Genomic DNA, 56,163 nt, shown 5'->3' with positions numbered 1-56,163 from the left:
GGCCCTAGCGATGAATGCCAGGCTTGGTGCCCTTGGCAACACGCTGCAATTGATCGAGCCGCCTGATGCCATGCCGGTGGATGGCGATCTTGCAACGCTCTGCGGGGCCATCACGGATGGTTCGATCGACAAGACCGTCGTGCTCGGCGCCAATCCCTTGCACACGGCGCCATCGGACATCGATGCACGGAAGGCTTTTTCGAGCCTGAAGCTTCTTGTCCACTGGGGACTCTACCGCGATGAGACGGCGTTTCTGGCTCGCTGGCATATCCCAGCCGCGCACGAGTTGGAGAGCTGGAGCGATATCCGGGCCTATGACGGTACGGTTTCGATCGTGCAGCCGCTCATAGAGCCTCTGTTCGGTGGCAAGAGCCTGCATCAGTTGCTTGCCGCGCTGGGCGGTGAATTCGGCGCCAATGCGCAGGCACCGGTGCGCCGGACGTGGGCCGCCATGGACGAGGTGGCCTGGCGCAAGGCGCTGCGCGACGGCATCGTGCCGAACACTGCTGCTGGTCCCGCTGCCGTTTCGGCACCGCCGGATAGCGATGGCTCGGCACCCAATGCCGCCACCAAAGGGTTGGAGGTTCGCTTCGTCGCCGATCCCTGGCTTCGCGACGGCCGCCACGCCAATTCATCCTGGCTTCAGGAATTGCCCCGGCCGTTAAGCAAGCTCGTCTGGGGCAATGCGGCGCTGGTCTCGCCAGCCACCGCGCAGCGCCTGAGGCTCGAAAACGGGCAGGTGGTCAACCTGGCGCGGGACGGCAGGACGCTGGACGCACCCGTCTGGATCACGCCGGGACAGCCTGACGACACAGTGACGCTGTCGCTCGGTTTTGGACGCAAGGCCGGCTCGGTGGCGGCACTCGCAGGCGGCTACGACGCCTTCGCGATCCGGACCAGCGATGCGCCATGGTTTGCCGACGATGTCGTCCTGAGCCCGCGCGGCGGTTCGGCGCGTGTAGTCACGACCCAGCATCATCAAGCGATGGAGGGCAGGGCGATCATCCGCCATGCTTCGCTCGATGCGTTCAGGGCAAATCCCCATTTCGTGCGCGCCCACGCGCCCCCAGCGCCCGTGGAATCGCTCTACCCCGACTGGAGCTATGACCAGGAAGCCTGGGGCATGTCGATAGACCTGTCGGCCTGCATCGGCTGCATGGCCTGCGTGTCGGCCTGTCAGGCCGAGAACAACATCGCAACGGTGGGGCCGGACGAGGCGGCACTCGGCCACGAAATGCACTGGCTGCGCGTCGACCGCTACTATGCGGGCGGGATCGACGATCCGGACATGTTCTTCCAGCCGGTGCCGTGCATGCATTGCGAGAAGGCCCCGTGCGAGGTCGTCTGTCCGGTCAATGCGACCATCCATACGCATGACGGTCTGAACGCGCAGGTCTACAACCGCTGCATCGGCACGCGCTACTGTTCGCAGAACTGTCCCTATAAGGTGCGGCGGTTCAATTTTCTGGAGTACCAGGAGTTCGACAAGGACAGCGCGGGACCGGAGCAGGCTGTCCACAATCCCGATGTCACAGTGCGTTCGCGCGGCGTCATGGAAAAATGCAGCTACTGCGTACAGCGCATTTCGCAAAAACGGATCCGCGCCCAGATCGAGAACCGGGAGATCGAGGACGGTGAAATCGTCACCGCCTGCCAGCAGGCGTGCCCGACAAAAGCCATCACCTTCGGCGATCTCAACAGGAAGGATTCGCAGGTCGTCCAGGAAAAGGCCTCGCCACACAATTACGCGCTGCTCGAAGAACTGAACACAAGGCCGCGCACCACCTATCTGGGCAAGGTCAGCAACCCTAACGACCGGCTCGCCGCGACATCCGGCTCGGAGGGCGGCGATGGCTGACGTGGCCGCCCGCAGGACGAGCAAAGGCGTGACACCTGTGCTGCGCGGGCGTCACGATTTTCCAGAGATCAGCGGCCGTATCAGCGCGGTGGTCCTGCAAGGGAAGTTGCCGCGGTTCTTCTGGTCGGCGTTCTTCGTCTGCTTCGCCTTCGTATTGCTGTTCCTCTATTCCATCACCTACCTGGTCTCGGTCGGCGTTGGCGCCTATGGGGTCAACATTCCCGTGGTCTGGGGCACGATGATCTCGAGTTTCGTGTGGTGGATCGGCATTGGCCATGCCGGTACGCTGATCTCGGCGGTGCTGCTGCTGCTGCGCCAGCCCTGGCGCGCCTCGATCAACCGCTTCGCCGAGGCGATGACGCTGTTTGCCGTGGCGATGGCCGGCCTCTACCCTATCCTGCATCTTGGCCGGCCGTGGTTCTTCTATTGGCTCCTGCCCCTGCCCAACACCCACATGCATTGGCCACAATGGCGCAGCCCGCTGGTCTGGGACTTCGCCGCGATTTCCACCTACGCCACCGTCTCGCTGCTGTTCTGGTACACGGGATTGCTGCCTGATCTCGGCGTGCTGCGCGACCGGGCGAAGTCGCGTGGCGGGCAACTTTTCTACGGCGTCCTCGCGCTTGGCTGGCGCGGCTCGGCCTATCATTGGGCGCGATACCGAACGGTCTATTTCCTGATGGCGGCACTCGCAACACCGCTGGTCGTTTCGGTTCATTCGATCGTCGCTCTCGATTTCACCTTCGCCATCACGCCGGGCTTCCATTCGACGATCTTTCCGCCCTATTTCGTCGCCGGCGCGCTCCTTTCCGGATTCGCCATGGTGCTGACCATAGCCATTCCCTTGCGCTGGGCATTCGCTGTGGAAGACCTGATCACGCCGCGCCACATGGACAACGCCGCCAAACTGATGATCGCGGCCGGCATGGTCGTCATTTACGGCTATGCATCGGAAGCGTTCTTCTCCTGGTATTCGGGTGAGCCTTACGAGCGCGCGATGATGGTCCAGCGCGCCGTCGGCCCTTATGCGCCGCTGTTCTGGACCATGCTCTTCTGCAATTGCGCAGTGCTGCAACTGCTTTGGTTTCGCCGTGTGCGATCCAATATGCCGCTGCTGTTTTCGATCGCTCTGGTCATCAACATCGGCATGTGGCTGGAGCGCTACATCATCGTGGTGACCGGCCCGAGCCGCGACTACCTGCCGTCGTCCTGGGGCGAGCAGTCGCTGACCTGGCTCGATTTCGGCATCCTGTTCGGATCGATCGGCACCTTCTTCGCGCTGGTCTTCCTGTTTATCCGCATCCTGCCGGCGATAACCATCTTCGAGGTCGAGGAACTGGCCGAGCAGAAAGGCGGCGCGGCATGAGCGTCCATGGCGTCATCGCGGCTTTCGCCGATCCGGATGCGCTGACCAGGGCGGCGCAAGCGATGCGCGACAAGGGGTACCGGCATATGGATGCGTTCTCGCCGTTCGAGGTGCACGGCCTGACAGACATATTGGGCATGCGAAAGACACGGCTGCCATGGGTCATGCTGGCGGGTGGCGTCGCGGGCGGCGTGCTGGTCTATGCATTGATCCTTTATTCCGTCGAGGTCGACTATCCGGTCAATGTCGGCGGCCGGCCGCTGCATTCCTGGCCGCCGTTCACGGTCATCGCCTTCGAAGCCGCGATCCTGGCCAGCGTGTTTGCCGGCTTCTTCGGCATGCTGGCCGAGAACCGGCTGCCGCAATATTATCACCCCGTCTTCAACGCCGAGAGCTTCACCTACGCGAGCGGCGGCAAGTTCTACCTGCTGATCGAGGCCACCGACCCGAAATACCGCAAGGGCGTCACCAAGGGGCAACTGACACGGCTTGGCGCCGAGACGGTCGAAGAGGTGGCGATATGAACCCGCGGCTGCTTTTGCCGGTTTGCCTGCTCCTCGGCGCCTGCAAGCAGGACATGGCCGACCAGCCTCGCTACGATCCGCTCGAAAACAGCAGAGAGTTCGCCGACGGCATGTCGGCAAGGACACCGGTCGAAGGCACGGTGACGCGTGACGCCGACCTGGCGGCGACGCCGGACAAATTCCCGTACCCGATCACCATGGCACTGCTTCAGCGTGGGCAGCAGCGCTTCGACATATTCTGCTCTCCCTGCCACGGCCGCACCGGCGACGGGCACGGGATGGTGGTCAGGCGTGGTTTCCCGCCGCCTCCGACCTACCATCAAGATGCGCTGCGCAAGGCGCCGGACCGGCATTTCTACGACGTCATCACCGACGGTTACGGTGCAATGTATCCCTATGCCGCGCGTGTCGAGCCGCGGGACCGCTGGGCGATCGTGGCCTATATCCGGGCGCTGCAATATTCGCGTCATGCTGCGGCCGGCACGCTGCCCGAATCTCTTCGCGCGAAACTCGATGCCGAGGCGGCACGATGAAGCGCGCCGCCCGGCTCGACGGCCATCTCGTCCTGCTGCTCGCAGCGGCCGCCGCGGGGCTCTGTCTGTGCGCGGCCGGGCTGCTCGTCGCCGCGCGCGCGACACTGGCCGGCTGGCTGACGATGGCGGTGTTCCTGCTCGGATTGCCGCTCGGCGCAATGACCCTGGTCATGGTGCACGGGCTGACCGGCGGGCGCTGGGGCGACGCGTTGCGGCCGCCGCTGCGCGCGGCCGTCGCGACCTTGCCTGTCGCGCTGCTGTTGATGCTGCCGGTGCTTGCGCGGCTCGATCTGGTCTTTCCCTGGGCAGGGGCCGACCCGGCGCTGACGGAAGCGGTGCGCCAGAAAATGACCTATCTCAACGTGCCATTCTTCGTCGTTCGTTTCATCGTCTATGCTGTCGTCTGGCTGGCGCTGGCCTGGCTTGTACTTGGCTGGACGGCGCCCGGTTCGGCCGCAAGCAGGACCGGCGGCGGCTACGCCATCGGGCTCGTCGCGCACGGCTTTGCCGTGACGGTGTTTGCCATCGATTGGATGATGTCGATAGAGCCGGATTTTTCCTCCACCATCTATGCGATGCTCGAAGCGGCGGCCGAGGTCGTCGGCGTGTGCGGGCTGGCGCTGGCGGTGCTCTCGGCCGGCCGTGCGATCGAGTCGGCGCCGGGTGGCGAGGAGGACGTGGCGCTCGGCGAAGACCTCGCCAACATGATGTTCGGCTTCATGCTCATCTGGGCCTATCTGGCATTCATGCAGTGGCTGGTCGTCTGGGGCGGCGACCTGCCCGACGAAATCCATTGGTATGTCATCCGTGGTCGAAATGGCTGGCAGTATCTGCTTTGGCTGCTGATCGCGCTGCAATTTGCCTTGCCCTTCGCCGGTTTCCTGAACCGCTCCGTCAAGCGCAGCCGCGTTGGCCTGATAGGGCTCGGCGCGTTCCTGCTGGCCGGACATTTCGCCGATGTCGCCTGGCGCGTCCGGCCGGCTTTGTCCGCCCTCGGTGCAGGAGTGTCGTGGCCGGACCTCGCGGCAATGGTCGGCGCGGGCGGCATCTGGTTCGGGTGCTTCGTCTATATCTGGACCAGGCCTGATCGCATCGTCGTCTGGCGCGGGAGGCTGGCCCGTGGCTAAGGTCGTGCGTCATCCCGAAACACGCGATGTCTGGCCGAGGGCGCTCGTGCTCATTGGCCTCGGCCTGCTTGTCTTCCTGGCGCTCGCCGCGCTTGGGCTGAGACTGATTTTCGATACGGCCCCGTTCTGGCCACTTGCGGGCACGCAGATGAACGGCAGCGCCGCAGGTCCCGCCTTGCAGGATTTCCCCGGGGCCGATCTTGCCGCGTTCCGTCAGCAGGAAGATCGTGAACTCGGCATGCTTGCATGGGTCGACCGCAATGGTGGCATCGCGCGCATTCCGATCGACGACGCCATGAAGCTGATCGCCGCGCAGGGACTGCCGGAGGCGGTAACGCCCGCTGCGGCCGGTGAGGACTGCGCCTTGCTCGAAGGCCAGGTTCCGCGCGCGCCGCAGGCCGGCATTTGTCGCGCCCGAGCGGACGCCGCGCAGCCAAACGCCAGGGCGCCGCAGCAGCGCCAGGCTGCACCGGCCATGGAGACGAGGCCATGAGGCGTTTGGTCCTGCCGCTCGTGCTCCTGGCTGCAATGACCGCCAGCGTGCGCGCGCGGCCGGTTTTCGAACCGCAGATCGGCGCGCAGCTCAGCCTCGACACAGTCTTCCGCGAGGCTTCGGGCGGACGGCAGACGCTTTCCGGCATTCTCGGCGGGCGGCCGGCGCTGCTCATCTTCGGTTACGACAAATGCCCCAACCTCTGCGGCGTGACCCAGCAGGCGGTTGCCTCGGATCTGAACAAGACCGGCCTCGATCCCGCGACCTACCACGCTCTCTTCGTCTCGATAGATGCTTCCGAGACCGTCGCGGATGCGGCGTCCATCCAAGCCGAAGTCGGGCGGTCCGCCGGTCAGGCAGGGTTGTCCGCGTGGCGCTTCCTGACCAGCGAGGATGGCGCTGGCGCCGCCCTTGCCGCGGAGGCCGGCATCACATTCGACCGGCGCGACCGGATCTCGCAATATGTCCACCCGATCGCGGTCATCGCGCTGACGCCGCAAGGCCGCATCGCGCAAGTGCTTCCGGCGCTGAGTTTCGAGCCGCGAGATCTCAGGCTTGCCCTGGTCGAGGCGTCGGCCGGGCGGCTTGGCTCCATCGCCGATCACGTCTTTCTGCTGTGTGCCGGCTTCGATGCATCAAAGGGCCAGTACACGCCAGCGGTCTGGGCAGTCGTGAGGGTGACTGGCATGGCGACGCTGCTTGGCCTTGGCGCCACCATCCTCGTTCTGTCGCGAAGGAGGCCGATTTGACGTTCGGCATCCCTTTTACGCCGCCGCAGGCCTCCTCGATTGCCGGCAGTGTCGACGCCCTGTTCTACGTGCTGCTTGCCTTCACCGTCGCGCTGGGCGTGTTCCTGACCAGCCTGGTCGTTTTCTACGCCATCAAATATCGCGCCGGCTCCAAGGTGGAGCGAACGGGGGAGCGTGCGCGCAGCACGCCGCTCGAGGTGACCTGGACAGTCGCCAGCCTGCTGATCGCTTTCACCATCTTCGGATGGGGAGCGGTGTTGTTCCTGCGCCGCGAACACCCGCCCCTTGACGCACTCGAGATCGCCGGCCTTGGCAAGCAATGGATGTGGGAGTTCCGTCATCCTGGCGGCCAGCGTGAAATCAACGAACTGCATGTGCCGGTCGGCAAGGCGGTGATCGTGTCGCTGGCATCGCAGGACGTGATCCACTCATTCTTCGTACCTGCCTTCCGAGTCAAGCAGGATGCGGTGCCGGGGCGCACCACGCATGTCTGGTTCATCGCCAGCGAGCCCGGGCGGTATCATTTGTTCTGCGCGCAATATTGCGGCACCCAGCATTCGGAGATGGGCGGCTGGGTGACCGTGATGCCGCCGCAAGAATATGCGGCGTGGCTGGGCAACCAGGGCCAGGGTGAAACGCTTGCGGCCGACGGCGAAAAACTCTTCCGCGCGCTCGGCTGCTCCGGCTGCCATGGCAATTCCAGCAAGGTGAGGGCGCCGGATCTGGCTGGGGTCTTCGGACGGCCGGTGGCCTTGGACAATCAACAGACCGTCATTGCCGACGACCGCTATTTGCGCGATTCCATCCTCAATCCGAAGAAGGAGATCGCCGCCGGGTATGAACCCGTGATGCCGAGCTTTGACGGCCTTGTCGACGAGCAGGAGCTACAGATGCTGCTGGCGTATCTCAAATCCCTGTCGCCGCGAGCAACCAGGGAAAGCGGGGCGACCCAATGAGCAGGCAAGCCTTGGCGCCTTCGAGCTATCTGCATGGGGAGGCCGGACCTGCCGCCTGGCTCTTGACCACCGACCACAAGCGCGTCGCCTGGCTCTACCTGATGTCGCTGACGGCGTTCTTTTTTCTTGGCGGTGCCTTTGCCGTGATGATCCGGATCGAACTCGCGTCGCCTGCGGGCGATCTGGTGTCGGACGATGTCTATAACAGGCTGTTTTCCCTGCATGGCATCATCATGGTGTGGTTCTTCCTGGTGCCGTCGATCCCCGCGACGCTCGGCAATTTCCTGCTGCCGCTGATGATCGGCGCGCGCGATCTCGCTTTTCCGCGGCTCAATCTCGCCAGCTGGTACGTGTTCATCTTCGGCAGCGCCTTTGCCCTGGCCGCGGTGCTCGCCGGCGGTGTCGACACGGGTTGGACCTTCTACACGCCGCTCTCGACGCTCTATGCCAACGGCTTCGTTTCGATGGCCGCGCTGGGTGTCTTCATCGTCGGCTTCTCGACGATCATGACCGGCATCAACTTCATCGTCACCGTCCACACGTTACGCGCGCCGGGGCTGACCTGGTTCAGACTGCCGATCTTCGTCTGGACGATGTATGCGACCGCGCTGGTCATGGTGCTGGCGACACCGGTGCTGGCCGCCTCGCTGATCCTGATCGTGCTGGAGCGTGCCTTCGGTATCGGCATCTTCAATCCCGCTCTGGGCGGCGACCCGCTGCTGTTCCAGCATCTGTTCTGGTTCTACTCACATCCCGCGGTCTACATCATGATCCTGCCCGGCATGGGCGTGGTTTCCGAAGTGCTGCCCTGCTTCAGCAAGCGCCCGCTGTTCGGCTACAAGGCGGTGGCGATGTCTTCGATGGCGATTGCCGTGTTCGGCTTCCTGGTCTGGGGTCACCATATGTTCGTATCAGGCCAGTCGGCCTATGCCGGCATCGTGTTCTCGTTCCTGTCGTTCTGCGTCGCGATCCCCTCGGCGATAAAGGTGTTCAACTGGACGCTGACGCTGCGCAAGGGCGAAATCACTTTCGAGACGCCCATGCTTTATGCCCTGTTTTTCCTGGCGCTGTTCACTTTCGGGGGGCTGGCCGGCCTGTTCCTGGCCGCTCTCGCCGTCGACGTCCACGTTCATGACACCTATTTCGTCGTGGCGCATTTCCATTACATCATGGTCGGCGGCATGGTGACGGCCTACATGGCGGGGTTGCATTTCTGGTGGCCGAAGATCACCGGCCGCGTCTATTCCGAAACCTGGGGCCGTATCGCCGCGACCGTGACCTTCCTCGGCTTCAACCTGACTTTCTTCCCGCAATTCGTGCTCGGTTTTCTCGGCATGCCGCGGCGCTATCACACCTATCCGCCGGAGTTTCAGTTCTGGCACGTATTGTCCTCGGCCGGCGCGGTCGTTCTGGCCGTCGGCTATCTTATGCCGCTGCTCTATCTCGGCTGGTCGCTGTTTCGCGGGACGCGGGCGCCGGCCAACCCGTGGGGCGCGACCGGCCTTGAATGGCAGACGGCTTCGCCGCCGCCCCCGCATAATTTCGACACCATGCCCGTGGTCAGGCGGCCGGCCTATGATTATGCCATGAAAGGCCTGAGGCACGAGACGTTCAGCCCGCACAGGGACGAAGCCTCATGAGCGGGCCGACCGAAAGCATTGCCTTCGATACACGGGCCCGCGAGAAGGCGGCCGATGCGTTCGGCATGTGGATTTTCATCGGCTCCGAGGCGATGCTGTTCGGCGCGATCGTGCTGGTGTTCCTCTACGCCCGATTGAGCTATGGCGCGGCATTCGCCGCGGCGTCGCAACATCTGTCATTGCCGCTCGGCACGCTGAATACGGCGGTTCTGATCACCAGCAGCTTCGCGATGGCGCTTGCCCATATGTTCACGGCTGCCCGGCGTTGGCGGCCCGCCTTCTGGGCCTTGATGTCCACGAGCCTGCTTGGCTGCATCTTTCTGGTGATCAAGGCCGTCGAATACAGCAAGGAATTCAGCGAGGGCCTGGCGCCGGTGCTCGGCGCGTCGTTCCGCTTCGCAGGCCCAGATCCGGCCCATGCCGAATTCTTCTTCGCGCTCTATTTCGCCATGACATCGCTGCACGCGCTGCATCTGATAGGCGGCATCGCGGTGATTGCCGGCATGCTGTTGCTCTGGCCGAGGACCGCGCAGGCGAGCCGGGCGCGCCGCGTGCAGGCGATCGGACTCTACTGGCATTTCGTCGACATCGTCTGGGTGTTCCTGTTCCCGGTCCTCTATCTGATCAACCGGGCCTGATGACGATGAGCGACCTCGCCAAGCTCACATTCGCCTATCTCGCGCTGCTCGCCTTGCTGGCGCTTACCGTCGGCTCTTCGTTTGTCGACCTCGGTGGGTTCAATTCCGCGATCAACCTTGCCGCGGCGGCTGCCAAGACAGTGGTGATCGCGCTGCTGTTCATGCATCTGGCGGGCGAGGGCATCCTCCCCAGGCTCGCGGTCGCGGCGGTGGGCCTGTGGCTGGCCATTCTCTTTGGCCTGACCCTGATCGGGCAATAGCCTGCGGGGCCTAGTGTGGCGCGCGTCATCAACGGTCACGCGGATTGCCCAAGGCTGGATCGCGGCGCCTCGTGTAGCCGTCGACGCGCGGCAAGCCGTCGGCCATTTCGATGAATGGCAGGCGCATATCCCAATAGGCCTGTGCCTGTGGCGGAAACCGCTCCGGAGCGTCCATGAAGCCGATCGAGACATAGAGTTCGTCACGCAGGCCTTCGTCGGCGTAGAAGATCGAGGTACCGCAATCGGCGCAGAAGGAGCGGACGACCCCCTTCGTCTTCGAAAAGGTCTTCGGCTTCCCGGCGGTCAGCTCGACCTGGTGCGGACGATAGCCGATCCAGATGGTCATAGGTCCGCCGATCGCCCGCCGGCAATCGTCGTCATGGTCGAAGCAGGTCCAGAAGGGCTCTCCTTCCATCACCGCCGTGACGGCACCGCAGAAACAATGTCCGCGCTCGATGCGAGCCATGTTGCTGCCCGTTGTCAGAGACTGTCGGTCGTCAGGACGGCGCTTCCGCTGCGGTCGAGCATGAATTTTCTCCGAAGCTGTTGGGGGATCTGATCCTGCGGGGTCAACGCAGCGCCGCCAAATTGGTTTCCGGCCATAGGAGCGGCGGCGGATTCAAATCTGCGCTTCCGGCCTAGCCGCTGGAACCTGCCGGTCGAACCCAGGTTAATGACTGTGCCAAAGGAGGACCGGCCATGACTGGAAGCGAAAATCGCCGCGAGACTGGTGCCACCAAATATCCGGCCAGGAGCGACGGCGATCCCGCCGATTCATTCTCCCAGGACGCCGCAGGCAACAAGCCGCCGGCGTCCGGGCAAGGCCTGACGCGCCCTTCAGGCGAGGTGAATGAGAAAACGCATCAGTCCGAGGGGCAGAATCCATCCCGGCGGGCGCCCCCCGACCAGCCGCCCAGAAAAGGCGCCGGCTCAGCCACTTCTGAGCACTCAAAAGACGGCCAAGTGCCGCCCGGAGGCCGGGAGCCTGGTGCGTTCGACAAGAAATGAACGATTCACAATTGACAAGCCGGCGGTGCTTGTGGATTAGTGAGAACGTTCTCAGAGAACGTTCTCACCGCTGCGGCGGACTTACCTTTTGGGAGGAGGTATGGGTACCGACGAGATCCGGCTGGCTGTTCGCATCGCGAATATTGCAAAATCCTACGGACCCACAGTCGCACTCGATTCCGTCTCCATTGATCTGCGGCCAGGGGAAGTCCATGCGCTGTTGGGCGAGAACGGCGCCGGCAAATCGACGCTCGTGAAAATCCTCAGCGGCGTCGTGACGCCTGACGGCGGATCCATGTCGATCTTCGGCAAGCCTTATGCGCCGCGTGGCACCATCGATGCGCGGGCGCAGGGCGTGGCGACGGCCTTTCAGGAACTCAGCCTGCTGCCGAATCTCGGCATCGCCGAGAATCTCGTGCTGCCGAAAATGCCGAAGGGAAAGCTAGGTCTCGTCTCGCGCCGCACCGCCACGGCATCAGCTGGCAAGGTTCTTAACGACTACGCTCTCTCCCACTTTGATCCTGACACGCCCGTCGGCGTGCTTTCGCTTTCGGATCGTCAGCGGCTTGAGATCGTGCGCGCCTTCACCCATGCCTCGAAGCTCTTGATCCTCGATGAGCCGACGGCCGCGCTGGCGGACGTCGAATGGCTGTTTGAGCTCGTGCGCCGGCAGAAGAACCTGCAGACCGCCATCCTCTACATTTCCCACCGCCTCGGCGAGGTGCGCACCCTGTGTTCGCGCGCCACCATCCTGCGCAATGGCCGCAGCATCGGCACCGTCGAGTTGTCCGGCGCTTCGGACGCGAACATTTTCGAGATGATGGTCGGCCGAAGCGCGCGTGAGACGACCGCCTCGCAGCCTTTGGTCGCCGACACCGCGCCCGTCGCGCTCAGCGTTCGGGGCCTCTCCGGCGGCATTTTGCGCGACGTGTCGTTTGATGTCAGGCGAGGTGAGATCGTCGGCATCGCCGCGCTCGAGGGGCAGGGCCAGCGCGACCTGTTCAGGACGATGATCGGCCTCTCCAAGGCGAAAAGCGGCGGCATCGAGATCGACGGCGTGCCCGCCCAGATCGCTAGCCCGGGCGCCGCGCTCCATTTCGGCAACGGCCTTGCCTACCTGCCGGAGGACCGCAAGTCGGAAGGGATTTTCGCCGGCCTCAGCACCGCCAGCAACATGGTGTTGCCTATCATTTCGCGTATCGCGCAGGGTGGCGTCGTCTGGCCGGCCAGCGAGCGTCGCATTGCGAAAAAAACCGCTGAGGCGGTCGAACTGCAGGAGCGCTATCTGCAGTTCAAGATCGATGAGCTTTCCGGTGGCAACCAGCAGAAGGCGCTTCTGGCGCGCGTCATGATGACGGGTGCGCGCACTCTACTGCTTTTCGATCCGACGCGTGGAGTCGATGTCGGAACCAAGCAGTCGATCTACGAGGCGATCCGGAAGTTCGCTGCCGATGGCGGCTCGGTGCTCTTTTACTCGTCCGAACTGCCGGAACTCGTCCATCTCGCGCATCGCTGCATGGTGCTCTATGGCGGCCGCGTCTTCGCCGAATATCAGGGCGATGCCATCGATGAGCCGACTATCGTCGGCGCGCTGATCGGCCACGCTGCGGGCGCGGTGAATGGAGTGGCCGCATGACCGCGGTCCAGGCAAATCCCGCGCCCCGCCGCTCCGCGTTATGGAGGGCTGTCATCAGCGGCACCGGCATCGTGGCGATGATCTATGTCCTGCTTTATGCGCTCTACGCGTTCTGGCAACCGGATGCGCTTTCGGTCTACACCTTCACCGATCTCGTCAACAACTCGACGCCATTGGCGCTCGCGGCAGCGGGCGAGACGCTGGTCGTCATCAGCCGCGGCTTCGACTTGTCCGTCGCAGGCGTCGTCTCGCTGACCAATGTGCTGATGGCGGTCTATCCGTTCGATGGTCCGGGCGGTGCGCTGGCCAGCCTCCTGATGTGCTGTGCGATCGGCGGTGCCGTCGGGGCAATCAACGGCATTCTCGTGGCCAGGCTTGGGCTGCAGACCATCGCGGCGACGCTCGGCACGATGATCGTCTGCCAGGGGCTTGCGCTGGTTATCCTGGACGCGCCTGGCGGTATGGTTGCCGACTTCGTCACCTACACGCTGACCGACACCCTGTTCGGTATCATCCCGATCGCCGGGCTGTTTCTGGTTGCCACCATCGCGCTTTGGCTTGCCTTCCGGCGGACCAATACCGGGATCGGCCTCTATGCGATCGGCGCCGACGAGCAGTCGGCTCGCTTCTCCGGCGTGCCCGTCGCAGGGGTACGCATCACGGCCTTTGTCGGCGCCGGCATCCTCTACGGCGTCGCCGGCTTCATGCTGAGCGCCCAGACGGCGACAGGAAATCCGACAGCCGGCACGCCATTCCTGATGCTCACCTTTGCCGCGGTGGCGCTCGGCGGCACGCCGTTGAGCGGCGGCCGAGGCAGCCTCGTTGGCTCGATCCTGGGCGCCGGTACGCTGATGCTTTTGCAGAAGGTGCTTTTCTCGGGTGGGGTCTCGTCCTTCTACACCGGCATATTCCAAGGTTTCGTGCTGGTGCTTGCGATCGTGTTCGGCAGCGCCGTGGCGCGCCTGCTCAAGAAGGAAGAGATCCGGTGAACGCGCATAAGGACGTCGCAACGCGTTTCGAGGCCAATTCCGACCGGCGCGGCAGGCAAAGGCTCGACCGGGAGGTGGTGAATACGTTTGTGGTGTTTGGGCTGAGTGTCGTGCTTGTGGTGTGCTCGCGCTTCATCAGTCCGGCGCTGGGTTCCTGGGATCAGGTGCTGACGGTTCTTATCCTCGCGTCCTTCCTGATCGTTTTGTCGTTCGGGCAAGGGCTCGTCATCCTGATCGGCGGGCTCGACCTATCGGTCCCCGCCCTCATCACGCTCGGCGGCGTGTTGACGACGACTTGGATTGGTAGCGGCAACGCCGGCATCTGGTACATGCTGCCGGCCATTCTGGTCATTTGCGCGCTGGTCGGCACGATCAGCGGACTGGGAATTGTCTGGCTGAAGGTTCCTCCCTTCATCATGACCATGGCGACCTCGATCGTCGTGGCTTCGGTGGCGCTGGGCTATACCAGCGGGACGCCGCGCGGCGGTTCCCCGTCCGTCTTGCTATGGCTGATGAAGGAATGGTTCCTCGGCGTGCCGCTGGTCATCTACTTCACCGTCGTTTTCATCCTGTTCGGCTGGTTCTTGCAGAACTTCACTGCGCTCGGCCGCCGGCTCTACGCCCTTGGCACCAACAGGAACGCCGCCCTTATCGCCGGCGTCGCTGTCAATCGGCTCGAGCTCGCCCCCTATGCGATCAGTGCCACCTGCGCAGGGTTCGTCGGCATGATGCTGGTGGGCTATTCGAACGGGGCGACGCTGAGGATGGGTGACAGCTACATGCTGCCTTCCATCGCTGCCGTCGTGGTCGGCGGCTCCTCGATCCTCGGCGGCAGCGGAACTTTCATCGGGACGGTCGGCGGCGCAATTCTTCTGACGACGCTTGGCACGGTTATCTCCGCCATCGGCCTCAACGAAGGATGGCGCACCGTCATAGAGGGCGCAATCATTGTCGCCGCCCTGCTGGTGCTGCGCGGTGAATTCCTGGCCCATCTCGGAAATCGAATGCTGACGCGGAGGAAGTGACCATGCCTGTGCGTGAAATGCGTTTGTCCAATTGTGAGAACGTTCTCACAAGCTCTGGTCCGGCACCTGCAAGGGCCAAATTCCAACGGGAGGTTGATCGAAATGAGGCTGTTAAAAAGACTGGGACTGGCCGCGTCGCTGACGCTTGCCACCGCCATGGGCGTTGGGGCGGTTGTCGACCATGCCCAAGCGCAGGACAAGAAGTTCAAGATATATCTGTCGCTGAGCTACAGCGGCAATTCGTGGCAGTCGGAGGCCGCGAACATCGTCAAGGCGTTGGCGCAGACGCCGCCCTACGACAAGACCGTGGAGCTGAAGGAAGTCATCTCGGGAACCGACCCCCAGGCTCAGATCTCGGCCTATGAAAGCATGATACAGGCTGGCGCCGACGGCATCATCAGCTTCCCGATCTCGTCGACGGCGCTGAACCGCACCGTCCATCGCGGCTGCCAGAAGGGCGTGCTCTTCTTCATGTACGACGCCACGGTGACCGAGCCTTGCGCCTACAATGTCAGCTATATCACCGCAGGCTTCGGCGAGAATACCGCCCAGGCCTTGGTCAACATCCTGGGAGGCAAGGGCAAGATCTTCCTGAGCCGTGGCGTCCCGGGCAACTCGGTGGATAAGCGCCACACCGACGGCGCGATGCACATTTTCAACCAGTATCCCGGCATCAAGGTCGTCGCGGAATACTACTCCTACTGGGATGACCGCACCACGCAGCAGGAGACAGCCAAGGCTCTCGCGGCGCATCCCGACGTCGACGGCATCTGGGCTCAGGCAGGCGAATATGGCGCCGTACAAGCGCTGCTCGACAAGGGCAACAAACTGGTTCCGATGACCGGCGAGAACTCGGACGGTTTTCGTCTCGGACTGGCAGACCCGAAGATGCAAGGCATGGGTCTCAAGGGTGTGTCCGCCGGTTCGCCGCCTGCTACGTCAGGCTATGCCTTCAAGCTGATGATGGAGATCCTGACCAAGAAGCGCGACCTGAAGCCGATGAACATCGAGTACCCGCTGCCTTGGGTGCCAGCGGATCAAGTAAAACCCTGCAAAGGCGATACCTTCGCCGACGGGTGCAATGTTTTCCCGTCCGACAAGGTCCCGAGTTCCTTCGTCACCGAGGTCTTCAATCCCGATTTGCTGCCGGAACTGTCGCTGCAGTCGGCGCTCGAGGGCAAGCCAACACCAGGAGCGACCATTCAGGCATTGCCTGCGGACGTGAAGCAGGCGCCCGATGCCCCTGGCATCAACTGCTCATCGTGCAAGGCTCCGGCCGACGAATACAAGCTCACCAAGATCGAGCCGACGGTAAAACCCTGACGATCAGCAATGCAACAGGTGGACGGCATCCTGCCGCCCACCTGACTCAACATAAGGATGAGAATATGCCGACTTTTCTGAAACGGGGCAGGGATCCCGAAGCTGTCGCCCAGAGCGATGCGGCCGTCCGGACGACCGTCGAGACGATCCTTGCCGACATAGAAAAGCGAGGCGATACCGCTGTCCGGGAGTTGTCGGAGCGTTTCGACAAATGGTCGCCGCCAAGCTTCCGGCTCAGCGACAGCGAGATCGAGCAGGCGATGTCCAAGGTGTCGGCAAGCGACATCGAGGATATTCGCTTCGCCCAGGCCCAGGTTCGCAATTTCGCCGAGAAGCAGCGCGCCTGCCTCCAGGACCTCGAAGTGGAAACGCTTCCCGGCGTTGTCCTCGGCCACAAGAACATTCCCGTGGAAACAGTCGGCTGCTACGTGCCGGGCGGGAAATACCCGATGGTCGCCTCCGCGCATATGAGCGTGGTGACGGCCAAGGTCGCCGGGGTGAAGAAGATCATCGCCTGCGCGCCGCCGTTCCAGGGCGGTCCGCATCCGGCTATCGTGGCCGCGATGCACATGGCCGGCGCGGACGAGATCTACGTTCTGGGCGGTGTGCAGGCCGTCGGCGCCATGGCGCTCGGAACCGAAACCATCGGGCGCGTCGACATGCTCGTCGGTCCTGGCAATGCCTTCGTCGCTGAAGCCAAGCGGCAATTGTACGGCCGTATCGGCATCGACCTGTTCGCCGGCCCGACCGAGACGCTGGTCATTGCCGACGACAGTGTCGACGGCGAGATCTGCGCGACCGATCTGCTCGGCCAGGCCGAGCATGGTCCGACCAGTCCCGCCGTGCTTTTGACAAATTCGGAGAGGCTCGCGCGCGACACCCTGGCCGAGATCGAGCGGCAGCTGAAGATCCTGCCGACCGCCGAGATCGCCGCCAAGGCATGGGCGGACTATGGCGAAGTGATCGTCTGCGCTTCCTACGAGGAAATGGTCGCGGAGGCCGACCGGATCGCATCCGAGCACGTCCAGGTCATGACGCGCGATCCGGACTACTTCCTCGACAACATGCGCAATTACGGCGCTCTGTTTCTGGGAGCGCGTACGAATGTTGCCTATGGCGACAAGGTCATCGGCACCAACCATACGCTGCCGACCAAGAAGGCGGCCCGTTACACAGGCGGTTTGTGGGTTGGCAAGTTCATCAAGACCTGCACCTATCAGCGCGTTCTGACCGACGAAGCGAGCGCCATGATAGGCGAGTACTGTTCGCGCCTGTGTGTCCTCGAGGGATTCTATGGGCATGCCGAGCAGGCCAACATCCGGGTCCGCCGCTATGGAGGTCGCAACCAGGCCTAAGCCAGCGCGCCAACGGAGTTTTCATGTCGATCATCGCCCGCAACAAGAACAGCAAGCCCCGCCTGACCGTGAAGGATCTGGCGCGCGATCTCGGCATGTCTGTTTCGACCGTATCCAGGGCCTTTCACGCCGATGCCGTGATCGCCAAGAATACGCGGGACCTGGTGCTGAACCGTGCGAGGGAGATCGGCTATTCGCCGAACCCTTTCGCGCGCAGCCTCATCACCAAGAAGACGCGTATCGTGGGTATTGTCGTCGCGGACATCAAGAACCCGTTCTATCCGGAAGTGCTGACGCGGCTGACCACCGCCCTTCGTGCCATCGACATGAACGTGATGCTCGTCGCCGCCGACCAGTCGGGAGACGTCGACCAGGCGCTACGCCTGCTGCTCAACTACCAGCCAGATCTTGCCATCATCCTGGCGGCCACCCTGTCTTCGGCGGCCGCGCAGGAATGCCGTAGGGCCGGCACTCCGGTGATCTTTTTCAACCGACTCTCGGCCGACGACCACGCGTTCGGCATTTCCTGCGACAATATACTCGGCGGCCGCAGCATCGCCGACTATCTCGTCGATACCGGCCACCGGCGCCTGGCCTACATCGCCGCCTTGCCCGATGCCTCCACCAATGTCGCACGCCACAGGGGCTTCAGCGAACGCGCCGTCGAGCGTGGCCTCGCCGCGCCGATAGTTATCGAGGCAGGCCAGTTCAGCTATCACGCCGGCTACGAAGCGGCGCGCAAGCTGCGTGACCTGAAAGAGGTTCCCGACGGTGTCTTCTGCGCCAACGACATTCTCGCCATTGGCTTTCTCGACGGCGTGCGGCGAGAGCTGGCGCTCGGCGTGCCGGACGACATTTCGATCGTCGGCTTCGACGATATCGAGATGGCCCACTGGCCTTCGCACGGGCTGACGACCGTCCGGCAGCCCATTGACCAGATGCTCGAGGCCACGGTCAGCCTGGCGAAGGAATTGAGCACGAATTCCGGCCGGGAGCCGATCGTTCAACTAATCCCGCCCGGCGCGGTGATCGAGCGCGCGACGACGCGAAAAAGGCACCATGGCTGATATCCCGGGAAAGCGCTTCTTCGAGCGGGCGGTAAGCGTCCACCGCTATGACTGCGAGGTCGTCGCGGCGCCCCATGTCTCCGTCACCGGAAGCGAGGAACCCGTCGCCACCGTCAACGATGCCGCGTTGGCCGACGAAGCCATCGTCCGCTACGTCGTGGCAACCCGCCCCGTCTACGAAGGCCTGCGCCGGCTGATCGGCCAACTCGCTGGCCTGCTGGTCCTGGCTCAGGCCGGCGGACGCCGCGACGTGCTCGATCTGCCTGACATTCCGGTGGCCCGCGAACGGTGGACGGAGGTGGAGCAGCGGCTGGGCGCCTTGCACGCGCCGCATGGGCTCGAAAGCCATTGCGCGCGTCTGGGGGCCGCCCATGCAATGCTGGGCGAGGTCCTGGACGATTTCGGTTCGGCCCGACTGCGGCGCGACTGGCAGCAGGAGCTCGACCGGGCCGGGGAGAGGATCAAACGCGCCTACGCCGGGCTGCAGGCGGCGTCGGAACCGCGGGCCGGTATGACGCCGGTCGATTTCAATCACGCCTGCTGCAGCTGTGCGCAGCGTTGGCGACAACAGGGAGGAAGCAATGAGCCAATATTCGATCTGGGTGCTTGAGTACAGCTACGTCAGCAACTACCACAAGAGCGGCGTGCTCTACGGCGCCCACAACCAGGGTTACGTCAAGCTTCCCTACTGCTACGCGCTGATCAAGGGCAACGGTCGCGTTGCGATGGTCGATGTCGGCTACAACAACAAGGACTACGGCAAGCATCTCGCCGACAAATTTGGCGTCGAGAACTGGCACTCGCCCGAGGCCGTTCTTGGCGAAATCGGCCTCTCGCCAAAGAGCGTCGACACGGTTTTCGTCACGCACGCGCATTTCGACCATTTCGGCAATGTCGAGGACTTCCCGAATGCGACCTTCTACATCCAGGAGAGGGAGATCGCGAAGTGGGTCTGGGCGATGTCGCTGCCGGATCGCATGCGCTGGATGAACGTAGCCGTCGACCCGGGCGACATCGTGCGCGGCGTCGACCTGGCCCGTCAGAAGCGGTTGGTGACGATCGACGGAGCGAAACAGGACGTCCTGCCCGACATCGATCTCCATGCCGCCTTTGACAGCCATACCTACGGATCGATGTGGGTCACCGTGCGCAACGGCAAGGACGACACCTGGGTGCTGGCTGGCGATCTGGTCTACGTCTTCGATAACATCGAGGGCTCGGGAGCTGCCGTCGATATCGAGACGCTCTACGTTCCGGTGGGGCTTGCGGTCGGCAGCCAGACCAATCTCGTTCTCGCCACCGAGGAGATGATGAAGCAGGTGGGCCACGAGGCACGGCGGGTCATTCCCATCCACGAAGAGCGGTTGAAGGACCGGTTCCCATCCCGCATCACTCAGGATGGCCTGCGGATCACCGAAATTTGCCTCGCGGACGGCGAGACGTCACGGGTGCAATGATGGATGCAATCCGCAAAGTCGCCATTGTCGGTGCCGGACTGGTCGGCCGTGGCTGGGCGATCGTCTTCGCCCGGGCCGGCCATGATGTGACCATCTATGACGGCAGCGCCGACATCCGCGCCGCGGTGCTCGACAAGATCCGGGCCAGCCTTGCCGATATGCAAGAGGCCGGGCTGGTAGATGCCGTCGATGCAGTCATGCGGCGGCTGAACGTTGTCGATACGCTGGAGGGTGCGGTAGCGGATGCCGACTACATCCAGGAGTCGGTGCTGGAAGTGCGCGACATCAAGGAGGCGGTCTGTCTGGAGATTGACCGGGCGATGCGGCCCGACGCGGTCGTAGGCAGCTCCAGCTCCGGCATTCCGGCCTCGGCCTTCACCGGGTCCTGTGCCAACCGCCGGCGTTTTCTCGTCGCTCATCCCGTCAATCCACCGCATTTGATCCCGTTGGTGGAACTGGTCCCGGCGCCCTGGACCGACGCGGAGGCCGTTGCGTGGCTGCGGGTGCAGATGGAGGCCGTAGGGCAGGCTGCCGTGATCGTGCGCAAGGAAGTCGAAGGGTTCGTCCTCAACCGGCTTCAGGGGGCATTGCTGAACGAAGCCTGGGCCCTGCTCGAGGAGGGCGTGGCAAGTGCCGCCGATATCGACCTTACGGTGTCGCATGGGCTCGGCTACCGGTGGTCCTTCATGGGGCCTTTCGAGACGATCGATCTGAATGCGCCCGGCGGGATCGCGGACTACGCGAGACGTCTGGGACCGCTCTACCATTCGATCGCCCTCGCCAGGCGCGATCCGGCCCCCTGGTCGGAAGGGCTGGTTGCCAAGGCCGAGGAAGCGCGCCGCGAAAAGTTGTCAGCATCCCAACTCGCCGAACGCAGCGCCTGGCGCGACCGCAATCTAATGGCGCTGGCCGCCCATAAGCGAAGCACCGGGGTTTGACACTCAGGAGACGGCCATGACAGCCACACTCACAGGCAAGGTTGCCCTGGTCACTGGAGCAACCGGCGGCATCGGCGCGCGGATCGTATCCAGGCTTGCTGCGGAAGGGGCTTCGGTTGTCATCGGCTACAACCGTTCGCGGCAGACGGCCGACGATCTGGTTTCGTCATTGGCGTACGGCGATCACTTCGTCGCCGAGGCGACCGTGACGGACAGCGATTGCCTCGCGCGCCTCGCTGGTCAGATCGAGAAAAGCTTTGGCCGGCTGGATGTCCTGGTCAATTGCGCCGGGACAACCCGCTTCGTGCCACATCCGGATCTCGACAGCCTGGACGATGAATTGATCGACCGCATCTTCAGCGTCAACGTGCGCGGTGTGATTGCTGCGACGCGGGCCATGCGGCCGCTGCTCGATCGCACCGGCAGCGGGGTTGTTGTCAACATCTCGTCGATCGCAGGGGTCACCGCCATGGGAAGCAACGTCGCCTATTGTGCGTCGAAAGCCGCTGTCGATAATCTGACCAAGTCGCTGGCGCGTGCCCTGGCCCCGAGAATCAGGGTCGTGTCGGTCTCGCCCGGCGTCGTCGACACCGACTTCATCAAGGGCCGTGACGAATCCTGGCGGGACGAACAGGCAAGCCGGACGCCGCTGGGGCGGCTGGGCACGCCCGACGATGTCGCCGAGGCGGTTTTGGCGGCTGCGACCCATCTCCGTTTCGTGACCGGCGTTATCATTCCGGTCGACGGCGGTCGGCCCCTGGCCTAGAGCCCGGGACAGGATCAGGTCGAACGGACCTCGTTTCTACGCGTGGCCGCCAATCATCGATCTGCGGTCAAGAAGTGCCCGCGCCCGCTGATCGATCTAATCCTCCAGCAGATAGCCTGTCCGGTGGGCGAGGGGCTTTTGGCCCACCACCTTGGCAATGACCTGATTGGCGGCGACAAGTTTCTTCAGCCTTCGCGTCACCACGAGCCCGTCGGTGCGCGCCCGTACCGTCACGCGCGCCTCGCGGCCCAGCGAAGAAGGCACGATGATGTCCGCGATCGGCTGTCCACAAGTGACGCGTTCACCCAGTTCGGCGCGGTAGACGATGACACCGAAAGCGGGCGTGCGAACCACATCGCACGCATCGAAGCCGGTGATCTCGCAAAGCGCGGCGGGCGGCAGGCCCGCTTGCCCCGCGACGTAGCCGCGGCGGCGAAGCACGTTGAGCAAGGCGGAAGCGTCAGCCGACGCCATCTCATCACTGATGTCGATGAAGCCGCGCAGTTCCACCGTCGCGGCGAGGCAGCCGATCGGGATCACCTTATCGGGAAGGGCAGCCGCAAGCCTGATCCAGGGCTCGACGCTTGCTTCGGCGAAGGTTGAGCCGCCCGACGAACCCTGTGAGAACACCGCCCGGCAACCGAGTTCCCGCGCAAGGTCGGACAATTCGGCCGAGATCTCGGGCCGCACGAACAGATGCATCAGCCCTTCGTCGTCGCAGTGCAGATCCAGCACAAGATCGGAATCGAAAGCCTCGCGTGCCAAGGCGGTGTAAAGGGAATCGACAGGCTGCCCTGCGCCGCGTTCGTCGAGAATTTCGCGAATCGTGCTGCGGATGAGCACCGTGTTGTCGTCGGCGCTGCTTCCGAGCCGATCGGCAAGTCGGATGGTCAATTCGCCGGCGACATCAGGCCATTTGCGGTTGAAATTCCGGCCGCTGGCCAGATCGTAACGCCCCAGATGATCGCCATTGACGAACTGCGCCAGGCCGAGCGGGTTGGCGTAGGGAACGACGACGATCTGGCCCCGGATTTCGCCGCGCGCGTCGGCGGCGTCAAGCTGCTCGACCAGATGGTGTAACACCAGCAGGCCGGGCGCTTCGTCGGCATGCAGCGCGGCATGTATGTAGGCTTTCGGGCGCGCGTCGGCGGCACCATACCGGATGATGCGCACGCTGTGTTGGCTGCCCGGCGTGCCGTTGGCAAGAGGAACATCGAGGATTTCACGAGACATTGGTGGCTCCGGCGAGCGCACGTTCCGATAGCGGGAAGTGGCAATTGAAGACATGGCGGGGATCTTCCCGGTCGGCTGCCCGGGACGGGAAGACGCTTTTGCAGATGCCCTGCGCATAGCGGCAGCGGGTGTGAAACTCGCAGCCCGCTGGGCGCGTCATCAGGCTCGGCACCTCGCCGCTGAGCTCGACCCTGTCGAGCACGGCGTCCGGGTCGGGTTCCGGATTGGCCGACAGCAACGCCTCCGTGTAGGGGTGGCGCGGCTGCGTGAATATCCGCTCAGTCGAGCCGACCTCGATGAAGCGGCCGAGATACATGATCGCCATGCGATCGGTCATGTGGCGCACGACATTGAGATTATGCGTGATGATGAGAATGGCGATGCCGAGTTCGCCCTGCAAGCGTCCAAGCAGATTGAGGACTTCACCCTGAACGGACACGTCCAGTCCCGCGGTCGGCTCGTCGGCGATGATAAGATCGGGTTGCAATGCAAGGGCCCGCGCCACGCCGACGCGGCGCGCCTGGCCTCCGGAAAGCTGGTGTGGATATCGCCGCCCGAAGTCGGCGGGCAGGCCGACCATGTTGAGCAGGCGTTCCGCTTCGGCGGCGGGGTCGCGGCCGGTAACGCCGTGAATGCGGAAAGGCTCCATCAGCAGCGAGCGTACAGTGAGGCGCGGCGACAGCGATCCGACCGGATCCTGGAACATCATCGCCATGCGCCGAAGATGCGGCTTGCGCTCCGTCGGGGCGAGGCCGTTCAGCACCTGACCATCGAAGCGTATCGTGCCGCCCGTCGGCGGCCGGAGGCCCATGATGGTGCGGGCGATGGTGGATTTTCCCGACCCGCTTTCGCCGACGAGGCCGAGCGTTTCGCCTTTGCGGATCTCGAAGGAAACGCCGCAGACGGCGTCCACGAACGGGTTCTTAACGCCGCTGGCGAGCGCCTTCAGCGCGCCCATGGTGCGGAAGCGTACGCGAAGATCCTCGACTGAAAGCAGGGGGCTCATGCCGGCGCCACCAACGTGTCGTCGAGGCGATGGCAGCGTGCGGTGTGCGTTGCGCCGATAGCGCACTGGACAGGACTGTCATCCACGCACCGGGTAAAGGCTTGCGGGCAGCGCCGACGGAAGATGCAACCCGCCTGGGTACCGAGGAGGCTCGGCACCTCGCCTGGGATCGTCGGCAACTGGCGGGTGCGTTGCCGGATGCGTCCGGGATCACATTCGAGCAGCGCGCGCGTATAGGGATGCCCCGGTCGGCGGAAGATGTCGCGCACGGTGCCGTATTCGACCACCTCGCCCGCATACATGACCGCCACCCGGTCGCAGAGCTCGGCGACAGCGCCGAGGTGGTGAGAGACGAACAGGATCGAGCAGCCGATCTCCTTTTGCAGCTCTTTCAACAGATGGATGATCTGCACCTCCAGCGTCGCGTCGAGCGCTGTGGTCGGTTCGTCCGCGATGAGCAGCGCCGGCTTCACCAGCAGCGCCATCGCGATGCAGATACGCTGGCGCATGCCGCCGGAAAACTCGTGCGGATAGCCGCCGATGCGGCTCTCCGGGTCCGGAATGCCGACCCGATGGAGCATATCCAGCGCGCGCTGGCGCTTGGTCCGGTGCGAGCCGCCCTCGTGATGCTGGACATCGATCATCTGGCTTTCGATGCTGCGCACCGGGTTCAACGCCGTCATCGGATCCTGGAAGATCATCGACATGCGGTTGCCGAGCAAGCCGCGCCGCTCCGCCGGAGGCATGCCGAGCAGGTCGCGCCCCTCGAACAGGATGGCGCCGTTCACCATCTCCGCATTTTCCGCCAGCAGCCCCATCACGGCATAGGCGAGCGTCGATTTGCCCGAACCGCTTTCGCCGACGATGCCAACCACTTCGCCCGCCGACACGTCGATATGGATATCGCGCAGTGCATGGGCGCGACCGCGCGGCGTGCCGAAATCGAGAGACAGACCGCGGATCGCCAGAAGCGGGTCGCGGTTTGGAGAATGTCTTGCCTGAGCGCCGGTGTTCATAGGTCTTTCCGAAGCTTGGGGTCGAAAATGTCGCGCAGCGCCTCGCCGAGGAAAGTGAAGCCCAGCGTGGTTATGACGATCGGGATGCCGCCGGCGATCACCAGCCACACCGTCTTGTGGATATAGCCATAGCCGTCACTGAGGATGGTTCCCCAGTCCGGCGTCGGCGGACGGACACCCATGCCTAGGAAGCTCATGCCGGCCTCCAGCGTGATGACCAGCGGAACATCCATGCTGACCAGGATCAGCAGCGGCCCGATCACATTGGGTAGCACGTGCACGGCAAGGATGCGCACGATGCCGGCGCCCATGGCGCGCTCCGCAGTGATGAACTCGCTCTCGCGCAGTGCGTGGGCCTGCGTGCGCACCACGCGCGCATAGATCGGCACGGACGTGATCGCGACGACGAAGATGACGCTGGCAAGGCTCGGCCCGAGCAGCGTCACCACTGCCAAGGCGAAGATGATGACCGGAAAGGAGCGGATCGTGTCGAAGACCAGCAGCAGCAGATTGTCCAGCCAGCGCGGACCGAAGGCGGCGATGAGGCCGAGCACAAGCCCTGCGCTGAGCGAGGCGCCCAACGAGACGAAGGCGACGAGCAGCGCGATCCTTCCGCCCATGACGACCCGCGAGAAGACATCGCGTCCCAACTGATCGGTGCCGAGAAGAAAATGCAAAGAGGGCGGCGCCAGCCGGGGCCCAACCATGATCTTGATCGGATCGTAAGGCACGATCCAGGTGGCGAAGACCGCAGTCACCACCATCAGCACGACCAGCACGGCGCCCATCATGCCGAGCGGAGACTTGCGCAATTGCCGCAGGAACATGGCGGCCGCGCCCTGCCCGCTGCGTTCATCGACCGCCTCGCGAATGAGTTGAACTTCGGACACGCTACAAATTCTCGCGGATTCTTGGATCGAGCGCCGCGTTTACGAGGTCGGCGAGCGTCGTGGAGATGACGAACAGAACGGTGGTGACGAGGACCGTGCCCATGACGATCGGATAGTTGCGCGAATCCACCGCCTTGACGATCAGAGCGCCGATGCCGGGCCGGGCGAAGACCACCTCGACGAAAACCGCCGCCGAGAGCAGGTGCGCCATGCCGACGCCGATGATCGTCACTGTCGGCAGGATCGCGAGCGGCAGCGCGTAGCGCGCCACGATGCGCCGCTCCGAAAGGCCGAAGGAGCGCGCCATGCGAATGTGGTTCTCGCCAAGAATCTCCAGCATGGAGGCGCGCACGATGCGCGAGATGTAGCCCACCCAGCCGATACCGACGACGAAGGCTGGAAGGATGAGATGGACGAACCCGTCGCGGAAGCCTGAGCCGGCGCCGATGGCCGGCAGCCAGCGCAGGCCGACCGAGAAGATCAACAGCGCATAGATCGCCATGACGAAGGACGGGATGGCGATGGTTCCGACCGCGAATACACCCACGACCTTGTCGATCACGGAGTTGCGGCGCAGCGCCGAATAGCAGCCGAGCGGCACGCCGACGATAACGGCCCAGGCGATCGAAACCAGGATGAGTTCGATCGTGTAAGGCAATTGCTCGAAAACGATGGCCGCGACAGGGCGCTGGGTAAAGACATCGGTGCCGAGATTACCGTGCAGCAGCCCCCCGAAGAATGAGACGATCTGCACGGGCAGCGGCTTGTCGAGGCCCATTTCCTCGTGCAATTGCGCCTTCAGTTCCGGCGTCGCACGCGGTCCGAGCAGGACCGCGGCGGGATCGCCGGGAACGGCCTGGATCATCAGGAACAGCAGCGTGACGGCAACGACGACAATTGCCGCCGCCAGCACGATACGCTTGCCAAGATATAACCACATGTTTTGACTCAGCCTGTCCCAGCGACCGCGTCAGAGCGGTTCAGCGTTTGATAGAATCGCCGACCCGCTCTAACCCTTTGTTTTTTCGCAATTCCGGACGGAAAACCGCTACGCACTTTTCCTAGAACGCCCTAGGCCGATTTCGGCTCAAAGCCGAGATAGAGTGGCCGCCCGTCTGGGCGCGTCTCGGCCTCGAGTTGCGTCGTTCGGTACATGATCGGCGAGCCTTCATGGGTGAGGAACCGGTAGGAGCCGGAATCTTCCATGATGTCTTGCATCTCATAATACATCTTGGCCCGTTCCTGCGGGTCTTCGACGGTTACCGCCTTGGCGTTGAGCTCGTCGAAGCGCTCGCTGCGGAAGCGCTCCCAGTTCCACACACCGACCTGGTCGCGCACGAAAAAGGTGGTGGCGTAATAGGGATCCGGCACCATCGAGAAACGCTGCACGATCAGCTGCATGTCCTTCCAACGTTCGCCTTCCGATTCCATGCCGATGGTCCAGAACGAACCGGAATCCTGAACATTGACCTCGACCGTGATGCCGATCTGCGACAGCTGCGCCTGGACCATTTCCGCGATCGTGGAGAAGGTGGTCACGTTGAGCGCGTCGATGGTGAGGCTGAGTTCGGTGATGCCGGCCTTCTCAAGATACTGCTTCGCCTTTTCGAGATCGCCCTCCGGCGGTATCAGCGCTTTTTCCCGGTGTCCCACCAAGCCTGGAGCGATAAGGCCGGTCGCGACCTGGGCCTGGCCTGAATAGGCCGCGTCCATGATCTGCGGCACATTGATGGCCCATTGAATCGCCTTGCGGACATTGACGTCCTTCAGCTTCGGATGGTCCGAGTTCATGCCGATATAGACATAGTAGAGCGAAGGCTTTTCTTCGATCTTGGTGTTTTCGGGCGGGCTGTCCTTCAACGTGGCCAGCGAATCGAGGCTGAAATCGGTGAAGTCGATGTCGCCTGCCTGATAGGCGCGCTCGGCGGTCTTGATATCGCTCATCGGCAGGATATGAATTTCGTCGAAGCCCGGCCTAGGGCCTTTCCATTCGGGATTTCGGGTCAACAGGACGAGCTGGTTCGGCTTCCAGTCCGACAACACGTAGGGACCTGAATAGCAGGGCGGCTTCATGCCGAAATCGCCGCCGTCGGCAACTGCCTTCGTCACCGCTTTTTTCGAGACGATGTGGCCGCAACCATAGGGAAGAGTGATGTTCCAGAGCGGCACGAAAGGCGTCTTGAGCACGATCACGCCAGTATGGTCGTCCTCGATCTCGATGCGGTCAAGCGGACCCCAGTCGCCCTTGACCGGAGAATTGTGCTGGATGACGCGCTCAAACGAGAACTTCACGTCCTCGGCGGTCATTTCGCCAAATCCGCCAGTGAAGTTGATGCCCTTCTTCAGGCGGAAGCGGATGTGCGTCGGATCGATCTGCTCGACGGATTCGGCGGCCTCGAGTTCCCAGCCCCACTCCGAACCCGGTTTATAGCGCGTAAGCTTGGTGTAGATGCAGTTCATGACGTCGACATTGTACGCGTTCTGGTAGAAGCCAGGATCGAGCTTGTCGATATCGGAATAGGCGCGGGCCTTGAGTACCTTGCCTTCGGCCGCCCATACGGCCTGCGACAAGGGCAGGCCGGAGGCGATGATCCCCGCGCCGAGGCCGGCGCCTGCCTGCAGGAAATGCCTGCGATTCAATTTCATTCCATTCACGGTTTCGTTCCCCTTTCAACTGAGCGGGTTTCCCGGCGATTGCCGGGATCCCTCTTTTTGGTACCGCGCCGCCTGATGGGGCCGCGAGTTCGGACGGCGCATTCTTCAATTCAGCCGGCAAGCCGGTCAATTTCGCTGCCGACGCAGATGTGAGCGAGATTAGCGTCAGTTCGCGAATGTCACAGCAGGCGACGCTCTATCGCCTCGGTCCATTTCTGTTCGTGGACAAGCTCGTCGCCTTCCCATGCCTCGAGATGCGCCTCGACGTGGAAGTGCGATGGCGTCGCGGTCATGGTCGTTTCGGTCACAGAACGCATGCGCCAATCAGCGCGCGAAAATTCGAACTCCCATTTCGCCTCGGCCCTGGCCGACCCGAAATCGTCGCCGCGGAAGGAATAGCGTTCGCGGCCGAGCGAGGTAATGGTTAGGTCGTTGTCGACGATGCGATAGGTGCCGGCGCCTTCGCCGATCTCAACGACGGTCGAAGCGACTGCCAGATTCTCCGTGATCGTCCAATCCTTTTGCGGCTTTGAGATCGTCTCCACCCGTAAGGGCGGCGCCCCTTCGGGTTCGGCAAAAGGCGCCGGTGCCGGATCTCCGGCGCCCCCGACGCGGACCGGAAGTTCAAGGCGGCAATCCGCCGGATGGACGGTGAGCGTGACCGGCTCGGGCGAAGGCCAAGCGATCGGGAAGTAATTTGTCGAGATGGCAAGGCGTATGCGATGCCCCGCGCTGAAGCGCTGTGCTACGTGCTTGAAGGGGACAGAGGTGCGGTAGCGCCTTGCCGGTTCGAGCGGTTCGGGCCTCTCATGGCTATCGCGATGCGTCAGGTTCAAAAGGCCGTAGCTGACGCGCGTCGTCGCGCCATCGGGGGCGACATCCGAAAGACGGACGGCCACCATGGCGACGGGCCTGTCGCTTTCGAAGACAAGATCGAGCATTGCATCGCCGGCGATCTCAACATCGTGCGCCAGCTCTTGCGTCTCATAGACCAGACTGCCGGCATCGTCGCCGCGCTGGTCAGCCGGCTGGTCGCCGGGCACGGCATAGGAGCACCATTTGCCGCCGCGCAGGCCAACCGACAAGGGCGAGCGGACCGTCTGCGTTCCGGCCGCATCGTCTGCCCGGCGTAGGGACAGGCGCCCATTGCCGGAAAGGAAGAAGGACTGCCGCTCGATATTCGGCGATGGCCATGCCGGCTCCGTGACCCAGCGTCCGGCGCGCGTCTCGTAGGAAGTTTGCGGCGGGGCGCTATCCTGCATGAACAGGCGCAGCATCGGCTCGTCCATGATGCCGGTGTCACGGCCCTTCAGCCATTGATCCCACCAGCGGACGCATTCCTGCAGAAAGCCGATGGCAGGACCAGGCTTGCCGATATGGGGATAAGTGTGCGCCCATGGCCCGACCAGCCCCTTGCGCGGGCCCTGCAGCTTTTCCATCAGGCGGAAGACCGAGCGGCAATAACCATCGGCCCAGCCGCTGACGGCGTAGACCGGGCAGGTGATCGCGCCGAAATCCTCGCAGACCGAACCGTGTTTCCAGAACTTGTCGCGGTGCTGGTGCTCCAGCCAGTTCTTCAGCCATAGCCCGCTTTCCTTCAATCGACTGTGCCACAAAGCGCGCCAATTGTGCGGCTTGTTGCGTGGGTCGGGCGGCAGCGTGTTGCGCCCGAACATGATCGCCGCCCAGGAGAGATTGTCGATGAGCAGCGTGCCACCCATGTGGTGGACATCGTCGGCGTAGCGGTCGTCGGTCGAGGCGCAACTGATCACCGCCTTCAGCGCAGGCGGCCGCATGGCCGCGATCTGCAATCCGTTGAAGCCGCCCCAGGAGATGCCGATCATGCCGACGTTGCCGTCGCACCAGGGCTGGGAGGCCAGCCATTCGATGACCGAGCAGCCGTCGTCCAGCTCCTGCTGAAGGTACTCGTCGAGCATCAGCCCTTCGGAATCGCCGGTTCCGCGCAGGTCGACGCGCACCACTGCGTAGCCGTGGCCGGCCACGTAGGGGTGCATGACGACATCACGCGCGGCGGTCAGATCGTTCTTGCGATAGGGGATGTATTCCAGGATAGCCGGCACCGGCTTTTGTTCGGCACCCTCGGGGAGCCACATGCGCGCCGCAAGCCGGCAACCGTCCGGCATCGGAATCTCGAAATGGTCGACCGAGCGGATCGGATGGGGGAAGTTGGACACTGTGCGCATGACGAGGCCTCTGTTGGAGAGCGCCACTTTGGGCAAATCGGCGGTGCCGCACAATTTCGCGACCCTTCGCGACTTGACACTGTTCTGGCGTCAGTATGCATTAGGTCATGCAGACCGAACCGCTTCCCCAGAACCTCGCCTTCCTGTGCAGCTATTATCCGTCTATCGCCGCCGTGTGCCGGCGCCTGCAGATCAACCGCCAGCAGTTCAACAAATATCTGAGCGGCCAGACCTGGCCGTCCCGCCGCAACATGCGCAAGATCTGCGATTTCTTCGGCGTGAGCGAAGGCGAGCTTTTGATGGACCAGCAGCGCTTTGCCGAGATCGTCGGCCTGCGCCGCCGCCCGCTCGGCGTCCACGCGCCGTCGGACATGCTGGTGCATATGGAGCAGCTCTATCAGCGTTCCGGCGATCTCGGGCGCTATGTCGGCTACTATTTCCGCTATTTCTACTCGTTCGGCTATGCCGGCAAGATCATCAAATGCCTGGTCGTGATCTATGAAAAGGAAGGCCGCTATTTCTGGAAATGCATGGAAAGGCTCGTCCATTTCGGCAAATATGGCGTGAAGACCTCGAAATATTCGGCCGCCCTGCTGCTGCTCGGCGATCGCATATTCGCGCTCGAATCCGAAACCCTGCTCAAGACCAGCATCACCCAGGTGATCCTCTATCCGAGCTACCAGACGAGCGTCGCCTATCTGGTCGGCATCCAGACGGGCATGCCCCTTTTACGAGGGCGGAGACCAGCGGCCTCGGTCGTGCTTCTGGAATATCTCGGCCGCTCCGTCGACCAGCGCAAGGCGCTGCAGGCCTGCGGCCTATTCGACGAAACTGACCCCGCCATCGATGCCGGCATCCGCGCCATGATCACCAACCGCATCCCCGCTGGGACATTCGTGCTCGAGACGGAAGAGGTGTAGACGTTCCTCCCCACGCGACCCGCATCAGCGTGGGCCTGTCCAACCCGTTCAGCGCGAGGTTGTCACCCATGTCTTAGGTACAGTCTGTTACCTATGTCTCCGGGCCGTACAGGTGAGAGGTGGTAGCGGGAGAGGGACTTGAACCCCCGACCCCAGGATTATGATTCCCGTGCTCTAACCAACTGAGCTACCCCGCCAGGGCGGCGAAAGGCCCGAAATCCGCCTTAAATCGCAAGGCATTTCGAGGCGTTCGCCAAGGTCGCGCGGATATAAGGTTGGGAGGGTGAGCCTGTCAAGCTTCGAACCGCTCGGCAGGGGCGCTTATTCTCGCTGCCGAAAAGCTTTGCCGCGCCGATGATTGGTTGCAGCCGCCGGGGTTGAGTTCGAAGAGGCACGTCGCTATGTCTCGGCCACGAGTTTTTAGAGTTTGAGAACAGATGAAGCCGCGCATTGCAGTCCTCGGTTGCGGATACTGGGGCTCCAACCACATCCGCACCCTCAAGGCGCTCGGCACGCTGCACGCGGTCTCCGACGCCAACCGTGCCCGCGCCGAAGGCTTTGCCAGCGAACAGGACTGCCTCGCGATCGAACCGGACCAGTTGTTCGTCCGCAATGACATCGACGCCATCGTCATGGCGCTGCCGCCGCAATTTCATGCCGAGATGGCGGTGCGCGCCACCGAAAGCGGCAAGGACGTGCTGGTGGAGAAGCCGATCGCGTTGACGGTTGCCGATGCCGAGCGCTCGGTGCAGGCGGCGAAGGACAAGGGCCGCGTCTTCATGGTCGGCCACGTCTTGCGCTTCCATCCCGCGTTCGAGACGCTGAAGGCGCTCATCGACAAGGGCGAGCTCGGCGAGGTCCGCTACATCCATTCGCACCGGCTCGGCCTCGGCAAATTCCACACCGAGAACGATGCGCTATGGGACCTGGCGCCGCATGACCTGTCGATGATCCTGGCCATCACCGGCACCGAACCGATCGAGGTGCGCGGCGAAGGGGCGGCGCTGCTCGACAATCTCAGCGACTTCGCGCATCTGCACATGCGCTTTCCCAACGGTTTGCGCAGCCATCTCTTCGCCTCGCGGCTGAACCCTTACCGCGAACGGCGGCTGACCGTGGTCGGCACCAAGGCGATGGCTGTCTTCGACGATGTCGAACCATGGGAGCGCAAGCTCGCCGTCTATCGCCACGCGGTCTGGCAGGACAGCGGCCAATGGGCGTTCACCACCAATGAGCCCTCCTATGTCGCGGTTGGCCAAGGCATGCCGCTGACGCGCGAACTCGAGCACTTCATCCATTGCATCGAAACGCGGGCCGAACCGCGCACCAGCGGCGAGGAGGCAATCCGGGTGCTGCGCATCCTGACCGCAGGTACGGTCACGCACACCAAATCCAATCCCTGAAGAAGATCGGGCCGCGTCGCGGCGGAGAGATCGTTGCCTACTCGGCGGGAACCTGCGCCGGTGACGCGGCAAGTCGGCTCAACATCGCCTCGGCCTCGGCGCCGCGCTCGGAGCGTTCGATGAAGCCGCCGCCGAACACGCGGGCCTCGTTGCCGTCGTCGGAATAGAGCACGCAAGCCTGTCCAGGCGCGATACCGGACTCGCCATCGGCCAATTCGACCGATGTGACGCCCGCCTCGTGACGCAGCATCGCCGGGCGTGGCGGCCTGGTCGAGCGAACCTTGGCGAACAGTTCCAGCCCGCCCGCGGGCATGTCGGCCAGCGCGCCGTCACCAAGCCAGTTCATGTTGCGCAGGTAGATCTTGTGCGTCTCCAGCGCCTCGCGCGGCCCGACCACGACACGGGCGCGCTCGGCGTCGAGATGGACGACATAGAGCGGCTCGCCGGAGGCCACGCCGATGCCGCGGCGCTGGCCGATGGTGTAGCGCAGAATGCCTTCATGGCGGCCGAGCACCCGGCCGTCGATATGGACGATGTCACCCGGATTGGCGGCCGTCGGCTTCAGCTTGGCAATGATGTCGGAATATTTGCCCTGGGGCACGAAGCAGATGTCCTGGCTGTCCTGCTTGGCGGCTACCGTCAGGCCCATCTCCTCGGCAATGGCGCGAACCTGCGGCTTCGGCAGGCCGCCGAGCGGAAAGCGCAGATAATCGATCTGCGCCTGCGTGGTGGCGAAGAGGAAATAGCTCTGGTCGCGATCGGCGTCGACCGGCCTATAGAGCGCGCGATGGGCGCCATTGGCGCCGGAGCGAATGTAGTGGCCCGTGGCCAGCGCGTCGGCGCCGAGATCCTTGGCGGTGGCCAGCAGATCAGCGAACTTCACCGTCTGGTTGCAGGAAACGCAAGGGATCGGCGTCTCGCCGGCGACATAGCTCTCAGCGAAGGGATCGATGACCGCCTTGCGGAAGCGCTCTTCGTAGTCGAGCACATAATGCGGAATGCCGAGCGTCTCGGAAACGCGGCGGGCGTCATCGATATCCTGCCCGGCACAGCAGGACCCGGCCCGGTGCGTCGCGGCGCCATGATCGTAAAGCTGCAAGGTGACGCCGACGACATCATAGCCTTCGCGCTTCAAGAGACCCGCGACAACGGACGAATCAACGCCGCCCGACATGGCGACGACGATACGGGTGTTTTCGGGACGTCCGGGGAGATCGAGGCTGTTCATGGTTCTTTCGTTCTGCGCGGCGCTTGCATGCCAATGACTCGAATATAGGTCAAGCTTGGCGGCTGCGCCAGCTTGCGGGACCGATCGGCGGGCAACTGCCGGCCCGGTGACCGCGCAGATTTTTCGAGCGAATCCGGAACTTCCCGGCAGATATTTCAAATGTTTGCGAAAAGACTAACGCGGCGTTCATGATCATTACCTAGCTGTTAGGGTCTGCTTAGGCAATTTTTAAAGCTGTGGCGGTAACGTGGTGGGGATTGGGTCTTTGAGTTTTTTGTAGAGAGTACGATGACCGATCTGGTTAGACCGCGAGTCAAATATGTTATCGGGCCTGACGGCAGCCCTCTCACAATTGCCGATCTGCCGCCGACGAATACACGTCGCTGGGTTATCCGGCGCAAGGCAGAAGTGGTTGCAGCGGTGCGCGGCGGGCTTTTGAGCCTCGAGGAGGCATGCCAGCGCTACAAGCTGACCACCGAGGAGTTCCTGTCCTGGCAGGCCTCGATCGACGAATACGGCCTGGCCGGGCTGCGCACGACGCGCATCCAGCAATACCGGCACTGACACTCAAGAATCTGCAAAGGGCGCGAAGTTCGCGCCCTTTTGGTCTCTTGACAGCATTTGCGCGTTTCAGACCGTCAGCACCACCTTGCCGACCGGCTTGCTGGCGAGGAAAGCGTGCGCGGCGCCGGCCTGTTCGAGCGAGAAGGTCTTTGCCACATGCACGGTAAGCTTTCCCGCATCGACGAGCCTGCCAAGTTCCAGCAGGCCTTCGCGGTCGGGAACAACGGACATGCGTTCGACGCGGATGCTTCGCGCCTTGGCATCCGCCCTGGTCTTGTCGCTGATGTCGAGCAGTGACACCAGCACGCCGCCGTCCCTGAGCACCTTCAACGATTGATGGGCGTGTTCGCCGCCCACCGTCTCGAGCACCAGGTCGATGTCCTTCGCCTTGTCGGTAAAATCATCCTTGGTGTAGTCGATGACCTCGTCGGCGCCGAGCTTGTGGACGAAATCCAATTTTTCCGTGCTGACGGTGGCGGCAACCCAGGCGCCGCCCGCCTTGGCGACCTGCACCGCCAGATGGCCGACGCCGCCGGCCCCGGCGTGGACCAGCACGCGCTGGCCGGCTTTCATCGCGCCATGACGCACGAGGCCTTGCCAGGCGGTGAGGCCGGCCAGCGGCAATGCGCCTGCCTGGACGTAATCGGCGTGCGCGGGCTTGCGCGCGATTTCATCGGCGGGCACCGCGGCCAGTTCGGCATAGGCTGCCGCCTGCTTTGGGAAGCGCGGCATGCCGAACACCGCGTCACCTGGTTTCAGGCCGCTGACACCAGGCCCCAGCGCCTCGACGGTTCCCGAAAGGTCCCAGCCGAGGATGAAGGGTGGTTCGCCGAGCAGCGGGTAATAGCCGGCGCGCACGGCGCCATCGACCGGATTGATGCCGGCCGCCTTGATGCGGACCAGCACTTCGCCGGCGTTGGGCGAGGGCGCCGGGCGCTCGGCGATGACAAGGACATCGGGTCCGCCGACGGAATTCTGGATAATGGCACGCATAAGATTTCTCCTGATTGACCGGTCCCACTATCATTTGGAGAGTAATGGTCTCTTGTCCAGTATGTACCTTTTTGATATATAGGCACCGTATGGATAGTGATCTCGACTCCCCCTTCGGCTATGATGCATTCCGGCGGACCTGTCCCTCACACACGGTGCTGGAGACGCTGGCCAGCAAGTGGGTTTACCTGGTTGTTTGTGCGCTGCGCCAAGGCCGGCAGCGCAATGGCGAGCTTGCCCGCAAGCTCGAAGGCGTCACGCCGAAGATGCTGACGCAGACGTTGCGCGTGCTCGAGCGCGACGGCCTGGTGCGGCGCGAGGTGTTTGCGGTCGTCCCGCCTCGGGTCGAATATGAATTGACCGAACTTGGCCAGAATCTGGCGGGATTGCTCAACCAGATCAGATCCTGGTCGGAACAACACGTTCCCGACATCAAGGAGGCCCGGGCGCGGGCTGCGGCCGTGAATGAAGGGGAGTGGGCCGTTTAGCGCTCGCCCAATGCGTTGCGCGCCCGCTTGGACGTGCTCAAAGACGCGGATATCGGGCGGTTCAGCCGATCATCGCGCTACGACCGCCAGTTTCGGCCTCGCGAATCTTGGTGTCGCGCGATTCGAGCATTTCCGCCTTGGAAAGCTCCGCTTCAGCTTCGCCGAGTAATGATTCGGCGGCGCTTCGCTGCTGGGCGAGGTCGCCTTGCGAATTTCTGAGGTTGTCGCGGCGCAAACGGGCCGCCTTGGCGAAGGTCGGATAGGCGAAATGATTGATGTCGGTGATACCGGCCTTCTTTTCCTCGGCGCTGATCTGAAGCTCCAGCTCGGCGGCCATGCGTTCGAATTCGGCGATCATCATGTCGAGCTGCAGCAGCTGCCGCCGCTTCTCATTCACCTGAAACTGTTTCAGCCGAACGAGGTTTTCACGTGACTTCATGATTCGGTACTCCCGGAAACGCACACCTGCACATATCGTCCAAACCACTTGGAAAGGCCCAAGCGCTGCCCGTGTCCACCGGCTTTCCCCGCACTATGGGAAACAAAACCCTAAAGTTTTTTGCCGACGGTAACCATTCGTTTACGGGCATTGTTAATCATACGGGTCAGGACTTAAGGCCGGGTAAAAATCCGGCTGGCGACATGGAAGCGATGTCGATGAGTCCCTGGAGTCACTTAGTCCAGGTTTTTAATGTGTTGCATTAGCGGTTTGGTCCTGTGATTCGGTATTAAATTCAAGAGGGTGTAGAAAGTGGTTAAAAAATCTGGTACCGTCATCGACGCGGAATTAGGTTTTGTTAACCATTCCATGGCAGCCTCTGCACCAGGCAATCACTGCTCCGGTCCCGGATGGGTCGCAAGATGGTCCGGCAGCAGAAAAGGGGAATGAAATGCGTGTTCTGCTGATAGAAGATGACAGTGCAACCGCACAAAGCATCGAGCTGATGCTGAAATCGGAAAGCTTTAATGTCTATACGACCGACCTCGGCGAAGAGGGTGTCGATCTGGGCAAGCTCTACGACTATGACATCATCCTTCTCGACCTCAACCTGCCCGATATGTCCGGCTATGAGGTCTTGAGAACGCTTCGTCTTTCCAAGGTGAAGACGCCGATCCTCATCCTTTCCGGCATGGCCGGCATCGAGGACAAGGTGCGCGGCCTCGGCTTCGGCGCAGACGATTACATGACCAAGCCGTTCCACAAGGACGAGCTGGTGGCGCGCATCCACGCCATCGTGCGCCGTTCGAAGGGACATGCCCAATCGGTCATCACCACCGGCGACCTGGTGGTCAATCTCGATGCCAAGACCGTCGAAGTCGGCGGCCAGCGCGTGCACCTTACCGGCAAGGAATACCAGATGCTGGAGCTGCTCTCGCTGCGCAAGGGCACCACGCTCACCAAGGAAATGTTCCTCAACCACCTCTATGGCGGCATGGACGAGCCGGAACTGAAGATCATCGACGTCTTCATCTGCAAGCTGCGCAAGAAGCTCGATGCTGCGTCCGGCGGCCAGAATTATATCGAGACGGTCTGGGGCCGCGGCTATGTGCTGCGCGAACCTGAAGACATCCGCGTCAGCGCCTGAGCGACGGCCGATCGAAATTCCAGACAAAAACCCGGCGGCAGCCGGGTTTTTGCGTCATAGACCGGTGGTAACCGCGATCCGACGGATCAGGCAGCGATCTTCAGGGTGCGAAAGCGCTCGAGTAGCTGCGGGCGGTTGAACGGCTTCAACAGATAGCCTTGGGCGCCGGCGCGTTTGGCTCGCATGATCGAGGCGATGTCCAGTTCGACCAGCGAGATCAGGATCTGCGGCTTGGTCGGGCTTTCCATGGCGCGCACGCGCCGGATCAGGTCGACCGCCTGTACATCCGGCAGTGCACCGTCGACGACGATGATATCAGGCATATCGGCGGCGCACATCTCCAGCGCGTCAAGCCCGCTGGCGGCTTCGATGACCATCATGTCGGAACCGCCCAGGATGCGCTTCGCAACTTTCCTGATGACGCTAGAATCGTCGACGAACATGCAGCGTTTCATTTCCGGGTCCTCTTTGCCTTGTGGCAATCCGGTCGCGTCGGGGTATCTGCGGCACAGCATAGGCCGATCTGGTAAAGAAGCCGAAAAGCCATTAGGTAAAATTTTTGCAAATATGCCAGTTGGCAAGCTTTTCTTTGCAGATGCTTTGGCCTGCGCTGTCAGGCGAAGTTGATCTTCCGCCGGTAGGTCCATTCAATCAATATTACAGAACTGAAATACTTTGCTGCTAGTTTGTGCGGATCTCAGGCCGCCGAAAGCACGATCTCTTCCGCGGTCGCATGGATCGATATCGTCATGTTGGCCTCCCGCGCCAGAAGCAGCGTATAGTAAGGCTGCACCGAATGCGCGTCGATCGGTTCTTCCGGCTTGTGGCCGGAATGCAGTTCGAGGAATTTCGGCGGCACCCGCAACATGGGGCCGCTCGCCGAAAGCGCGAAGCGAGGCTCGGTCTCGAGATTCTCCAGCGTCACCGAAAGCTTGCCGCCGCGTGGAATGGCGGCGTTGGCGACCAGGATCAGGTTGAGCAGCAGCTTGACCTTGTTCTTGGGCAACAGTGCACGGGTTCCATTCCAGATGAGTTCCGGCTTCTCGTTCTTGAGGAAGGCGATAGCGACGGCTTCGGCATCGCCGGTGTCGATCTGCATGCCGGCGGAACCAGCCGCGCCGAAGGCAATGCGGGCGAACTGCAGGCGCGCCGAGGCGTTGCGGGCGCTCTGGCGGATCAGCTTCATGGCGTCCTCGTCGGCGCCGCCTTCATCGAGCAGTTCAAGCCCGTTGTTGATCGCGCCAACAGGCGAGATGATGTCGTGGCAGACCCGGCTGCACAAAAGTGCCGCCAGATCGGGTGCGGAAAGGGTGAAAAGATCGGACATCGGCGAAAATCCCTGCAAAAATCCCATAAATCATGGCCGCGCGATCGATCGACGCCTGCCCACGCGAATCACGCTCTCTTCCCGAGCTTTCTGAATACACAGCGCCCGTGCGTGCAGCAACAAACCCAAAATCGCCGTTGGGGCCTATGGCGCGTTCACGCAGGCTGCTTGCCTGTATGAACGACCCCAACAGCCTTCGAACCGCCATCTTCATGTGCGAGTTTAATGGTTGAAAAAGGATTACGGCATAGTTTGCCCCTAACAGCCATCCTTAACGGCCGCCTAAAGAGCCGTACGGGTGCGAGGCGTCGGCGAAAGTGCTCCCTGACGGAGATTGGAAGCATGTTTTCCCGATTCTACGGCCGGAGTTTTCTCCGTGTCCTCTCAATGGCGATCACGCTCATGGGCGTTCTCGTCTTCTCGACATCGGCCCTGCGGGCCCAGGAGTACACCGCTCAGGAGATTGTCGATTCCGGTCACAAGTTCTTCGGCGCGACATCGGGCGGCCTTGCCACAGTCGTGGAGAAGATTTTTGCTTCCTATGGCTTGCCCAATGGCTATCTGCTTGGCGAGGAGGGATCCGGCGCGCTGATCGGCGGCCTGACCTATGGCGAAGGCACGCTCTACACCAAGAATGCCGGCGACCATAAAGTTTTCTGGCAAGGCCCGTCGCTCGGCTGGGATTTCGGCGGCGAGGGATCGCGGGTGATGATGCTCGTCTATAATCTCGATGACGTCGGCAATCTCTACAACCGTTATGGCGGCGTCGCCGGCTCGGCCTATGTGGTGGCGGGCGTCGGATTCAATGTGCTGAAGAACAACAATGTGCTGCTGGTGCCGATCCGCACCGGCGTCGGCGCCCGGCTCGGCGTCAATCTCGGCTACCTGAAGCTTACCGAACGGGCGACGTGGAATCCGTTCTGACCCGAGGTCACGACCGGAATGTGTATACGCTTCGATAAGAATCCAGATCCGATGACCCATATGCGCCGCGGCGAGCCCTTGCCGCAGCGCCTGATTTCCGTCATGCCAACAGAGTAACGGTCAAAAGTCGCGACGGCTTTTGATCCTCGTATTGTTGCATGTCGGCGCGCGATAACGGATAGTCACTTGGTTCAGTCGGTCCTGTTCTTTGCTCTCGGCTTTCTCTGCGCCGGCTTTCTGGCGCTGATGGTGGCTCCGGCCATCTGGCGGCGGGCGGTCGCTCTGACGCGCAAACGCATCGAAGCCTCGATCCCGCTGACGCAAGCCGAAATTGGGGCCGACAAGGACCGGATCCGGGCGGAGTTCGCCATGGCGACGCGCCGCCTCGAGATGAACGTCAAGGCGCTGCGCGAGAAGTCGACCGAGCAGCTCATCGAGATCAATCGCGGCCGCGAGGCCCTGAAGGGGCTGGCGATGGAGCGCATGGACAAGAACCAGGTGCTCGATGAACTGGCTGCCAAGAACGCGGCGCTGCACCAGCGCGAGGATGAACTGCACCGGTTGTCCGAGCGGCTCAAGGAGACCGAACGCAAACTGGAGAAACGCGCGCTTGAGCTTGAGAAGCTGGAACGCATGTATGACGACGCCAGCTTCTCCTCCAGCAGCCGCCAGATCGAACTTGTGGCGCGCGAATCCGAGTTGCAGAAGCTCGCCAGCGATATCGCGCTGCTGCGCGGCCAGCGCAAGGAGGCGGACAGGCGCAATCAGGAGATCGCGGCCGAAAGCAAGGCCGCGCGTGAGGCGCTGAAGGCCGAGAGGAAAAAAACCGCCGAACTGGACAAGAAAGTCGAACGGTTGCTCGCCGCGCTTGCCGACCGAGAGGAGAAGCTCGAACGCCGCGAGAAAGATCTGGCGCGGCAGCGCGAAAAAGCGAAGGCCGAGGACGGCGCGTCGGCCTTGCGGTTGATCAGCGGGCAGGTACAGGCGGACAGGCGCGACGACGTCGAAAAGGCGATCGCCAGGCTCGATGCCGACCGTGAGCGGCTGGAGGCCAGACTGACGGCACTGGTACGCGAGAACAAGCGGCTGAAGGCGGATCTGTCCGCCGCCGAGGCCGCCGGCCCACAGGGCGATACACGCCACGCAAGTTCCATGTTGCGCGAACAGATGAATGACCTGGCGGCGGAAGTCGTCAACTTGACAGCCAAGCTCGAAGGGCCGGGGTCGCCGATCGCCAAGGCGCTGGAGGCGCAGCAGGATGCGCGTCCGAACAGCGGCGGCCGCAGCCTTGCCGACCGCGTGCGGGCGTTACAGAAGGCGGTTGCGGCAGATTGAATTCAGGCACCGCCGGCGCAGAAATGATGCAGGGCGATGGCGGATGCGGCCGCGACGTTCAGGCTGTCGAAGCCTTCCGACATGTTGATCCGAACAGTATTGAGACGGGCGAGCAGGCTTTCGGGCAGGCCTTGGCCCTCAGTCCCGAGGTAGAGTGCCAGGCGTTCGGCCGGTTTTGCATCGCGTATGTCTGATGTCCCGCGCGGCGACAGCGCAAATTGGGTAAAGCCACGCCGGTCGAGCGTCGCGGCGAACCGCGCGGTGTCGCTGAACGAGGCGAACGGGACCTTCAAGGCCGCGCCGACCGAAACGCGGATCGCCTTGCGATAGAGCGGATCGCAGCAGGTCGCATCCAAAAGGATCGCGTTGGCGCCGAACGCGGCGGCGTTGCGGAAAATCGAGCCCATGTTGTCATGGTTGGCGATGCCGACGAGCACCACGATCAATGCTCGGGCAGGCAAGCCGTCCAGCAGGGCCTCGGCCAGCTGGGGCGTCTCCTTGCGACCAATGGCAAGGATGCCGCGATGCATGTGAAACCCGGCAATGGCATCCATCACAGCTCCGGCGGCGACATAGACCGGCAGGTCAGGAGACGCCTTGTGCAGGATTTCTTCGAGGCCGGCCAAGCGGTTCTCCAGAACCAGCACCGATTCGGCGCGGAAGCGCGCGGCCGACAGTAGCATGTCGAGCACGACCTTGCCCTCGGCAATGAAGCGGCCCTGTCGACCGGCGAGGTCACGCTCGCGGATGTCGAGATAGGCGGCGACGCGCGGATCCCGCGGATCGTCGATGTGGACAAGGGTCATCTGAGCCTCGGCTGACAATCGGAATCGGTTGCCAAGAACATGATGCGCGGATGCAGTGTCAAAGTGTATTTGCGCGCCCAGGATGGACGCACATTGCCGAAGGCCGCTGGTGGCGTAAACGTTTACGCGACCAGCCGTTCAAGTTCCGGCGCGGCGCAGCCTTTGTGCCATCTGGGACAGATCATCCTTGCCGCTGCCGAAAATGCCGTCGAGCGTGGCAAGCAGTTCGCGCACGGCGTCGGATTTGCAGGAATAGTAGATCATCTGGCGGTCGCGGCGGGTGTCCACAAGGTCCAGCGCCCGCAACTTTGCCAAATGCTGCGACAGGGCGGACTGGCTGAGCATCACCTTCTCGGCGATGGCTCCGACCGACATTTCACCGTCGATCAGATAACTCATGATCAAAAGCCGTTTTTCATTGCCCATCAGCATCAGAAATTCGGCCGCCGATCCGGCGTTGGCGATTAGCTTTGTCGAGATCATCGATCCCCCATGCTCTTTGCTCATCGAGGCACCATGGGGGCAATGGTGCCTGAATCCATAAACTCAGTTGTGAATGGTCGCCAACGAGTCAGCGCCACAGCCAAAGGGTAGAACATTTCATTCAAATCTCAAGCGTTGCTTTTGATCAAACGTAATTTAAGTGCGGTTATTTGGCGACGTTGCCGCCCGGCCGCTCTTGGCCATGTCGACCAAGACGTGCCTCAACTCATGCGCTGTGACCAAGGGCTGCGGAAAGAAGACCCTGCCGGCATCGTCGCCAGAGGCCAGATCCATGCCGTCGGCATCGAACCCGGCGATGACCCAGCCGTCGCCGGATGCCCGGGCAAAATGATGCGCGTAGAGGGCGACGGCGTCGAGATGGTCCGCATTCATGTGGTCGATCGCGGATTGCTCGCTGGCCGCCAGTTCCTCGACGATCGGCCCGTCGGTGATGAGATCGGTGCGGTCAAGCAGGTAGGCCTTGCCGAAGCCGCCGTTCAGGCTGGCGCGCTGCGGTTCGAGACGAAAGATCGAAAAGTCGCCGAGGCCGGCATAGAGGCTGGCCTTCGGATTGTGGTTGAGATAGCGGCGTTCGGCGCGTGCATGCGCGTCCGATCCGCGCTCGATCCGCGCTGCCCGGCAGATCAGCGTCAACCGGGGATGCGCGAGCGGGTCGCCCTTGCCCGGCTCGCCGAGCAGCAGCGAACAGCGCGGGTCCGCAAGTATGGCGGGCGTATGGGCCGAAAGCTGCGACACCAGGATCAGCGGCGTGCCGTCGATGTCGGTGGCGACGCCGACCCGACTCGCCAGCGGCGAACCCGTTTGCGGCTCCAACACCGCCAAGGCGCCGAAGCGGGCGCGGCGCATGAGTGTCTTGGCCTGCCGGATCGCCTCGGCGTCGGTCTCGCGGATCACGTCCTTCGTTCGATCGGCCAAAATGCTCGCCCTGCTAAGTTGATTTGGCTATTCCACTTATCAGACGATGGCGCCAGGCTGGCAAGTGCTACTTCGGAGCCATGCGAATGGCGCCATCGAGACGAATGGTCTCGCCGTTGAGCATCTGGTTCTCGATGATGTGCAAGGCAAGGGCCGCATATTCCGACGGCTCGCCGAGGCGCGAGGGGAAGGGCACCGCGGCGCCCAGCGAATCCTGCACCTCCTGCGGCATGCCGGCCATCATCGGCGTCCTGAATATGCCGGGTGCGATGGTGCAGACCCGGATGCCGGAACGGGCAAGATCGCGCGCCACCGGCAGCGTCATGCCGACGACCCCGCCCTTTGATGCCGAATAGGCGGCCTGGCCGATCTGGCCGTCATAGGCGGCGACGGATGCGGTGTTGACGACGACGCCGCGCTCGCCGCCCTGCAGCGGGTCGAGCTTTGCGGCGCGGTCGGCGACGAGGCGGATCATGTTGAAAGTGCCGATCAGATTGACTTCGATCACCTTGCGGTACTGATCGAGCGAATGGGGACCATCCTTGCCGATCGTCTTCACGCCGATGGCAATGCCGGCGCAATTGACCAGGATGCGCGGTTCGCCCAGCTTGGCCGCGACCTCGGCAAGCGCGGCAACACCGCTGTCGGCGCTGCCGACATCGCATTGGACGGCGATGCCGCCGATCTCGGCCGCCACCTTGGCCGCCCGATCGACGCCGATATCCAAGATGGCGACGCGGGCGCCCCTGGCGGCCAGCGCGCGCGCCGTCGCCTCGCCAAGGCCGGAGCCGCCGCCGGTAACAACCGCGACCTCGCCGTTTGGATTCATGGCGTCATCCTTTCACATGAGAGTCAGGCGTGGATCAGGCGCGCAATCGGCGCGAATGGTCAAGCCATCGCGGCAAAGTGCTCGGCGACCCTGGCCTGGTCGGCATGGCAGACCTCGCCCGTGAGCCTTGCAACCGCGCCCGGCATGATCTCGTGCGACAGCAGCCTGTCGAGATCGACGGGGCGTGGCATCGATATCTGGCCGCGCGGGATACGCTTGAAGCCGAGCGGTCCATAATAGGGCTCGTCGCCGACCAGCATGACGGCGGGCGCTCGGGCCTTGGCGGCCGCTTCCAGCGCGATCGCCACCAGCCGGCGGCCGATGCCGAGATTCTTGAAGGCCGGCCGCACCGCGAGCGGCCCGAGCATCAGCGCGCGTCCGGCGCCTGCGGCGATGCGGGTCATGCGAACTGATGCGACCACGAGATCGCCGTCCATGGCGACGAAGGACAGCGCGCGTTCATGCCCGCCGGCCTCGCGGATCTTGTAGGCGGCCAGCACAAAACGGCCGGGCCCGAAGGCTTCGTCATTGATGGCTTCGATCTGAGGGTCGTGCGCCGGAGTTTCCGGCAGGTATTCTACGTCGGCAAGGCTCATGGTCTTTGCGTTCCGGTACAGGAGGAAAGGTTTGCTGCAAACGGCAGCATTCGCCAATCAGCGCTTTATCAAGCGTGGGCGCCCTTTCGTCGTCGGTCGAACCGGATCAAAGCAAAATCGAACATGCGGAGTGTCCGCTAGCATCAATTTCCCGCCGCTGCAATCGGCGGTTTTGCAGGTAGAGAGCAACGGGCGCCGCGACGTGCTTGACGATCTGTTCAGCGCCCGGCGATTCCATGCAACGACTTGGAGCCCTACATGATGTCCTAGACAGGAAAGGACAAGCGATGGGATTGCTGGTCGAAGGCAAATGGCAGGACCGCTGGTACGACACCAAAGGCAGCGGCGGCAAATTCGTGCGGGCGCAGTCGCAATGGCGCGACTGGATCACTCGTGACGGGGCGCCTGCCGAAGCCCGCGGCCGCGGCTTCAAGGCGGAGCCCGGTCGCTATCACCTCTATGTCTCGCTTGCCTGTCCCTGGGCGCACCGAACGCTGATCTTCCGGGCGCTGAAGAAGCTTGAAGGCATCATCTCCGTGTCGGTCGTCCATCATTTCATGGGCGCCGATGGCTGGACGTTCCTGGCGCAGGACGGAGCCACAGGTGACACGCTCTATAGCCTGGACTTCCTGCACCAGATCTACACCAGGGCCGACCCTAACTATTCCGGCCGGGTCACGGTGCCGGTGCTGTGGGATAAAAGGGATGAGACCATCGTCTCCAACGAATCCTCCGAAATCATCCGGATGCTGAATTCAGTTTTCGACGCTTGGGGTGACACCGACCTCGACTTCTATCCGCAGGCGCTACGCGGCGAGATCGACGCGGTCAATGCACTGGTCTATCCTGCCATCAACAACGGCGTCTATCGCGCTGGCTTCGCCACCACGCAGGCCGCCTACGAGCAAGCGTTCGGGGAGTTGTTCGCCGCGCTCGACACGCTGGAGCATCGGCTGTCGAATCAGCGCTATCTCGTCGGCGAGCGGATCACCGAAGCCGACTGGCGGCTGTTCACCACGCTGGTGCGCTTCGACCCGGTCTATGTCGGCCATTTCAAATGCAATCGGCGCCGCATCGCCGACTATCCCAACCTGTCGAACTATCTGCGCGATCTTTACCAGGTGCCTGGCGTAGCCGGCACGGTGAACCTCAATCATATCAAGTCGCACTATTACGGCAGCCACGAAACGATCAACCCGACGCGTATAGTGCCTGTGGGGCCGGAAATTGACTACGGCGCGGGGCATGACAGGGCACGGTTCGCCAAGGCGGCTGCCTGAACTACCAATAGGGTGACGGCGGCTTCCCGCCAAAAACCTCGGCGATGCGCCGCAGCGTTGCCGGGGTCGTACCCTGGGGCAAACGGTCGAGCGGAAAGAAACCGGCCTCGGCGATCTCGCGGTCCGGCAGTTTCGGGGCCGCCTGGCTGAATTTTTCGATCAGGTACAGGCCGACATGGTCGCGGCGGCTGGCGCGGCGGTTGAAATGCATCGAGCGCAGCACCGGCGGAGCGGTCAGCGTGATATTGCCCTCTTCCGCCAGTTCGCGCGCCAGCGCTTCGGCCATCGTCTCGCCGATCTCGACCCCGCCACCGGGAAGCTGCCAGCCCGGCACATAGGTGTGGCGGATGAGGAAGAGGGAGTTGGATGCCGTTTCGTGGATGAGCCCGCGCACGCCAAGCGTCATTGGCCGCCGCAGCACAAAGTAGAGATGGAACAGCCTGGCTCGCAGCCCCGGCCAGCCGGTCTGGCGCAAAGTGCTCTCGGGATCGGTCGTCATCAGTCGCGAAACCGTGGGTGGAAAGCCGCGTGCGCGTCGCCTATGAAAGAGAAATGTTCAGGCTCGCACATATTTCCGATATCCATTTGGGGCCACTCCCTGAAGTAACCTATCGCGATCTCGCCTCCAAGCGGGTGCTGGGCTACGTCAACTGGCAGCGCAACCGCCGCCGGCACATGCACGATGCGGTGATCGACACCATCGTGGCCGATATCAAGGCCAGCGCGCCCGATCACCTCGCGGTTACCGGGGATCTCGTCAACCTGGCGCTCGATGGCGAGATCGAGATGGCCAAGCACTGGCTGGAGACGCTCGGCTCGCCGCATGACGTGTCGGTGGTGCCGGGAAATCATGACGCCTATGTGCCTGGCGCCTTCGACAAGGTGTGCCGGTCCTGGGCGGCATGGATGACGGGCGACGGCGTCAACAGTCCGGTCGATCGCAATTCGTTTCCCTATCTGCGCGTGCGCGGCAATGTCGCGTTGATCGGCATCACCACGGCGCGTGCGACGGCACCCTTCATGGCCAACGGCTTCTTCATGGAAGGCCAGGCCGAGCGGCTGCGCAAAATACTCGATGCGACGGCGAAGCAAGGATTGTTCCGTGCGATCATGATCCATCATCCGCCGGTGCGGGGCGCCGTCCCGCAGCACAAGCGGCTGTTCGGCATCGCCCGCTTCCACAAAATCATTCGCCGGCACGGTGCCGAGCTCGTCCTGCATGGCCATTCACATCTGCCGTCGCTGTTTCAGATCGGCCCGCGCGACGCCAAGGTCCCGGTGGTTGGCGTCGCCGCGGCCGGCCAGGCTCCCGGCGGCAAGCCTCCGGCGGCGCAGTACAATCTGTTCGACATAGACGGTGAAAAAGGCGATTGGCGCATCCGCCTGACGCGGCGCGGCTTGACGGGGCCGGCGATACCACCTTCGGATCTGCAGACGCTCGAGCTCGGGGCGCAACCGGCTATGGCCGCAAGCTGAGCCCCAGCGCCACGATACGGTCCCAGAACAGCACGATCGAAACCGCCAGTCCCACCAGCGCGCCTGCGGCGATCAGGCCAAGGCCGGACAGGACGGCCGACCAGCCCTTGCTGCGCGGTGGCGATCGCAAAGGCGGCTCGGCTTCCGGCACCACGTGCCGCTTCATCCCGGGAACGGCAGCCTCGACGCCACCCTCCATCATTCTCTGACGTTCGACGATCCGCTCGGCGACATAGCGCGTCACGGAATCGGCAACCGGCTTCATCTCGCTCGATTCGGCCAGCACCACACGGCCGATGCGGGTGTCCTTCAGGAAACGGTAGGTGCGGCGGTCGCGCCCCATGGCGACATGGCTGACGGCGTCGATCCACAGGCGCGGCTGCAGACCGGACGAGACGACGAAGTCGAAACTGTCCATGTCGGCGGGAACGTCGGCAAAAACGGGCGCGAGTTCGGTGGCAAGAAGGTCGAGCCGCATGCGATGCGCCTCGCGCATGTCGACGACGACGTCGTCGCGATCGGCAAAGGCATTCTTTACATCGCGAATGGCATCGGACAATTTTCTCGACGGGTCGATGATCTTTTCGCCTGCATCCTTCATGGGCGTGGCCTCGCGGGTTTGGTTAACATGGAGTTAACACAGCCGCCGGCAAAATGCACTGGCGAGATCAATGCATCAAGGGTCGCCGTTGGCGGCGCAGACGGAAGAAGTCAGCTGGCCGCGGCGGACAGTTTCACCCGTTGCGGCCCGACGCGGCGATTGCTGTTGCGGCGAATGATCTCGGCGATCAGGTCGGGCGCTTCCTCGGCCAGCATATGGCCGGCCTCCAGCACATGGTGCACATGGAAGCGCTCCGGCGGGTCATCCACTTGGGTAAAGGGTAGAACGGCGTCATCCGATCCCCACGCCACCATCACCGGCATGTTCAGCGCATCGAGCCGCTCGCGCGGGATGACGCCCTGTCGATCGCTCCTGGTCATGGCGGCCGCGATCTCGACGAGCTTTTCGGTTTGTCCGGGGCGGCCGCGCATTTCGCACAGCAATTCGGCCATGCGACGCGAGGGCGCGGCTCGAGGGCCGGACATTTCGGCGAGGCAGGCCTGGACTTCGGCCAGGTCCTGCGCGCGGGCAAAGCGGCGCAACAACGGTCCATTGATTTCGGGGCCAAAACCGCCCGGCGCCAGGAGCGTCAGCGAGGCGACTTTTGCCGGCTCCGCCAACGCCATCAGCGCTGCAACCGCGCCGCCCATCGAATGGCCGACGAGGTGGACGCGCTTGATCGCGCGTGCGGAGAGGTCGGCAAGGATGGCGTTTGCCGCGACCTTGGCCGGTCCGGCCGACGGAAAGTCGAGCGACAGGCCGTGTCCCGGCAGATCATAGGCCAATGTGCGTACGGAAGGCGGCAGCAAGGAGATCACCTCGCGCCAGACATCGTGGCTGCCGCCAAAACCATGCAGCAGGACGATGGTCTTCGAACCCACACCCCGTTCGTCGGCATAAAGTGATGAAGTCATGAAAGATTGAGGCTTTATTCGAGAAGGCGCGATGGAAATGTGGCTGAATTGCTCCTAGTCCAGAGCATTCGCCAGTAAAATTTTCGCGATTAGGCGATTGGCCGAACAGCGAGCCGGCTGCTGGTGGATGCCGCTCCCAAAAGCGACCTCGATTTGGGCGAACGACACGCACGAGCAAAAAGACCTAAGGCGTGTCGCATGAATCCGTTTCGACGCGAAACGCTTTTGGGTCTTTCATTATTCGATGGACTCGCTGTCCGCTTGAAGTCCTCATTTTCACGCAACTCCGGAAGGGAACCCGGCACTAGCTGCCCTGGAATGGCTCACATCTAGCTCGCGTTGAAGAGCCCGGCGGCACGCAAGGCGTCGACCAGCCGCTCGGTCAGATCGGCGGGATATTTTCTGTCGATGAAGGTTGCGCGCGGATTGGCGGCGAATTTCGGAAATTCGGTTATCAGCTCATCAAGCAGCCTGCGTGCCTGGTTGTCCCGACCGGCGATCTTGGCGCCGATCAGACGGGCGGCGAGATAGTGCGATTTCGCCGCAGTGGTTCTCAGAGCGCTGCTGGCTATCGCTGCCTTGCTGGTATCGCCCAGCATTAATTCTCCGGCGAAAAGCCCAAAGTCCCACCAGGTCGGGTGGCCGCTCGAGGCATCCACGGCATGCGCCAGAAGAGGTGTTCCTTCGGCGTACCGGCCGGCGAAAACCAGCCCGTAGCCATAGGCGGCGGCCATGGCGAGATCGTAGGGGTTAAGATCATGGGCCTTCCGCATCCATCGCAGGGCCTCGTCGGCATTGCCGAGGCGCGAATTGATGTAGCCGTAGGAGCGATGTGCGTACGGGCTGGTCGGCCCCATCTGCACGGCGCGATGGGCAAACGTCATCGCCTTCTCGATCGTTGCGTCCGGCGGATAGGCGTAGTGGTCGGTCACAGCCTCCAAATGCAATGAGGCGAGTTCCGAATAAACCAGTGACGATTTCGCGCCACTGTTGGCAAGGGCTTCGAGGCAACGATAGGCGGTCTCGTGAGTCCTGGCGTTCTGGTCGAGATAGTATTTGTCGTTGAGCAGCAGGCACTGCGTCAGGCCGGTCTCCGCGCCGGACTGCTCGATGTAATTGTAGATGGTGCCAGAAGCGGGAAGTGCCGCACTGAGAATGCCGGATATGCGATCCTCGACTACGGTTGGTGCGCTGTCGGCGGCGGTCAGGTTGCGCGACAACAGCACCCGTCCGGACGCCAAGCTTTGCAGTTCGATGGTAACGTCGCCCGCGTCTGGTCCAGGCAGGATATCGAAAATGAAACTCGTCGCATCGGCGACCGGATCGGCTTTGTCGGTGTTGCGACCGATGAAGTCGATCGTATCAAAGCCGCTCAGGCCGGCACGCAGCGATGCGGCGACGCGACTGGCATTGGGAGTGTTGGCCCTGAGGGCGATGTAGACGAGCGGCAGCGCTTCGACCATGGGCGACGGCGTGATGCTGCCGGTTTCGCCGGCGGTCTCGGACGTTGCCGGGATGTCGCCTCCCGCCAGCAAGGCACCGCCGCCCTGGCGCAGGATCAGAACGCCCAACATGGCGATAACCACGGCGATCGCGATCCAGAAGAACCTGAGATGGCGCGTCACCGAGAGGCCCGCCGCAGGAACCTGGCCGAGCAAGGCCGCCATGGGTGCGGCATCATCGGCGGCACCGGACTGTTCGGGCAGGCTGGCTGTCGGCTCTGCGTGACTGGCGGCTTCCGCTGCTTGCGGCAGGCGGATGGCATTGAGTTCGTAGGCCGGGACGTAACCGCCGCGCGGAATGGCTATGCGGACCGGCTCGGCAATGCCTTCATTGGCGAAATAATGTTGCAGCAGTTCGCGCAGGCGGCCCGCCTGCACCCGCACGACGGCATCGGTGGACGGATCGAAATCGCCGTCCTTGCCGAAAACATCCATGGCGATGGAAAAGCCCTTGAGCCTGTCGGCTTCCCCGGCCTGCTCGCGCTCGACGAGATAGCGAAGCAATTTGCGCGCGCGCTCGGATCTCCCGAACGTTTCGCTAGCAAGCAGTCGCTCCAGTGTCTCGCGCACTGCGGGGGCGGCAGGCGTGGCATGCTGCAAGTGTCGATCCTCTCGAAGTCGGCACAGGTTGAGGCGCGATCATATCGTTGCCGCACCACCGTACAAGCATACACGTATTATGCGATCGCGTACCACACCGGATAATTTCCCGGTGGTTAATGACACAAAAGTCGGGACCAATCGCTAAACGACGATGGTCCCGAATTCGTTCCAGGCCTGTATCAACCGGCTCTTTTGCCGATAATCCGGTTGGCGGCGGACACCACGGCCTCCAGCGAGGCAGCGACGATGTTGGTGTTGATGCCTGCGCCGAACAGCTTGCCGTCAGGATGTTCCATCTCGACATAGGAAATGGCCGAGGCGTTCGAACCGCGCTGCATCGAGTGCTCGGAATAGTCGAGCACCGACATATCGACGCCGACATGGCGCGACAGCGCATCGACGAAGCCGTCGATCGGGCCTGTGCCTGTGCCTGATATCGTCATCTCCTTGCCGTCGTCGATAATGACCGCCTCGACAACGCGCCGGCCCTTTACCTCGGTGTCCGGATAGGTGTGGTGATCGAGGAATTTCAGCCTGGCGCCCGGCTGGTCGACATAGGTATCGAGGAAGCGCTCATAGATGCGCCTGGCCGGCACTTCCTTGCCTTCGGCATCGGTGATCGCCTGGATTGCCTGGCTAAACTCGATCTGCAGGTTGCGCGGCAGGTTGAGCCCGTAATCCGCCTGCAGCACATAGGCGATGCCGCCCTTGCCGGACTGCGAGTTGATGCGGATGATGGCTTCGTAGCTGCGGCCGACGTCGGCCGGGTCAATCGGCAGATAGGGAACCTCCCACACTGGCGTGTTGGCCTTCTTCAGCGCCTTCATACCCTTGTTGATGGCATCCTGGTGCGAGCCGGAAAAGGCGGTGTAGACGAGTTCGCCCACATAGGGATGGCGCTCGGGAATCTTCAGCTGGTTCGAATATTCGTAGACATCCTTCATCCGGTTGATGTCGGAGCAGTCCAGCTTCGGATCGACGCCTTGCGTGTACATGTTGAGCGCCAACGTGACGATGTCGACATTGCCGGTGCGCTCGCCATTGCCGAACAGCGTGCCTTCGACGCGATCGGCGCCGGCCATCAGGCCGAGCTCGGTGGTGGCGACGCCGGTGCCACGGTCATTATGCGGGTGCAGCGAAATGATCAGGTTCTCGCGCCTGTCGAGATTGCGGCACATCCACTCGATGCGGTCGGCATAGATATTGGGCGTCGACATCTCGACGGTCGACGGCAGGTTGATGATGAGTTTGTTGTCAGGCGTCGGCTTCACGATCTCGGTGACCGCGTTGCAGATCTCCAGCGCCACCTCGAGCTCGGTGCCGGTGAAGCTTTCGGGCGAGTATTCGAAACGGTAGCCGCCGCCGGCACCCGCTGCCATGTCGGTGATCATCTTGGCGGCATCGGTGGCGATGCGCTTGATGCCGGCAACGTTCTTCTCGAAGACGACGCGGCGCTGCAACTCGCTGGTCGAATTGTAGAAATGCACGATCGGGTTGGTGGCGCCCCTGAGCGCTTCGAAGGTGCGGGTGATCAGTTCGGGCCGGCACTGCACCAGCACCTGCAGCGAAACGTCGGCCGGTACGCTGCCCTCTTCGATGCACCAGCGGGCGAAGTCGAAATCGGTCTGCGAGGCCGAAGGAAAACCGATCTCGATCTCCTTGAAACCCATGTCGAGCAGCAGCGCGAACATGCGCGCCTTGCGTTCGTGGCCCATCGGGTCGATCAGCGCCTGGTTGCCGTCGCGCAGGTCGACCGAGCACCAGATTGGCGTCTTGCCGATCACTTTCGAGGGCCAGGTCCGGTCGGTGAGGCCGACGATTGGGTAGGGTTGGTACTTGCGGGCGGCGTCCGGCATGCCGCCGTTCTGCTGGCCCGCCGGGGCCTCGCTTACGCGGATTTCTTCTCGTGCGTTCATCGTCGTTTCTCCCGGCGACCCTCGAATCCGCCTTCAGGCGGATGGGTGGCGAGTGGCGCCTTTACCAGTTTTTCGTTCGCTTGATGTGACTGCCAAGGAGCATGCGCTTGCGCGGCGGCTCGACCGCCGGGCGCTCCTTCAGCGAACCCGGCGATCGCCGATAAGGCCGAGAAGAAGCAGCGTCGAGGCAAGCGCGCGCACGGTCTCGCCGGCAAAGCCGGTCTGACGGGAAGCGGTGGTGGCGCGCGTGTTCATGGCGGTTTTCATACAGGAGCGGCCAGCCGGAGGCAAGCCGTACCGAAAGCCATGCCGACAGTCGGGCGCGTGCCGGGCCACGTTCCGTCTGACGTCGTCGCCGACGTGCGTGCCCTTCCAACAGGCCGAGGCCGGACCTGGCCGCCAACGGGACGTAGCGGTTCAATATATAAGATGACTTATGTATTCAAGTTTCTGTGGAAACTTCGGAACGTCGATGGCATGCCGCTGCCGGCGCGGCCCTCCTGCGGCCGATTGCTTCAAACCGTTTCGAAAGACGCGAACGATGGACCAACTGCGAGCGCAAACCCGGATCAGCGATGCGGCGATCAGGTCGGTGATGGACCGGCTGCGCACCGAGCACAGCGAATTCGAGGTCGAGACCGGTGTTGCCGATCGATGGGAACTTCGCCTGTACTACGGTTCCCTGAGCGCGGCACTCGAGCGTGACTCCATGCTGATCCGCGTCTCGGCTATAGACGAAACCTGCCTGTCCTACATGAAGATGATGGTCGCCGGCCACGTCGCGCAGCATCTCGGAACGACGAGCGGATTGCGCTGGCAAGGCGATGGCCGCGACACCGGCACCCCGATCTTCTTCCGCGAAATCACGGTGGTGTCCTCAACGCGGATTTCTCCGCACATGCAGCGCCTGCGCTTTGCAGGCGATGATCTTGGCCGGTTTACCCATGGCGGCCTGCACATCCGGCTGCTGCTGCCGCCGCGGGGCAGGCCGCCCGTTTGGCCCTCGATGGGCGCCGACGGCCTGCTTGTGTGGCCTGCCGGTGAGGATGCGCTCACCGTGCGCATCTACACGATCCGGGCGGTGGATCCGACAAGCGGTTGGCTCGATGTCGACTTCGTGCTGCACCCCGGCCATGACACGCCCGCCGCCACATTCGCGCAGAACGCGGTGGCGGGAGACGTCATCGGCATGATCGGGCCAAGCGGCGGCGAGACGCCGACGGCGCCGACCCTGCTGCTGGTCGGCGACGACACAGCGCTGCCGGCAATTGGCCGGATTCTGGGGGAACTGCGGCCGTCGACCCGCGTCGAGGCGCTCATCGAGGTCGATGGCCCGGACGACCGCATCGCGCTGGCGCAAGGCGACAACATCGAAATCACCTGGCTTTACCGGCACGACCGCGCGGCCGGCACCGCCGGCCTGCTGGCGGCCGCCCTGCGCGAGCGCAGCCACATGGCGCTTGCCGATAACCTCTACGTCTGGGCCGGATGCGAGTTCACGGACTTCCGCGAGATCCGCAAGATCGTGCGCAAGGAGTGGGGCCTGGGCCGCGACCGGCACCTGGTAACGGCCTATTGGCGTCGCGACGCGCAGGCCGAGGGCGACGACGAGGATTAGGATCGATCCATAAGTATGCCGGCAGCCGGGGCGGAGCAGCCTATTCCTTCACCGCGCGCGCTACCAGCCGCGCGATGCTCGGGCCGACAAGCAGCACGATCAGGAAACGCGCCGACTGGAGCGCCATGATGAAGGAGATGTCGACGTTCTGGGCGGCGGCGGCGATGATGGCGACGCTGTCCATGCCGCCGGGGCTGGTCGCGAGATAGGCGGTCAGCGGATCGATGCCGAGCAGATGGCTGATCATGAAGGCGAGGCCGCCGCAAAAGGCGATCAGAGCCACGATCGAAGCGACGATCTGCGGCAGGGCCCGTGTCGCATGGCGCAGGATCGGCCTGGTGAAGTTCAGCCCGATCGACCATCCGACCATGGCGTAACTGACAGCCAGCAGCCAGGGCGGCAATTGCATCGGCACGCCGAGGCCAAGGTGGATCAACGCGCCGAAGATGAAGGTGCCCAGAAAGGAGGGCGAAGGCAGCCGGCAAAGCTTTCCCGCCAGCCCGCCGACCAGCGCGATGCCAATGGTTGCTGCTAAGGCTTGAGCATCGATCGGCGGAAACCAGATAATCGGCGGGATTTCGACGCCTGACGTTTCGACCCACATCTTGGCGACAATGGCCGCCGTCATCGAGACGAAGATGACACGCAGATACTGCATGAAGGCGACGAGGCGCTGGTCGGCGCCAAAGGCGCCGGCCATCAGCACCATTGCGGTGGCCGCGCCTGGGGAGGATCCCCAGACGGCGGTCGTGCCGGGCAAGATGCGCCACCGGCTGATCAGCCAGCCGAGCAGGCTGGACGCCGCGACGGTGGCTGTCACTGCGCCGAGGAACAGCGGCCATTCGGCGTAGAAGACGCGAAAAATGTCGGCCGAGATCGAAGCGGCGATGAGGCAGCCGACGATCGCCTGGGCGGAGCCGAACAGAAGCCGCGGCACGCGCACGGTGGCGCCGTTGGTGCCGGCGACGATAGCCGCCAGCATCGGCCCGATGAGCAGCGCCGCCGGCAGCGCGGCCAGTTCGAGCGCACCGGCAAACAGCACGGAAATGACGAGGAGGGCCAGCCATTGCCAAGGCTTGCGCATGCGCGCCATGCGCTCGACGGCCGGCTGGCCAGGAGACGG

Annotated in this window: 55 protein-coding genes and 1 tRNA gene (2 of these 56 cut by a window edge); 31 read left to right on the top strand and 25 right to left on the bottom strand. The window is 63.1% G+C overall.

Annotated features, from left to right (window positions below):
- The 11 genes in view from FJ979_RS16805 to FJ979_RS16755 are tightly spaced (at most 5 nt apart) and all read left to right on the top strand, a layout consistent with a single transcriptional unit that may run on beyond the window.
- Window positions 1-1,858, top strand: partial view of a TAT-variant-translocated molybdopterin oxidoreductase gene (locus tag FJ979_RS16805; RefSeq protein WP_140582246.1) — the 3' portion only. Its footprint begins 1,118 nt before the window's first position; only the last 1,858 of its 2,976 coding nucleotides appear in the window; the start codon falls outside the window, past its left edge; it ends in the stop codon at window positions 1,856-1,858.
- Entirely contained in the window at window positions 1,851-3,224 is a 1,374-nt protein-coding gene (gene nrfD / locus FJ979_RS16800; protein ID WP_140522236.1) for an NrfD/PsrC family molybdoenzyme membrane anchor subunit, read from the top strand. Before FJ979_RS16805 ends, nrfD begins: the two co-directional genes overlap by 8 nt.
- Complete coding sequence (locus tag FJ979_RS16795; RefSeq protein WP_140582243.1) at window positions 3,221-3,748, top strand: DUF3341 domain-containing protein; 528 nt, start codon at window positions 3,221-3,223, stop codon at window positions 3,746-3,748. Before nrfD ends, FJ979_RS16795 begins: the two co-directional genes overlap by 4 nt.
- Complete coding sequence (locus FJ979_RS16790; RefSeq protein ID WP_140556188.1) at window positions 3,745-4,281, top strand: cytochrome c; 537 nt, start codon at window positions 3,745-3,747, stop codon at window positions 4,279-4,281. Before FJ979_RS16795 ends, FJ979_RS16790 begins: the two co-directional genes overlap by 4 nt.
- Window positions 4,278-5,408 (top strand): hypothetical protein, encoded by a 1,131-nt coding sequence (locus tag FJ979_RS16785; protein ID WP_140582241.1) that lies wholly within the window; start codon window positions 4,278-4,280, stop codon window positions 5,406-5,408. Before FJ979_RS16790 ends, FJ979_RS16785 begins: the two co-directional genes overlap by 4 nt.
- A complete protein-coding gene (locus tag FJ979_RS16780; RefSeq protein WP_140582238.1) occupies window positions 5,401-5,901 on the top strand; it encodes a hypothetical protein in 501 nt (166 codons plus the stop codon). The genes FJ979_RS16785 and FJ979_RS16780 overlap by 8 nt, the downstream gene beginning before the upstream one ends.
- Entirely contained in the window at window positions 5,898-6,650 is a 753-nt protein-coding gene (locus FJ979_RS16775) for an SCO family protein (protein ID WP_140582235.1), read from the top strand. The genes FJ979_RS16780 and FJ979_RS16775 overlap by 4 nt, the downstream gene beginning before the upstream one ends.
- Window positions 6,647-7,606 (top strand): cytochrome c oxidase subunit II, encoded by a 960-nt coding sequence (coxB, locus tag FJ979_RS16770; protein WP_140518009.1) that lies wholly within the window; start codon window positions 6,647-6,649, stop codon window positions 7,604-7,606. Before FJ979_RS16775 ends, coxB begins: the two co-directional genes overlap by 4 nt.
- Window positions 7,603-9,246, top strand: a complete 1,644-nt coding sequence (ctaD, locus tag FJ979_RS16765) for a cytochrome c oxidase subunit I (protein ID WP_140518010.1) — start codon at window positions 7,603-7,605, stop codon at window positions 9,244-9,246. Before coxB ends, ctaD begins: the two co-directional genes overlap by 4 nt.
- Window positions 9,243-9,884: a cytochrome c oxidase subunit 3 gene (locus FJ979_RS16760; protein ID WP_140496125.1), complete on the top strand. Its 642-nt coding sequence runs from the start codon at window positions 9,243-9,245 to the stop codon at window positions 9,882-9,884. The genes ctaD and FJ979_RS16760 overlap by 4 nt, the downstream gene beginning before the upstream one ends.
- A 5-nt stretch (window positions 9,885-9,889) precedes the next feature.
- Window positions 9,890-10,144 carry a cytochrome C oxidase subunit IV family protein gene (locus FJ979_RS16755; RefSeq protein ID WP_140522223.1) on the top strand — a complete coding sequence of 85 codons (255 nt, stop codon included), beginning with the start codon at window positions 9,890-9,892 and terminating at the stop codon, window positions 10,142-10,144.
- 28 nt (window positions 10,145-10,172) lie between these two features.
- On the opposite strand, the gene FJ979_RS16750 is transcribed toward FJ979_RS16755, so the two are convergent.
- A complete protein-coding gene (locus FJ979_RS16750; RefSeq protein ID WP_140496123.1) occupies window positions 10,173-10,610 on the bottom strand; it encodes a GFA family protein in 438 nt (145 codons plus the stop codon).
- 642 nt (window positions 10,611-11,252) lie between these two features.
- On the opposite strand from FJ979_RS16750, the gene FJ979_RS16740 reads away from it, so the two are divergent.
- The 10 genes from FJ979_RS16740 (at window position 11,253) to FJ979_RS16695 (ending at window position 21,708) form a co-directional block, all read left to right on the top strand.
- A complete protein-coding gene (locus FJ979_RS16740) occupies window positions 11,253-12,788 on the top strand; it encodes a sugar ABC transporter ATP-binding protein (protein WP_140582232.1) in 1,536 nt (511 codons plus the stop codon).
- Window positions 12,785-13,777 carry an ABC transporter permease gene (locus tag FJ979_RS16735; RefSeq protein ID WP_140518011.1) on the top strand — a complete coding sequence of 331 codons (993 nt, stop codon included), beginning with the start codon at window positions 12,785-12,787 and terminating at the stop codon, window positions 13,775-13,777. Before FJ979_RS16740 ends, FJ979_RS16735 begins: the two co-directional genes overlap by 4 nt.
- Window positions 13,774-14,802: an ABC transporter permease gene (locus FJ979_RS16730; protein WP_181168600.1), complete on the top strand. Its 1,029-nt coding sequence runs from the start codon at window positions 13,774-13,776 to the stop codon at window positions 14,800-14,802. The genes FJ979_RS16735 and FJ979_RS16730 overlap by 4 nt, the downstream gene beginning before the upstream one ends.
- A 102-nt stretch (window positions 14,803-14,904) precedes the next feature.
- The gene (locus FJ979_RS16725) at window positions 14,905-16,125 is read left to right on the top strand and encodes a sugar ABC transporter substrate-binding protein (protein WP_224518896.1); all 1,221 of its coding nucleotides are present in this window, start codon (window positions 14,905-14,907) and stop codon (window positions 16,123-16,125) included.
- Between the two features lie 65 nt (window positions 16,126-16,190).
- Entirely contained in the window at window positions 16,191-17,480 is a 1,290-nt protein-coding gene (gene hisD, locus FJ979_RS16720; protein WP_140518013.1) for a histidinol dehydrogenase, read from the top strand.
- Between the two features lie 23 nt (window positions 17,481-17,503).
- On the top strand, window positions 17,504-18,547 hold the full coding sequence (locus FJ979_RS16715; RefSeq protein ID WP_140496117.1) for a LacI family DNA-binding transcriptional regulator: 1,044 nt from the start codon (window positions 17,504-17,506) through the stop codon (window positions 18,545-18,547).
- Window positions 18,540-19,157, top strand: a complete 618-nt coding sequence (locus FJ979_RS16710) for a hypothetical protein (protein WP_140556173.1) — start codon at window positions 18,540-18,542, stop codon at window positions 19,155-19,157. The genes FJ979_RS16715 and FJ979_RS16710 overlap by 8 nt, the downstream gene beginning before the upstream one ends.
- Entirely contained in the window at window positions 19,129-20,004 is an 876-nt protein-coding gene (locus tag FJ979_RS16705; protein WP_140496115.1) for an N-acyl homoserine lactonase family protein, read from the top strand. The genes FJ979_RS16710 and FJ979_RS16705 overlap by 29 nt, the downstream gene beginning before the upstream one ends.
- On the top strand, window positions 20,004-20,942 hold the full coding sequence (locus FJ979_RS16700) for a 3-hydroxyacyl-CoA dehydrogenase (protein WP_246674166.1): 939 nt from the start codon (window positions 20,004-20,006) through the stop codon (window positions 20,940-20,942). The genes FJ979_RS16705 and FJ979_RS16700 overlap by 1 nt, the downstream gene beginning before the upstream one ends.
- Window positions 20,943-20,958: 16 nt before the next feature.
- On the top strand, window positions 20,959-21,708 hold the full coding sequence (locus FJ979_RS16695) for an SDR family oxidoreductase (RefSeq protein WP_140556170.1): 750 nt from the start codon (window positions 20,959-20,961) through the stop codon (window positions 21,706-21,708).
- A gap of 96 nt (window positions 21,709-21,804) precedes the next feature.
- On the opposite strand, the gene FJ979_RS16690 is transcribed toward FJ979_RS16695, so the two are convergent.
- The 7 genes from FJ979_RS16690 to FJ979_RS16660 all read right to left on the bottom strand — a co-directional run bounded on the left by FJ979_RS16690 (window position 21,805) and on the right by FJ979_RS16660 (window position 30,712).
- Window positions 21,805-22,941 (bottom strand): succinylglutamate desuccinylase/aspartoacylase family protein, encoded by a 1,137-nt coding sequence (locus tag FJ979_RS16690; RefSeq protein ID WP_181168601.1) that lies wholly within the window; start codon window positions 22,939-22,941, stop codon window positions 21,805-21,807.
- Window positions 22,931-23,947 carry an ABC transporter ATP-binding protein gene (locus tag FJ979_RS16685; protein ID WP_140582229.1) on the bottom strand — a complete coding sequence of 339 codons (1,017 nt, stop codon included), beginning with the start codon at window positions 23,945-23,947 and terminating at the stop codon, window positions 22,931-22,933. The genes FJ979_RS16690 and FJ979_RS16685 overlap by 11 nt, the downstream gene beginning before the upstream one ends.
- Entirely contained in the window at window positions 23,944-24,963 is a 1,020-nt protein-coding gene (locus FJ979_RS16680; RefSeq protein ID WP_140582226.1) for an ABC transporter ATP-binding protein, read from the bottom strand. Before FJ979_RS16680 ends, FJ979_RS16685 begins: the two co-directional genes overlap by 4 nt.
- A complete protein-coding gene (locus tag FJ979_RS16675) occupies window positions 24,960-25,853 on the bottom strand; it encodes an ABC transporter permease (protein WP_224680319.1) in 894 nt (297 codons plus the stop codon). Before FJ979_RS16675 ends, FJ979_RS16680 begins: the two co-directional genes overlap by 4 nt.
- Before the next feature lies 1 nt (window position 25,854).
- Window positions 25,855-26,793 (bottom strand): ABC transporter permease, encoded by a 939-nt coding sequence (locus tag FJ979_RS16670; protein ID WP_140496109.1) that lies wholly within the window; start codon window positions 26,791-26,793, stop codon window positions 25,855-25,857.
- A 131-nt stretch (window positions 26,794-26,924) separates the two neighbouring features.
- Complete coding sequence (locus FJ979_RS16665) at window positions 26,925-28,499, bottom strand: ABC transporter substrate-binding protein (RefSeq protein WP_140496108.1); 1,575 nt, start codon at window positions 28,497-28,499, stop codon at window positions 26,925-26,927.
- A 188-nt stretch (window positions 28,500-28,687) separates the two neighbouring features.
- Window positions 28,688-30,712, bottom strand: a complete 2,025-nt coding sequence (locus FJ979_RS16660; RefSeq protein WP_140496107.1) for a CocE/NonD family hydrolase — start codon at window positions 30,710-30,712, stop codon at window positions 28,688-28,690.
- 107 nt (window positions 30,713-30,819) lie between these two features.
- On the opposite strand from FJ979_RS16660, the gene FJ979_RS16655 reads away from it, so the two are divergent.
- Window positions 30,820-31,632 (top strand): helix-turn-helix transcriptional regulator, encoded by an 813-nt coding sequence (locus tag FJ979_RS16655; RefSeq protein WP_140582224.1) that lies wholly within the window; start codon window positions 30,820-30,822, stop codon window positions 31,630-31,632.
- A 120-nt stretch (window positions 31,633-31,752) separates the two neighbouring features.
- Here the strand turns inward: FJ979_RS16655 and FJ979_RS16650 are convergent.
- Window positions 31,753-31,829: transfer RNA gene (locus FJ979_RS16650), tRNA-Met, on the bottom strand.
- 240 nt (window positions 31,830-32,069) lie between these two features.
- Between FJ979_RS16650 and FJ979_RS16645 the strand changes: the two genes are divergently transcribed.
- Window positions 32,070-33,035 carry a Gfo/Idh/MocA family oxidoreductase gene (locus FJ979_RS16645; protein WP_140582221.1) on the top strand — a complete coding sequence of 322 codons (966 nt, stop codon included), beginning with the start codon at window positions 32,070-32,072 and terminating at the stop codon, window positions 33,033-33,035.
- 37 nt (window positions 33,036-33,072) lie between these two features.
- Here the strand turns inward: FJ979_RS16645 and mnmA are convergent, their stop codons facing one another.
- Window positions 33,073-34,263 (bottom strand): tRNA 2-thiouridine(34) synthase MnmA, encoded by a 1,191-nt coding sequence (gene mnmA, locus FJ979_RS16640; protein WP_140496104.1) that lies wholly within the window; start codon window positions 34,261-34,263, stop codon window positions 33,073-33,075.
- Window positions 34,264-34,551: 288 nt separating this feature from the next.
- Here mnmA and FJ979_RS16635 point away from each other — a divergent pair, with 288 nt between their 5' ends.
- Window positions 34,552-34,827, top strand: a complete 276-nt coding sequence (locus FJ979_RS16635) for a DUF1153 domain-containing protein (RefSeq protein ID WP_006203587.1) — start codon at window positions 34,552-34,554, stop codon at window positions 34,825-34,827.
- Window positions 34,828-34,893: 66 nt separating this feature from the next.
- On the opposite strand, the gene FJ979_RS16630 is transcribed toward FJ979_RS16635, so the two are convergent.
- Complete coding sequence (locus tag FJ979_RS16630; RefSeq protein WP_140582218.1) at window positions 34,894-35,820, bottom strand: NADP-dependent oxidoreductase; 927 nt, start codon at window positions 35,818-35,820, stop codon at window positions 34,894-34,896.
- A gap of 89 nt (window positions 35,821-35,909) precedes the next feature.
- Between FJ979_RS16630 and FJ979_RS16625 the strand changes: the two genes are divergently transcribed.
- Window positions 35,910-36,308, top strand: a complete 399-nt coding sequence (locus FJ979_RS16625) for a helix-turn-helix domain-containing protein (protein ID WP_140556158.1) — start codon at window positions 35,910-35,912, stop codon at window positions 36,306-36,308.
- Between the two features lie 61 nt (window positions 36,309-36,369).
- Here the strand turns inward: FJ979_RS16625 and FJ979_RS16620 are convergent, their stop codons facing one another.
- Window positions 36,370-36,747, bottom strand: coding sequence for a flagellar export protein FliJ (locus tag FJ979_RS16620; protein WP_140496101.1), 378 nt, complete (start codon window positions 36,745-36,747; stop codon window positions 36,370-36,372).
- A gap of 451 nt (window positions 36,748-37,198) precedes the next feature.
- On the opposite strand from FJ979_RS16620, the gene ctrA reads away from it, so the two are divergent.
- On the top strand, window positions 37,199-37,894 hold the full coding sequence (gene ctrA / locus FJ979_RS16615; protein ID WP_006203583.1) for a cell cycle two-component system response regulator CtrA: 696 nt from the start codon (window positions 37,199-37,201) through the stop codon (window positions 37,892-37,894).
- A gap of 86 nt (window positions 37,895-37,980) precedes the next feature.
- Here the strand turns inward: ctrA and FJ979_RS16610 are convergent, their stop codons facing one another.
- Entirely contained in the window at window positions 37,981-38,349 is a 369-nt protein-coding gene (locus FJ979_RS16610) for a response regulator (RefSeq protein WP_140496100.1), read from the bottom strand.
- Between the two features lie 242 nt (window positions 38,350-38,591).
- Window positions 38,592-39,221 carry a histidine phosphotransferase family protein gene (locus FJ979_RS16605; RefSeq protein WP_140582215.1) on the bottom strand — a complete coding sequence of 210 codons (630 nt, stop codon included), beginning with the start codon at window positions 39,219-39,221 and terminating at the stop codon, window positions 38,592-38,594.
- A gap of 387 nt (window positions 39,222-39,608) precedes the next feature.
- Between FJ979_RS16605 and FJ979_RS16600 the strand changes: the two genes are divergently transcribed.
- A complete protein-coding gene (locus tag FJ979_RS16600; RefSeq protein WP_224518884.1) occupies window positions 39,609-40,145 on the top strand; it encodes an EipA family protein in 537 nt (178 codons plus the stop codon).
- Between the two features lie 186 nt (window positions 40,146-40,331).
- On the top strand, window positions 40,332-41,480 hold the full coding sequence (locus FJ979_RS16595; RefSeq protein ID WP_140582212.1) for a hypothetical protein: 1,149 nt from the start codon (window positions 40,332-40,334) through the stop codon (window positions 41,478-41,480).
- Between the two features lie 2 nt (window positions 41,481-41,482).
- Here the strand turns inward: FJ979_RS16595 and FJ979_RS16590 are convergent, their stop codons facing one another.
- From FJ979_RS16590 to FJ979_RS16570, 5 genes are all read right to left on the bottom strand, one after another.
- Window positions 41,483-42,286: an RNA methyltransferase gene (locus FJ979_RS16590; protein WP_140582209.1), complete on the bottom strand. Its 804-nt coding sequence runs from the start codon at window positions 42,284-42,286 to the stop codon at window positions 41,483-41,485.
- Between the two features lie 138 nt (window positions 42,287-42,424).
- Window positions 42,425-42,769 (bottom strand): metalloregulator ArsR/SmtB family transcription factor, encoded by a 345-nt coding sequence (locus tag FJ979_RS16585; RefSeq protein WP_140496438.1) that lies wholly within the window; start codon window positions 42,767-42,769, stop codon window positions 42,425-42,427.
- Window positions 42,770-42,925: 156 nt separating this feature from the next.
- Window positions 42,926-43,705, bottom strand: coding sequence for a HugZ family protein (locus tag FJ979_RS16580; RefSeq protein WP_140582207.1), 780 nt, complete (start codon window positions 43,703-43,705; stop codon window positions 42,926-42,928).
- A gap of 67 nt (window positions 43,706-43,772) precedes the next feature.
- A complete protein-coding gene (locus FJ979_RS16575) occupies window positions 43,773-44,534 on the bottom strand; it encodes a 3-hydroxyacyl-CoA dehydrogenase (RefSeq protein WP_140518304.1) in 762 nt (253 codons plus the stop codon).
- A gap of 59 nt (window positions 44,535-44,593) precedes the next feature.
- Entirely contained in the window at window positions 44,594-45,130 is a 537-nt protein-coding gene (locus FJ979_RS16570) for an N-acetyltransferase (RefSeq protein WP_140496094.1), read from the bottom strand.
- A 287-nt stretch (window positions 45,131-45,417) separates the two neighbouring features.
- Between FJ979_RS16570 and FJ979_RS16565 the strand changes: the two genes are divergently transcribed.
- Complete coding sequence (locus FJ979_RS16565) at window positions 45,418-46,410, top strand: glutathione S-transferase family protein (RefSeq protein ID WP_140582204.1); 993 nt, start codon at window positions 45,418-45,420, stop codon at window positions 46,408-46,410.
- Between the two features lies 1 nt (window position 46,411).
- Here FJ979_RS16565 and FJ979_RS16560 read toward each other — a convergent pair whose 3' ends face one another.
- The gene (locus FJ979_RS16560) at window positions 46,412-46,909 is read right to left on the bottom strand and encodes an NUDIX domain-containing protein (RefSeq protein WP_140556147.1); all 498 of its coding nucleotides are present in this window, start codon (window positions 46,907-46,909) and stop codon (window positions 46,412-46,414) included.
- 53 nt (window positions 46,910-46,962) lie between these two features.
- Here FJ979_RS16560 and FJ979_RS16555 point away from each other — a divergent pair, with 53 nt between their 5' ends.
- Window positions 46,963-47,886 (top strand): metallophosphoesterase, encoded by a 924-nt coding sequence (locus FJ979_RS16555; protein ID WP_140496091.1) that lies wholly within the window; start codon window positions 46,963-46,965, stop codon window positions 47,884-47,886.
- Here the strand turns inward: FJ979_RS16555 and FJ979_RS16550 are convergent.
- The 4 genes from FJ979_RS16550 to leuA form a co-directional block, all read right to left on the bottom strand.
- Entirely contained in the window at window positions 47,870-48,487 is a 618-nt protein-coding gene (locus FJ979_RS16550) for a hypothetical protein (protein WP_140496090.1), read from the bottom strand. The two genes, FJ979_RS16555 and FJ979_RS16550, sit on opposite strands and share 17 nt — an antisense overlap.
- Window positions 48,488-48,597: 110 nt before the next feature.
- Window positions 48,598-49,401 carry an alpha/beta fold hydrolase gene (locus FJ979_RS16545; RefSeq protein WP_140518309.1) on the bottom strand — a complete coding sequence of 268 codons (804 nt, stop codon included), beginning with the start codon at window positions 49,399-49,401 and terminating at the stop codon, window positions 48,598-48,600.
- A gap of 329 nt (window positions 49,402-49,730) precedes the next feature.
- On the bottom strand, window positions 49,731-51,503 hold the full coding sequence (locus tag FJ979_RS16540) for a hypothetical protein (RefSeq protein ID WP_140496088.1): 1,773 nt from the start codon (window positions 51,501-51,503) through the stop codon (window positions 49,731-49,733).
- A gap of 182 nt (window positions 51,504-51,685) precedes the next feature.
- Window positions 51,686-53,422: a 2-isopropylmalate synthase gene (leuA, locus tag FJ979_RS16535; protein WP_140582201.1), complete on the bottom strand. Its 1,737-nt coding sequence runs from the start codon at window positions 53,420-53,422 to the stop codon at window positions 51,686-51,688.
- Between the two features lie 541 nt (window positions 53,423-53,963).
- Between leuA and FJ979_RS16525 the strand changes: the two genes are divergently transcribed.
- Window positions 53,964-55,040, top strand: a complete 1,077-nt coding sequence (locus FJ979_RS16525; RefSeq protein WP_140582199.1) for a siderophore-interacting protein — start codon at window positions 53,964-53,966, stop codon at window positions 55,038-55,040.
- A 40-nt stretch (window positions 55,041-55,080) separates the two neighbouring features.
- Here FJ979_RS16525 and FJ979_RS16520 read toward each other — a convergent pair whose 3' ends face one another.
- Window positions 55,081-56,163 carry the 3' portion of an AbrB family transcriptional regulator gene (locus tag FJ979_RS16520; RefSeq protein WP_140582196.1) on the bottom strand. It continues 21 nt past the right edge of the window, so only the last 1,083 of its 1,104 coding nucleotides appear in the window; the start codon falls outside the window, past its right edge; the stop codon is at window positions 55,081-55,083.

Origin of the sequence: Mesorhizobium sp. B1-1-6, assembly GCF_006443035.1 — a bacterium.
GTDB lineage: Bacteria > Pseudomonadota > Alphaproteobacteria > Rhizobiales > Rhizobiaceae > Mesorhizobium.
This window is presented reverse-complemented; position numbering and strand designations above follow the sequence as displayed.

Excerpts from the sequence above, each read along its gene's own strand:
- nrfD (WP_140522236.1), top strand. The coding sequence starts at position 1,851 with ATGGCTGACGTGGCCGCCCGCAGGACGAGCAAAGGCGTGACACCTGTG.
- FJ979_RS16795 (WP_140582243.1), top strand. The coding sequence starts at position 3,221 with ATGAGCGTCCATGGCGTCATCGCGGCTTTCGCCGATCCGGATGCGCTG.
- FJ979_RS16790 (WP_140556188.1), top strand. The coding sequence starts at position 3,745 with ATGAACCCGCGGCTGCTTTTGCCGGTTTGCCTGCTCCTCGGCGCCTGC.
- FJ979_RS16785 (WP_140582241.1), top strand. The coding sequence starts at position 4,278 with ATGAAGCGCGCCGCCCGGCTCGACGGCCATCTCGTCCTGCTGCTCGCA.
- FJ979_RS16775 (WP_140582235.1), top strand. The coding sequence starts at position 5,898 with ATGAGGCGTTTGGTCCTGCCGCTCGTGCTCCTGGCTGCAATGACCGCC.
- ctaD (WP_140518010.1), top strand. The coding sequence starts at position 7,603 with ATGAGCAGGCAAGCCTTGGCGCCTTCGAGCTATCTGCATGGGGAGGCC.
- FJ979_RS16760 (WP_140496125.1), top strand. The coding sequence starts at position 9,243 with ATGAGCGGGCCGACCGAAAGCATTGCCTTCGATACACGGGCCCGCGAG.
- FJ979_RS16755 (WP_140522223.1), top strand. The coding sequence starts at position 9,890 with ATGAGCGACCTCGCCAAGCTCACATTCGCCTATCTCGCGCTGCTCGCC.
- FJ979_RS16750 (WP_140496123.1), bottom strand. The coding sequence starts at position 10,610 with ATGGCTCGCATCGAGCGCGGACATTGTTTCTGCGGTGCCGTCACGGCG.
- FJ979_RS16740 (WP_140582232.1), top strand. The coding sequence starts at position 11,253 with ATGGGTACCGACGAGATCCGGCTGGCTGTTCGCATCGCGAATATTGCA.
- FJ979_RS16735 (WP_140518011.1), top strand. The coding sequence starts at position 12,785 with ATGACCGCGGTCCAGGCAAATCCCGCGCCCCGCCGCTCCGCGTTATGG.
- FJ979_RS16725 (WP_224518896.1), top strand. The coding sequence starts at position 14,905 with ATGAGGCTGTTAAAAAGACTGGGACTGGCCGCGTCGCTGACGCTTGCC.
- hisD (WP_140518013.1), top strand. The coding sequence starts at position 16,191 with ATGCCGACTTTTCTGAAACGGGGCAGGGATCCCGAAGCTGTCGCCCAG.
- FJ979_RS16715 (WP_140496117.1), top strand. The coding sequence starts at position 17,504 with ATGTCGATCATCGCCCGCAACAAGAACAGCAAGCCCCGCCTGACCGTG.
- FJ979_RS16710 (WP_140556173.1), top strand. The coding sequence starts at position 18,540 with ATGGCTGATATCCCGGGAAAGCGCTTCTTCGAGCGGGCGGTAAGCGTC.
- FJ979_RS16705 (WP_140496115.1), top strand. The coding sequence starts at position 19,129 with ATGAGCCAATATTCGATCTGGGTGCTTGAGTACAGCTACGTCAGCAAC.
- FJ979_RS16700 (WP_246674166.1), top strand. The coding sequence starts at position 20,004 with ATGGATGCAATCCGCAAAGTCGCCATTGTCGGTGCCGGACTGGTCGGC.
- FJ979_RS16695 (WP_140556170.1), top strand. The coding sequence starts at position 20,959 with ATGACAGCCACACTCACAGGCAAGGTTGCCCTGGTCACTGGAGCAACC.
- FJ979_RS16690 (WP_181168601.1), bottom strand. The coding sequence starts at position 22,941 with ATGTCTCGTGAAATCCTCGATGTTCCTCTTGCCAACGGCACGCCGGGC.
- FJ979_RS16685 (WP_140582229.1), bottom strand. The coding sequence starts at position 23,947 with ATGAGCCCCCTGCTTTCAGTCGAGGATCTTCGCGTACGCTTCCGCACC.
- FJ979_RS16680 (WP_140582226.1), bottom strand. The coding sequence starts at position 24,963 with ATGAACACCGGCGCTCAGGCAAGACATTCTCCAAACCGCGACCCGCTT.
- FJ979_RS16670 (WP_140496109.1), bottom strand. The coding sequence starts at position 26,793 with ATGTGGTTATATCTTGGCAAGCGTATCGTGCTGGCGGCGGCAATTGTC.
- FJ979_RS16665 (WP_140496108.1), bottom strand. The coding sequence starts at position 28,499 with ATGAAATTGAATCGCAGGCATTTCCTGCAGGCAGGCGCCGGCCTCGGC.
- FJ979_RS16660 (WP_140496107.1), bottom strand. The coding sequence starts at position 30,712 with ATGCGCACAGTGTCCAACTTCCCCCATCCGATCCGCTCGGTCGACCAT.
- FJ979_RS16655 (WP_140582224.1), top strand. The coding sequence starts at position 30,820 with ATGCAGACCGAACCGCTTCCCCAGAACCTCGCCTTCCTGTGCAGCTAT.
- FJ979_RS16645 (WP_140582221.1), top strand. The coding sequence starts at position 32,070 with ATGAAGCCGCGCATTGCAGTCCTCGGTTGCGGATACTGGGGCTCCAAC.
- mnmA (WP_140496104.1), bottom strand. The coding sequence starts at position 34,263 with ATGAACAGCCTCGATCTCCCCGGACGTCCCGAAAACACCCGTATCGTC.
- FJ979_RS16635 (WP_006203587.1), top strand. The coding sequence starts at position 34,552 with ATGACCGATCTGGTTAGACCGCGAGTCAAATATGTTATCGGGCCTGAC.
- FJ979_RS16630 (WP_140582218.1), bottom strand. The coding sequence starts at position 35,820 with ATGCGTGCCATTATCCAGAATTCCGTCGGCGGACCCGATGTCCTTGTC.
- FJ979_RS16625 (WP_140556158.1), top strand. The coding sequence starts at position 35,910 with ATGGATAGTGATCTCGACTCCCCCTTCGGCTATGATGCATTCCGGCGG.
- FJ979_RS16620 (WP_140496101.1), bottom strand. The coding sequence starts at position 36,747 with ATGAAGTCACGTGAAAACCTCGTTCGGCTGAAACAGTTTCAGGTGAAT.
- ctrA (WP_006203583.1), top strand. The coding sequence starts at position 37,199 with ATGCGTGTTCTGCTGATAGAAGATGACAGTGCAACCGCACAAAGCATC.
- FJ979_RS16610 (WP_140496100.1), bottom strand. The coding sequence starts at position 38,349 with ATGAAACGCTGCATGTTCGTCGACGATTCTAGCGTCATCAGGAAAGTT.
- FJ979_RS16605 (WP_140582215.1), bottom strand. The coding sequence starts at position 39,221 with ATGTCCGATCTTTTCACCCTTTCCGCACCCGATCTGGCGGCACTTTTG.
- FJ979_RS16600 (WP_224518884.1), top strand. The coding sequence starts at position 39,609 with ATGGCGATCACGCTCATGGGCGTTCTCGTCTTCTCGACATCGGCCCTG.
- FJ979_RS16590 (WP_140582209.1), bottom strand. The coding sequence starts at position 42,286 with ATGACCCTTGTCCACATCGACGATCCGCGGGATCCGCGCGTCGCCGCC.
- FJ979_RS16585 (WP_140496438.1), bottom strand. The coding sequence starts at position 42,769 with ATGATCTCGACAAAGCTAATCGCCAACGCCGGATCGGCGGCCGAATTT.
- FJ979_RS16575 (WP_140518304.1), bottom strand. The coding sequence starts at position 44,534 with ATGAATCCAAACGGCGAGGTCGCGGTTGTTACCGGCGGCGGCTCCGGC.
- FJ979_RS16570 (WP_140496094.1), bottom strand. The coding sequence starts at position 45,130 with ATGAGCCTTGCCGACGTAGAATACCTGCCGGAAACTCCGGCGCACGAC.
- FJ979_RS16565 (WP_140582204.1), top strand. The coding sequence starts at position 45,418 with ATGGGATTGCTGGTCGAAGGCAAATGGCAGGACCGCTGGTACGACACC.
- FJ979_RS16560 (WP_140556147.1), bottom strand. The coding sequence starts at position 46,909 with ATGACGACCGATCCCGAGAGCACTTTGCGCCAGACCGGCTGGCCGGGG.
- FJ979_RS16555 (WP_140496091.1), top strand. The coding sequence starts at position 46,963 with ATGTTCAGGCTCGCACATATTTCCGATATCCATTTGGGGCCACTCCCT.
- FJ979_RS16550 (WP_140496090.1), bottom strand. The coding sequence starts at position 48,487 with ATGAAGGATGCAGGCGAAAAGATCATCGACCCGTCGAGAAAATTGTCC.
- FJ979_RS16545 (WP_140518309.1), bottom strand. The coding sequence starts at position 49,401 with ATGACTTCATCACTTTATGCCGACGAACGGGGTGTGGGTTCGAAGACC.
- leuA (WP_140582201.1), bottom strand. The coding sequence starts at position 53,422 with ATGAACGCACGAGAAGAAATCCGCGTAAGCGAGGCCCCGGCGGGCCAG.
- FJ979_RS16525 (WP_140582199.1), top strand. The coding sequence starts at position 53,964 with ATGGACCAACTGCGAGCGCAAACCCGGATCAGCGATGCGGCGATCAGG.